Annotated in this window: 48 protein-coding genes, 5 tRNA genes and 2 pseudogenes (1 of these 55 running past the window's edge); 15 read left to right on the forward strand and 40 right to left on the reverse strand. The window is 52.2% G+C overall.

Annotated elements, in window-relative coordinates; translation table 11 throughout:
* Positions 1-5,799 (reverse strand): annotated as a pseudogene (locus tag VCU37_RS00005) (hypothetical protein); the annotation flags it as partial.
* A gap of 392 nt (positions 5,800-6,191) precedes the next feature.
* On the opposite strand from VCU37_RS00005, the gene glsA reads away from it, so the two are divergent.
* Entirely contained in the window at positions 6,192-7,475 is a 1,284-nt protein-coding gene (gene glsA / locus VCU37_RS00010; protein ID WP_336248586.1) for a glutaminase A, read from the forward strand.
* Positions 7,476-7,478: 3 nt separating this feature from the next.
* Here glsA and VCU37_RS00015 read toward each other — a convergent pair whose 3' ends face one another.
* Positions 7,479-8,270: an NADPH-dependent oxidoreductase gene (locus tag VCU37_RS00015; RefSeq protein WP_336248587.1), complete on the reverse strand. Its 792-nt coding sequence runs from the start codon at positions 8,268-8,270 to the stop codon at positions 7,479-7,481.
* A gap of 72 nt (positions 8,271-8,342) precedes the next feature.
* Complete coding sequence (locus tag VCU37_RS00020) at positions 8,343-8,963, reverse strand: TetR/AcrR family transcriptional regulator (RefSeq protein ID WP_336248588.1); 621 nt, start codon at positions 8,961-8,963, stop codon at positions 8,343-8,345.
* Between the two features lie 109 nt (positions 8,964-9,072).
* Between VCU37_RS00020 and VCU37_RS00025 the strand changes: the two genes are divergently transcribed.
* On the forward strand, positions 9,073-10,281 hold the full coding sequence (locus VCU37_RS00025) for an MFS transporter (RefSeq protein WP_336248589.1): 1,209 nt from the start codon (positions 9,073-9,075) through the stop codon (positions 10,279-10,281).
* A 119-nt stretch (positions 10,282-10,400) separates the two neighbouring features.
* Positions 10,401-11,048: a hydrolase gene (locus tag VCU37_RS00030; protein WP_336248590.1), complete on the forward strand. Its 648-nt coding sequence runs from the start codon at positions 10,401-10,403 to the stop codon at positions 11,046-11,048.
* A gap of 123 nt (positions 11,049-11,171) precedes the next feature.
* Here the strand turns inward: VCU37_RS00030 and VCU37_RS00035 are convergent, their stop codons facing one another.
* Positions 11,172-12,143: a DUF5996 family protein gene (locus tag VCU37_RS00035; RefSeq protein ID WP_336248591.1), complete on the reverse strand. Its 972-nt coding sequence runs from the start codon at positions 12,141-12,143 to the stop codon at positions 11,172-11,174.
* A gap of 260 nt (positions 12,144-12,403) precedes the next feature.
* On the opposite strand from VCU37_RS00035, the gene VCU37_RS00040 reads away from it, so the two are divergent.
* Positions 12,404-12,829 carry a rhodanese-like domain-containing protein gene (locus VCU37_RS00040; protein ID WP_336248592.1) on the forward strand — a complete coding sequence of 142 codons (426 nt, stop codon included), beginning with the start codon at positions 12,404-12,406 and terminating at the stop codon, positions 12,827-12,829.
* Positions 12,830-13,379: 550 nt separating this feature from the next.
* On the opposite strand, the gene VCU37_RS00045 is transcribed toward VCU37_RS00040, so the two are convergent.
* The 9 genes and pseudogenes from VCU37_RS00045 to VCU37_RS00085 form a co-directional block, all read right to left on the reverse strand.
* A tRNA-Ala gene (locus tag VCU37_RS00045) sits at positions 13,380-13,452 on the reverse strand.
* 93 nt (positions 13,453-13,545) lie between these two features.
* Positions 13,546-13,923, reverse strand: coding sequence for a ribosome silencing factor (gene rsfS / locus VCU37_RS00050; RefSeq protein WP_336248593.1), 378 nt, complete (start codon positions 13,921-13,923; stop codon positions 13,546-13,548).
* Positions 13,924-14,062: 139 nt separating this feature from the next.
* Positions 14,063-15,361: a type II restriction enzyme gene (locus VCU37_RS00055; RefSeq protein WP_336248594.1), complete on the reverse strand. Its 1,299-nt coding sequence runs from the start codon at positions 15,359-15,361 to the stop codon at positions 14,063-14,065.
* A complete protein-coding gene (locus VCU37_RS00060) occupies positions 15,354-16,190 on the reverse strand; it encodes a DNA adenine methylase (protein WP_336248595.1) in 837 nt (278 codons plus the stop codon). The genes VCU37_RS00055 and VCU37_RS00060 overlap by 8 nt, the downstream gene beginning before the upstream one ends.
* Before the next feature lie 256 nt (positions 16,191-16,446).
* Positions 16,447-17,952 carry an LCP family protein gene (locus VCU37_RS00065; RefSeq protein ID WP_336248596.1) on the reverse strand — a complete coding sequence of 502 codons (1,506 nt, stop codon included), beginning with the start codon at positions 17,950-17,952 and terminating at the stop codon, positions 16,447-16,449.
* A gap of 137 nt (positions 17,953-18,089) precedes the next feature.
* Positions 18,090-18,671: pseudogene (gene nadD, locus VCU37_RS00070) on the reverse strand (nicotinate-nucleotide adenylyltransferase); the annotation flags it as partial.
* Between the two features lie 68 nt (positions 18,672-18,739).
* A complete protein-coding gene (gene rpmA, locus VCU37_RS00075; protein WP_336248597.1) occupies positions 18,740-18,994 on the reverse strand; it encodes a 50S ribosomal protein L27 in 255 nt (84 codons plus the stop codon).
* A 27-nt stretch (positions 18,995-19,021) separates the two neighbouring features.
* Positions 19,022-19,327, reverse strand: a complete 306-nt coding sequence (gene rplU, locus VCU37_RS00080) for a 50S ribosomal protein L21 (RefSeq protein WP_336248598.1) — start codon at positions 19,325-19,327, stop codon at positions 19,022-19,024.
* Between the two features lie 140 nt (positions 19,328-19,467).
* Positions 19,468-21,669 (reverse strand): Rne/Rng family ribonuclease, encoded by a 2,202-nt coding sequence (locus VCU37_RS00085; RefSeq protein ID WP_336248599.1) that lies wholly within the window; start codon positions 21,667-21,669, stop codon positions 19,468-19,470.
* 245 nt (positions 21,670-21,914) lie between these two features.
* Here VCU37_RS00085 and VCU37_RS00090 point away from each other — a divergent pair, with 245 nt between their 5' ends.
* The 3 genes from VCU37_RS00090 to VCU37_RS00100 all read left to right on the forward strand — a co-directional run bounded on the left by VCU37_RS00090 (position 21,915) and on the right by VCU37_RS00100 (position 24,943).
* Complete coding sequence (locus tag VCU37_RS00090) at positions 21,915-22,670, forward strand: HAD family hydrolase (RefSeq protein WP_336248600.1); 756 nt, start codon at positions 21,915-21,917, stop codon at positions 22,668-22,670.
* Positions 22,663-23,433 carry an HAD family hydrolase gene (locus VCU37_RS00095; protein ID WP_336248601.1) on the forward strand — a complete coding sequence of 257 codons (771 nt, stop codon included), beginning with the start codon at positions 22,663-22,665 and terminating at the stop codon, positions 23,431-23,433. The genes VCU37_RS00090 and VCU37_RS00095 overlap by 8 nt, the downstream gene beginning before the upstream one ends.
* 199 nt (positions 23,434-23,632) lie before the next feature.
* Entirely contained in the window at positions 23,633-24,943 is a 1,311-nt protein-coding gene (locus VCU37_RS00100; RefSeq protein ID WP_336248602.1) for an alpha/beta fold hydrolase, read from the forward strand.
* Positions 24,944-25,004: 61 nt separating this feature from the next.
* Here the strand turns inward: VCU37_RS00100 and VCU37_RS00105 are convergent, their stop codons facing one another.
* The 13 genes from VCU37_RS00105 to VCU37_RS00165 all read right to left on the reverse strand — a co-directional run bounded on the left by VCU37_RS00105 (position 25,005) and on the right by VCU37_RS00165 (position 37,696).
* Positions 25,005-25,931, reverse strand: a complete 927-nt coding sequence (locus VCU37_RS00105) for an endo alpha-1,4 polygalactosaminidase (protein WP_336248603.1) — start codon at positions 25,929-25,931, stop codon at positions 25,005-25,007.
* Between the two features lie 212 nt (positions 25,932-26,143).
* On the reverse strand, positions 26,144-26,506 hold the full coding sequence (locus VCU37_RS00110; protein ID WP_336248604.1) for a PTS glucitol/sorbitol transporter subunit IIA: 363 nt from the start codon (positions 26,504-26,506) through the stop codon (positions 26,144-26,146).
* A 9-nt stretch (positions 26,507-26,515) separates the two neighbouring features.
* Positions 26,516-27,541: a PTS glucitol/sorbitol transporter subunit IIB gene (srlE, locus tag VCU37_RS00115; protein ID WP_336248605.1), complete on the reverse strand. Its 1,026-nt coding sequence runs from the start codon at positions 27,539-27,541 to the stop codon at positions 26,516-26,518.
* Positions 27,542-28,102 carry a PTS glucitol/sorbitol transporter subunit IIC gene (srlA, locus tag VCU37_RS00120; protein ID WP_336248606.1) on the reverse strand — a complete coding sequence of 187 codons (561 nt, stop codon included), beginning with the start codon at positions 28,100-28,102 and terminating at the stop codon, positions 27,542-27,544.
* A complete protein-coding gene (locus VCU37_RS00125; protein ID WP_336248607.1) occupies positions 28,102-28,767 on the reverse strand; it encodes a transaldolase family protein in 666 nt (221 codons plus the stop codon). Before VCU37_RS00125 ends, srlA begins: the two co-directional genes overlap by 1 nt.
* Positions 28,768-28,815: 48 nt before the next feature.
* Positions 28,816-29,307 (reverse strand): transcriptional regulator GutM, encoded by a 492-nt coding sequence (locus tag VCU37_RS00130; protein WP_336248608.1) that lies wholly within the window; start codon positions 29,305-29,307, stop codon positions 28,816-28,818.
* The gene (locus VCU37_RS00135) at positions 29,304-31,202 is read right to left on the reverse strand and encodes a BglG family transcription antiterminator (protein WP_336248609.1); all 1,899 of its coding nucleotides are present in this window, start codon (positions 31,200-31,202) and stop codon (positions 29,304-29,306) included. The genes VCU37_RS00130 and VCU37_RS00135 overlap by 4 nt, the downstream gene beginning before the upstream one ends.
* 2 nt (positions 31,203-31,204) lie before the next feature.
* The gene (locus VCU37_RS00140; RefSeq protein WP_336248610.1) at positions 31,205-32,002 is read right to left on the reverse strand and encodes an SDR family oxidoreductase; all 798 of its coding nucleotides are present in this window, start codon (positions 32,000-32,002) and stop codon (positions 31,205-31,207) included.
* Between the two features lie 166 nt (positions 32,003-32,168).
* A complete protein-coding gene (locus VCU37_RS00145) occupies positions 32,169-33,248 on the reverse strand; it encodes a low temperature requirement protein A (RefSeq protein ID WP_418896462.1) in 1,080 nt (359 codons plus the stop codon).
* Between the two features lie 235 nt (positions 33,249-33,483).
* Entirely contained in the window at positions 33,484-34,791 is a 1,308-nt protein-coding gene (locus VCU37_RS00150; protein ID WP_336248612.1) for a biotin/lipoyl-containing protein, read from the reverse strand.
* A gap of 2 nt (positions 34,792-34,793) precedes the next feature.
* A complete protein-coding gene (locus VCU37_RS00155; protein ID WP_336249527.1) occupies positions 34,794-35,789 on the reverse strand; it encodes an alpha-ketoacid dehydrogenase subunit beta in 996 nt (331 codons plus the stop codon).
* 46 nt (positions 35,790-35,835) lie between these two features.
* Positions 35,836-36,831: a thiamine pyrophosphate-dependent dehydrogenase E1 component subunit alpha gene (locus tag VCU37_RS00160; RefSeq protein WP_336248613.1), complete on the reverse strand. Its 996-nt coding sequence runs from the start codon at positions 36,829-36,831 to the stop codon at positions 35,836-35,838.
* 118 nt (positions 36,832-36,949) lie between these two features.
* Positions 36,950-37,696, reverse strand: a complete 747-nt coding sequence (locus tag VCU37_RS00165) for an IspD/TarI family cytidylyltransferase (RefSeq protein ID WP_336248614.1) — start codon at positions 37,694-37,696, stop codon at positions 36,950-36,952.
* Between the two features lie 72 nt (positions 37,697-37,768).
* Between VCU37_RS00165 and VCU37_RS00170 the strand changes: the two genes are divergently transcribed.
* Positions 37,769-38,212, forward strand: coding sequence for a hypothetical protein (locus tag VCU37_RS00170; RefSeq protein ID WP_336248615.1), 444 nt, complete (start codon positions 37,769-37,771; stop codon positions 38,210-38,212).
* 64 nt (positions 38,213-38,276) lie between these two features.
* On the opposite strand, the gene rodA is transcribed toward VCU37_RS00170, so the two are convergent.
* The 12 genes from rodA to VCU37_RS00230 all read right to left on the reverse strand — a co-directional run bounded on the left by rodA (position 38,277) and on the right by VCU37_RS00230 (position 53,228).
* On the reverse strand, positions 38,277-39,425 hold the full coding sequence (rodA, locus tag VCU37_RS00175; protein ID WP_336248616.1) for a rod shape-determining protein RodA: 1,149 nt from the start codon (positions 39,423-39,425) through the stop codon (positions 38,277-38,279).
* On the reverse strand, positions 39,422-41,512 hold the full coding sequence (mrdA, locus tag VCU37_RS00180; protein ID WP_336248617.1) for a penicillin-binding protein 2: 2,091 nt from the start codon (positions 41,510-41,512) through the stop codon (positions 39,422-39,424). The genes rodA and mrdA overlap by 4 nt, the downstream gene beginning before the upstream one ends.
* Positions 41,509-42,021, reverse strand: a complete 513-nt coding sequence (gene mreD, locus VCU37_RS00185) for a rod shape-determining protein MreD (RefSeq protein WP_336248618.1) — start codon at positions 42,019-42,021, stop codon at positions 41,509-41,511. The genes mrdA and mreD overlap by 4 nt, the downstream gene beginning before the upstream one ends.
* A complete protein-coding gene (gene mreC / locus VCU37_RS00190; RefSeq protein ID WP_336248619.1) occupies positions 42,021-43,028 on the reverse strand; it encodes a rod shape-determining protein MreC in 1,008 nt (335 codons plus the stop codon). Before mreC ends, mreD begins: the two co-directional genes overlap by 1 nt.
* Before the next feature lie 9 nt (positions 43,029-43,037).
* Entirely contained in the window at positions 43,038-44,114 is a 1,077-nt protein-coding gene (locus VCU37_RS00195; protein ID WP_418896446.1) for a rod shape-determining protein, read from the reverse strand.
* A gap of 109 nt (positions 44,115-44,223) precedes the next feature.
* Positions 44,224-45,561: a bifunctional folylpolyglutamate synthase/dihydrofolate synthase gene (locus tag VCU37_RS00200; protein ID WP_336248620.1), complete on the reverse strand. Its 1,338-nt coding sequence runs from the start codon at positions 45,559-45,561 to the stop codon at positions 44,224-44,226.
* A gap of 44 nt (positions 45,562-45,605) precedes the next feature.
* On the reverse strand, positions 45,606-46,676 hold the full coding sequence (locus tag VCU37_RS00205) for a hypothetical protein (protein WP_336248621.1): 1,071 nt from the start codon (positions 46,674-46,676) through the stop codon (positions 45,606-45,608).
* 4 nt (positions 46,677-46,680) lie between these two features.
* The gene (locus VCU37_RS00210) at positions 46,681-49,311 is read right to left on the reverse strand and encodes a valine--tRNA ligase (RefSeq protein ID WP_336248622.1); all 2,631 of its coding nucleotides are present in this window, start codon (positions 49,309-49,311) and stop codon (positions 46,681-46,683) included.
* An 83-nt stretch (positions 49,312-49,394) separates the two neighbouring features.
* Positions 49,395-50,660 carry an ATP-dependent Clp protease ATP-binding subunit ClpX gene (gene clpX, locus VCU37_RS00215; protein WP_336248623.1) on the reverse strand — a complete coding sequence of 422 codons (1,266 nt, stop codon included), beginning with the start codon at positions 50,658-50,660 and terminating at the stop codon, positions 49,395-49,397.
* Between the two features lie 134 nt (positions 50,661-50,794).
* Positions 50,795-51,475, reverse strand: a complete 681-nt coding sequence (locus tag VCU37_RS00220) for an ATP-dependent Clp protease proteolytic subunit (RefSeq protein ID WP_336248624.1) — start codon at positions 51,473-51,475, stop codon at positions 50,795-50,797.
* 30 nt (positions 51,476-51,505) lie between these two features.
* The gene (gene tig / locus VCU37_RS00225; RefSeq protein WP_336248625.1) at positions 51,506-52,927 is read right to left on the reverse strand and encodes a trigger factor; all 1,422 of its coding nucleotides are present in this window, start codon (positions 52,925-52,927) and stop codon (positions 51,506-51,508) included.
* Positions 52,928-53,027: 100 nt separating this feature from the next.
* Positions 53,028-53,228: a hypothetical protein gene (locus VCU37_RS00230; RefSeq protein WP_336248626.1), complete on the reverse strand. Its 201-nt coding sequence runs from the start codon at positions 53,226-53,228 to the stop codon at positions 53,028-53,030.
* 102 nt (positions 53,229-53,330) lie between these two features.
* On the opposite strand from VCU37_RS00230, the gene VCU37_RS00235 reads away from it, so the two are divergent.
* Positions 53,331-53,402: transfer RNA gene (locus VCU37_RS00235), tRNA-Gly, on the forward strand.
* A 115-nt stretch (positions 53,403-53,517) separates the two neighbouring features.
* On the opposite strand, the gene VCU37_RS00240 is transcribed toward VCU37_RS00235, so the two are convergent.
* Positions 53,518-54,900, reverse strand: a complete 1,383-nt coding sequence (locus tag VCU37_RS00240) for a cell wall-binding repeat-containing protein (RefSeq protein ID WP_336248627.1) — start codon at positions 54,898-54,900, stop codon at positions 53,518-53,520.
* Positions 54,901-55,121: 221 nt separating this feature from the next.
* Here VCU37_RS00240 and VCU37_RS00245 point away from each other — a divergent pair.
* A tRNA-Pro gene (locus VCU37_RS00245) sits at positions 55,122-55,195 on the forward strand.
* A gap of 33 nt (positions 55,196-55,228) precedes the next feature.
* Complete coding sequence (locus VCU37_RS00250; RefSeq protein ID WP_336248628.1) at positions 55,229-55,741, forward strand: methylated-DNA--[protein]-cysteine S-methyltransferase; 513 nt, start codon at positions 55,229-55,231, stop codon at positions 55,739-55,741.
* 140 nt (positions 55,742-55,881) lie between these two features.
* Here the strand turns inward: VCU37_RS00250 and VCU37_RS00255 are convergent.
* A tRNA-Arg gene (locus VCU37_RS00255) sits at positions 55,882-55,955 on the reverse strand.
* A 72-nt stretch (positions 55,956-56,027) separates the two neighbouring features.
* On the opposite strand from VCU37_RS00255, the gene VCU37_RS00260 reads away from it, so the two are divergent.
* From VCU37_RS00260 to VCU37_RS00275, 4 genes are all read left to right on the forward strand, one after another.
* Positions 56,028-56,101, forward strand: a tRNA-His gene (locus tag VCU37_RS00260).
* Positions 56,102-56,206: 105 nt separating this feature from the next.
* On the forward strand, positions 56,207-56,932 hold the full coding sequence (locus VCU37_RS00265) for an AzlC family ABC transporter permease (RefSeq protein ID WP_336248629.1): 726 nt from the start codon (positions 56,207-56,209) through the stop codon (positions 56,930-56,932).
* Positions 56,922-57,251, forward strand: a complete 330-nt coding sequence (locus tag VCU37_RS00270; protein WP_336248630.1) for a branched-chain amino acid transporter permease — start codon at positions 56,922-56,924, stop codon at positions 57,249-57,251. The genes VCU37_RS00265 and VCU37_RS00270 overlap by 11 nt, the downstream gene beginning before the upstream one ends.
* Positions 57,252-57,481: 230 nt before the next feature.
* On the forward strand, positions 57,482-57,671 hold the 5' end (the start) of the coding sequence (locus tag VCU37_RS00275) for a VOC family protein (protein WP_336248631.1). It continues 707 nt past the right edge of the window; only the first 190 of its 897 coding nucleotides appear in the window; it begins with the start codon at positions 57,482-57,484; its stop codon lies off the right edge, out of view.

Below are 57,671 nucleotides of genomic sequence, written 5' to 3' on the forward strand. Positions count from 1 at the left end.
AACCGGGTTCAACAACAACGGCGCATCCAACATGCCCTGCAACCCACCAGACGACAAGCTATCCGCAAACACATTGTCACGCCCAATCAACACAATCCGGCTCTTTTGTCCTGCGGGGAACACGGCATCTACCCACTTATCAGAACGTTCGCCACCGTCAGTGACGGTTCCAGTATGACCAGGCACAACCGGTGCTGGTGTTGCTGGTGGCGTTGGAGCTGGTGGAATCTCACTCGGTCGGTCACCGGCCGGCGTCACCGTTGGAGTTGGTGTTGGTGTTGGTGTTGGTGTCGGAGTCGGAGTTGGGGTGTCAGTTGGTACTGGCACACTTGGCCCAGGAACCACCGGTGGCGGAGGTACCACAGGTGCTGGCTTGACCAGAACCGGTTGGTTGGCTGATCCGGTGTAGTTACGGTTGCCAGGTTTGCCCTGACCACCTTCAACACGGCTATCAACCTTCACCGTGGCGGTGATTGATGCACCTTCGCCATTAGCCGCAGGGGTACCGGTGGCAGGCACAAGAAAGGACACCGGAGGAATGGTCTTACCATCTGGTGGCGTCGGCAAGTTCACTTGAATCTCACCAGGACCACACAAGGTAGACGGATTTGCAATGGAAACTCCGGGTGCTGGACGGTACAGGGTTAATGAACCAAGCACAGCACTGTTGCCACCGGTCAGATCACTTGCCTTTACACAAAGGACAGGATTAAAGACATCCGCATCACGAACATGCGGTGTAAAGGTCACCTTGTAGGACTCACCTGAGGTCAATTCGGGCGGGTTGCCCGGTACGGCCTTGTCATCAGGCGTGGTTAGCGTGACATCGAGACCGACTGAGGGATAGACCGGGGTAAAGGCCAAGTCGCTATTACCGGTCAATGGTTTGCCAGGCGTTTCAGGGGCTTGTGCACCCGGAACACCGTGGATTGGACCACTTTCTCCAGCAATATCTACGCGGCTACGCTGCTCACCAGTCACCTTATTGGGACCAGAGAACCGATCAGTGTCCCAGGTCACGGGAACGTAGATCGTTACCGCGCCACTTGGGCCACTTGGCAACTGGTTGACCGTCAAGGTTGTGCCGTCAAAGCCAGGGATCGTTGCTGAAGGGTCAACATGTAAGCCAAGCCGCTCAATCGCTTCCTTCACGTTAACGGTCACATTACGGGCTTCGCTGCCATCAGTGGGATTGGTAACCACAATCTTGGTGAATAGGTTTGGTGTGCCCGGTTCAATTGGCCCCGTCACTGGTGTACCACTATTGGCACCCGTATAGTCGGTGACTAATGAGGCGTCAATGGTGACTGTGGGAACTTGAATCGGTACCGAACCGCTTGAACCAGATGATGCTTTATCAGCATCCTTAAATCCAGCGAGGTCGCTAGGGACAGCGGGACCGCGGTAGGCATCACCGTTCGCGGTGATAGGACCGTCACCATCAGTGACGAGCACATTCGTTGTCTTAATCGTAATGGTAACTGGCGCCCCTGTTGTATTTTCAAATGGGCCGTCTGCAACAACGACACCAAGAGCATCTGGGGTACTGCCTGGCACCAAGGCAGGCGTTGCATTGCAGGTCATCTGCCCAGGGCATGTAACCTCAACAACCGCATTGGTGAGGTCAATCGTGGCCCCATCAAGTTTGGTTAACAAACTCAAATTCGGGACACTGATGTTGTTGGGAATCGTCAGTGTGGTGACGGTTGTTACCAATTCACCATGTTGGACCTTCCCGTTTGCATGACGGTTGTGCTGCGGTTTAATCGTGGTGACTGCACGCACATCATGGCCACGAACCGACGCTTCGCCAGTACTGGTATAGGTTTCAACACCAGGACCATCTTGTGCCATGCTCTTGAACGGTACGTTGATCTGGTTCGAATACGCCTCATCAGCCGTAACCGTTCGTGAAGCAGTGGCCACATATTTCAATGTGATGCTGCCGCCTTCAGGAAGATCAACCCGGCTATTCGCTGGCCATACGCCGACACGGTCCTTGTCCTGGAGCGTCCATGCCAATTGATTCTTCAATGAATCCAAGGTGGCTGGGGTTACTTCGATAGCTGTCAAGGATGGTTTGTGGGTGAAGTGTTCAGGCAACGTATCAGTAACGTTTACCCCGTAGGCTGTTACTTCACTCGTGTTCTGGAGGACAACCTCATAGCTAATATCATCTCCGCCAGCAATACGGTAATTACTGGGCGTCTTGACCACCTTGGTGACCTGAACAGCAGGTACCTTACGCAGGTACTGAATAGGGGTAGGCATAACCGTTGTCGGCGTTGTGCCCTTAACCGGTTCTGCATTCAGACGGGTCGCACCCTTGGTCTGGTCAAGGTGAACGAGGTAGACCGGTTTGAATGAATAGGACGCCTGAACACGTGGAGCTTGTGTCGTTGTCGTGAACAACTCGGGCAGCTTGATACGTGTCGTTTCCGTTAAGTGGCGTTCAAGTGGAATCGTGATCACATAGGTTGCCGCATTTCCCGGCGAACCCACAACCGTAATCTTTGCAGGGTCAACGCGGTTACCCAGGGCTGTCGCGATAGCGGTACGAATCGCATCGGTCTTCGCAAACGGACGAGCCTGTTCATCAGCGGCCTGATCACTGTCGACACCAGTCACCGTGAGCACAATCTCGGTATGCCCAGGTACCGCAGATCCAATTAGTTCAGCTGGTGGTGGAAGATTAGGATCAGCAGGGGCCGGTGGGACAAGAACCACCTCAATGGAGCCTTGTTCACCAGGTACTACCGTCAGTTTTGGATCACCGGACTGGTTCAAGTCGGTACTTGTACCGTATAACCCGATTTGTACCGGACGACCGACAATCCGCGTCTTTTGGAAGGTGCTCAGTCCACCCGTCGCGCTCTTTGGCGCAATAACAAAGGCGTTACCAACCTCATCGGGGGTGATGGTTTTGTTAAAGAGCTCGCGCGCAATATCGACCGTGCAGTTTTTGTCATAGCCTTCGGCAACCGATGCCGAGGGATTGCCCTGTCCTAAACAGAACGCATTTGCCTGTGGCACATAGGTCGTGTCACTTGGCTCGCGCGTATTGTCATTCTGGTAGGACAAAATACCGGCTTGAACCTCCCATATCGTGCGAGGTGCCGCATTATTTGGCGTCTTGAACTGAAGCGTAAATGCCTTCTTATCTGTATCGTCTTGAGGATTGGCTGCGCCAATTGGCCCCTTGATGGAAAGAATTGCATAGTCACGGGTGAGCATTCGTCCACGATCACCAGGCACAGTGCCATCCACACACTGCTCAATCGCTGCATCACCTTGGACAGATAAATCGGCACAGGTCAACCCTTCAGGGATCTGAATGGCAACCTTGGATCCGTCGCGGACAGTACCGCCACCGATATTCGTGACGTCATAGGTGAAGGTTGCGACGCCGCCGCGCTCGACACCTTCAGTTGGTTTGTCAACACTGAGCATCAACGTTGGTGAGACAAAGCCGTAGCTCGCATTGTCACGGGCATTATAAAAATCACCCTTGATGTCTTTGTAGCTGATCTTCCCCAGGTTGTCCCACAACACTGGCGGTCCTGTTGGATCGACAATGCCGGCGTTCTTGACCGTTGTCTTATAGACAAGGGTGACCGTTGAACCACCTGGAACCGTATTACCAAAGGAGTAACTAAGTGGTTTACGTAACGGCGGTGCGGTCACCCGTGTCGTCGCCTCAGGAACATTCGATGATGGGTCTAATTGGGCAACACCGGCTAACGAACCTGAGAGTGCAATGTCGTTTGTGGTGGTCTTGAGGTCGGTTTCTGACGGTAAGTACACCTGTAATTGTGGATCACGTGTGGTAATGCCGTCGGGGAACTTCACATTGATCTGGAAACACAATTCTTCACCGGCACGGACGCGACGGTACTTCCCCCATTGATCGGGTGCGCCGTTCAACTGGTCAAATGTCCGGTTGCGAATCGTATCGTCTTCCTTGATTTCCTTGGGATTGGGGATTGTGGCCAACGGCGTTGGACACGCACCACCAGCTCCGGTTGGGAATGCAACCGTGGTGAAGATATCAACCTTGGCGGCATCAATCTCATCTTCAGCACTGACCTTAACTGGTGACTGTCCCGGCTGTGTCCAGGTGTAATCCACGGTGGTGTTCAGCGGTTTTCCATTGACAACAGGTTGGCCATTAATCGTGTCACGAACCTTTGACGAAATCGTGAATGTTTCAGTCGTAGATGTTGTGTTGCTAATGGCGTTCGCGGGAATAGTTAAGACCGATTGGCCTTGCGCATTCGTCGAGATAGTGCCCGTAACCCTACTTGGGGTTGGGGTGCCATTCGGACCTTGGGTTGTCTTGGTAAACGTTACTGACCCGTTCTCGATGCAGGCTGTTGTGCCGGGGTTGACATAGCATTCCTCAGCCGGAAGGGTCATCGTGATGGTCCGATTATCCGGCATTCGGGTGTACTCGTTGGTCTTGACAACCAGCGTTTTGGTTACGGGGCCATTTTGTTTGTAATACCCCTTGTCATCCATCGTTGAGGTCAACGTCACACCGGCATCTTCGATGCGTGCTGATAATTCAGGGAGTTCTACTGGGATACTTGGCTGATTCGGATATTTCGTGTTATCCGTACCATTCCAAGGATGGGTGTATCCCGTTTCCCCCGTACCCGTGAAGGTAGTCGTGACATCTTGTGTTGACCGGCCGGTGTTATTGGCATAGGCAGGGCCACTGGCTCCACGGCGAGCAATATCGTCAGGATTGTCAGCATCATCGCCGTCACCGCCGTACCCTGCTGGGTTGACTTTGACACCCGTTAAACCGGGATCAACATTCGCCTTATCTAAGGCTGCGATTTCAAAGGTCGCTTGCGCTTCACTTCCACCTTTAAAATCAAAGGTGCTTGCAGGAATATCAAGTTCCCAATGGGGTTTGGGAGTATTCACCCAACGCAACTGATCTTCCGTTGGTACAAAGCAATTCGCATTCTTCACACACGTGCCCATGATCTCCCATTCGGGATCCAAGGAGACGGTGATGGGACCGGTCAAGTTCACTTCACCATCAGTTGTACGGGTGAGGTCAACAATTACTGATTGGCGTTGACCGCTCTTATTACCCCTGAGTGCGACACCCTCAATAAGATCAGAGAGTTTCAGTTCGGTAATAAGTCCTTTCACGGCAACTGACTGCTCATCACTCGCCCAGATGCGTTGTGCCTGCGGTGCTCCGGCTTCACCGTTGAGATCAGCACCTGCAAACCCAAAATCTTGGAATGCAGGCAACACCGTAGCTACCGGTGAGGCGCCAGCCCACGCACGGGCCTCAAAGTGTTGTCCAGGTGCAAATACGGTGCCGCTCTTTGGAGGATTACTGCCCGGTTTCGGTCCATCATTCTTGACCTTAATGTCAAACCATGCTTCGACACCGGGGCTAAGGTCTGCCACATTATTCCAGTGCACGAGGGTAACGGTGTGACTGGGATATAAGATCGTCGTGACTTTTGGGGTACCGAAATCGCCTGGGCCGCTTTCGGCTGAGACAAATGAGGTACCTTCGGGTAATTGAACGGTCCAACCTGCATTAAATAAGGGGTTAGTCCCGTTATTTCTGACTTTACCTTTAAGAACTGATTCGCCGCCCAACAGTGCTTTTGGATCAGAATCGTCCAAGGTAATCAACAAATTGTCTCTATTAACAATGTTGTTGTGCTGAGGTGACGGCGGAGCTTGAGCAGACGCCACTGTTGGCAGTCCAAACACCGCAAGGGTGATGACTGACAAGCAGGACGTCAACACGTTTGAAAAACGCATGAAAATCCTCCATTTAGAGATAGCTGACGCGCACCCTTACTCAGAAGAAGACTCCAGAAATGAAACGATAAGGGATAATTTCTGAAGGTTTAAATCGTATTGAGCAGGGCAAACGCTCCTGACGTTACCTACTTTACGTTATTTTTTGATTTCATTGCGTATTTTTCTTGTGCTCATTTGTGCATTCACTCACGGTAAGTATTTATTGAACTCCTCTGCGTATTAATTTTCATTGATACCGCAACAGAATGAAGCATTTACATCTAAAACCATGAATAATGATTCATAACGCTCTGTGTACCTCAAAACCAAGTCATCAGACCTTTAATTCCTTTCACCGAGTTAGATAGATCTGGTCAGAATGGAACACACGATCACTAAGGGAGTTAAGCATGTCGCCAATGAAGAATGAAGCCGTCGCGGACCTTGTCTCTAATACGCTCGAAGAACTCCTTGACCAGGTACGCGGCGACCGTTCAGGCGAATTAGCCGATTACATCCCCCAACTTGCCCAAGTCGATCCCGAAGGTCTCGCCCTCTCCGTCGTGAGTTCAACTGGTCGAATCTACGCTGTTGGAGATCACGACCAGCACTTTACGTTGCAGTCAGCATCAAAACCATTTGTCTATGCCCTCGCTCTCTCCCAACGTGGCCCGGATGTGGTACATGAGCGTGTGGGATACGAACCAAGTGGTGAACCATTTAACGCCATCAGTTTGGATGCCGAAGGCAGACCAGCAAACCCAATGATTAATGCTGGGGCCATCGTCACATCATCCTTAATTGAAGGGGCCACACCCGATGCACGATTTGAAGCTATTCGACACTGCGTGTCTGCCTTTGCGGGCCGTGAACTTGAACTCGATGAAGCAGTCTATGCCTCTGAAACTGCAACCGGACACCGTAATCGTGCACTTGCAAATCTCGCATTAGCAGCGGGCACCCTCGACCGCACCGTCATTGATGCCACCGATGTGTACTTTCGCCAGTGCTCACTCAAGGTAACCGCCACGGACTTAGCCGTGATGGGCGCAACCCTGTCGAACAACGGTGTCAACCCTCTCACTGGCGTCCAAGTGATGACCCCGGAAGTCGTCCGTCGAACACTGGCGATTATGTTAAGTTGCGGGATGTATAACTACTCGGGGTACTGGATGAACGATGTAGGCCTTCCGGCTAAGTCCGGCGTTGGCGGGGGGATCGTGGCCGTCTCTCCTGGCAAATTTGGGGTTGGTACCTACAGTCCGCGCCTAGACCCAAGTGGGAGTAGCGTACGCGGTGTTGCCGCCTTACGACTGATGTCTAACCAGCTTGGCCTCCATTTACTGAACCATCCCTCTGAAGCCGCCGCCTCCTTTAACGCCGACGATTCATCCTTTGATAACTTGATTCTGCGGATGCGTGGCGAACTGGACTTTGCATGTGTGGAACGCATCGTGCACGAACTCAGTGAACATGGTGACACCATTAAGAGTGTGCATATGGATCTGGGTGAATCTACCGCGGTCGTTCCAACCGCCCGCGGTATGTTGAAAGATTTGCAAGAGGTCCTTGCCCACGAGGACATTCCCATCACGATTGATGATCCTCGTGACTTTATTGAAACTGAACCGCACCTGAAGGCGCCAGAACCACATGTGGCTGACGCTCATGCTCCCCTACCGGAGAACCAATAACGGTTAGCGCAAGACCAGCCCTTGCTCATGCAAAATCTCTAGCATCGGCGAACGTTCAGACACCCCCATACCGAGTGCATGTTGAATGTGATGGGTAAAGGAATCCACACGCTTATTGGTATCACGTAAGTCGTAATATTGGCGGACTGTCTCGTCATACTCGCGCAACGCATCTTGATATGACGCCACTTCCGGATAAGTGTTGGTTGCGGTGGTAATTGAGATCGGCAGCCGCGGTTTGTATTGGGGTTCCTCATTGGGATGGCCAACGATCAGACCCACCAGGGGATAGGTGAATTTGGGAAGGTTGAGGGCACGGATGACGAGACGAGGGTCTTGGTTAATTGAGCCGAGATATACCGTGCCTAACCCCATTGATTCAGCCGCAATCACCATATTTTGTGCCGCTAAGAGGGTGTCATTCATCGCCTCAATAAATAGGTTTGTTCGACTCAGCGGCTCAAGGTCAACCCCGCCTTCTTCTCGAATACGGCTATTGCGATACAGGTCAACAATGAAGACAAATAGGTCACCGTTGGGACCGTCAACATACGGCTGTCCGGACGCTTGATATACCTGGTGGCGTATGGCCGGGTCAGTCACATGAATGATGGTGAACTGCTGTAAGAATGCCGTTGTTGCGGTGTGTCGTGCCACTTCAAATAGCGTCGTCAACTCCGCATCAGTTAACCGTTCATCGGTAAAGGAACGAAAGGTGCGGTGGGCCATTTGTACCGCAATGGTGGCATTTGAAATCGGCGTGGATTCTGGGGTGGATAGCGGTTTTGAGCTCATGGTCGAACCGTAGCACGCCCTGGTTAGCGTCTTCCTATCAGCTACGAAAATGATGCAGTGATGGATATGCCGCTAGCGATCATATGATGCCGACCGAGCGTGGAGATCCGGACTCACAAGACGAGTCACGGCCTCAATCACGGCTGTACGACGAATATCATGCGCATCACCAGCGTCTTCTGATTCAATCATGCGCACCACTTGGGGGAGGCACGACCAGTAGCCTGCAATGGCAAGCACCAGAAACGTGATTGATTCAGCGTCAATGGTTGAGGTGATGGCTCCAGACTCCTGGCCAAGGATGACCGCGTGTACTTTGCGGGCGTAGTGGGCACGACGAACCGCCTCATTTGGTACCTCGCCGGCATAACTCAGCGCTTCCCATTGCAAGAGTCGGCCAAGTTCAGGGTGAGCCAGATGGTAGTCATAGACGTTACCGGCGTACGCCGCAATGTCTTCAGTAGCAAATGAGTCAATAGGAATCGCTTGGGCAACTTTGGCGAGTTCTTGGTGCAAGACCGTATCAAAGAGCGTTCGTTTTGGCCCAAAATAGGCATAAATCCGTTCCTTGTTGATGCCAGCCTGTTTAGCGATGCGTTCGATGGTGGTGCCATCGGGGCCATGGGTTGCGAACTCATCTACGGCAGCAGCAATGATGCGTTCTTTGGTTGCATTCGTGTCCCAGGCCATCATGGCTCCTTTTCTAATCGGGGTGCCCACCCTATTGTCCAACGTTTTAGTTGGAAATCATAGGAACCACAGGTAGAGTAACTCCAACGCCAACGTTGGAATTGAGGTTCGTATGCCAGACCATCCCGAACAGCACACCAGCTACAGCCATTCGAGTGCAATTGCCATGCCGTACCCAGCAGGAGTTGGGTCGGTGGCGCTATTAGTGGGCACGTCCTTGGCCGTGTTATGCCAGCTCTATGCGGCAATAGCCCTCATGCTGCCAGTTGGTGCTGACTTTCACGGTGATGCGGCGTTGGCTCTTTCCACCATGTTCACATTCAGTTATGCCACCGGGTTTCTTATCTGGGGGCCGATAGCTGGCCGGTATGGACGAAAGCGAGTCATGTTGATCGGGCTGAGTGTTTTGGTTGTTGCTACCGCCGTGTGTGCTATTGCTCCCTCGCTTCCGGTGTTAGGGGTGATGCGTGCGCTACAAGGGTTTGCAGCCTCCAGCTTCCCACCTGTGGCCTTAACCTATGTCAGTGAAGCGGTCCATCCTGAGCGGCGACAAGGCGCTATTGGAGCGATGTCGACAGGCTTCTTGGTGGCCGGCATTTTGGGGCAAGTCATCGCGCAGGTTGTTTCTCAAACCGTGGGATGGCCGTGGATGTTTCTCGGGAGTGCGATTGTATTGGTTGCCTGTGCCATCGTGATCGGGGTGGTCATTCAAGAAACGCACCAACAAGGTCATTCAGGGAGTCTGGTCGATCAATTTGCTGCCATTGGGCGGTTGTGTATGACGCGGAAAATGGTGTTTCTCTGTGGGGCCAATATCACAACACTCTTTGTCTTTGTTGCCATGTACACCGCATTGGGAAGCCACCTCACAACGTTGGGTTATAGCAATGACACCGTGTTGCTGATTCGTGCCATTGGGCTGCCAGGTATGTTCTTTGCCCTTGCGCACGGTGTGGCAGTGCGTTGGCTTGGTGGGCTGATCGCCGTCGCCCGCGCTGGGTTGTTGCTGGCCGCAACGGGGATCGTACTCATGGCGATATGGTCGGATTCACTCCTTGGCATTGCCGTTGCGAGCACGATTGTGGTCATCGGTGTAGCGATCAATATCCCTTCCATGATTGGTCTGTTTATCGAAGCGTCAGCCTCTCAACGGTCTGCAGGTATGGCGATCAATGGTGTGGTGATCTTTACCGGTGCAAGCTTAGGCCCAATACTGGCAACGACTGGAATGAGCTTTGGTGTTTTGATGATTGTGTTAGCTGTCATACTGGGAGTTGGTGCATTAAGTGTTTCGGTTACGGCGCGCCACATGACCACATGACACTGGACCAAAAACGCCTATCTAGGTCGGCCTCGCTGTATCCGTTGCGACCCACATTTTTTGCACGTTCGTTAGGCACCAATCAGGTTGCCTACATGATGAGTTAGTAGGAGAAAATTATGTCTCACCATTCTTCAGGTCCTAAAACTGAGCCAGAACCCATTCGTGATCCTCAAAACGATCACCTGCTTACACCACAAAACTGCGCCATTTTGTTAATTGACTATCAAGAAACCCAATTTCAAGCGCTTGGCTCAACAACTCCGGAGGAAGTCAACCTCGGTGCTATCACGCTCGCCAAGTTGGCAACGGCGTATAAGGTGCCAACCATCTTGTCCACTGTGGGTGTTGACCTTGGTGTGAATAAGGCAACGGTGCCAGAGATTAAGAACGAATTACCTGGTATTGAGGAGATTGACCGCACCGGTGTCAACTCGTGGGAGGATGCTGATTTTCGGGCTGCGGTTGAGGCAACCGGTCGTAAGAAAATCGTTATTGCTGGCTTGTGGACTGAAGTCTGCGTAGCCTTCCCAACCCTAGATATGCTGAAAGAAGGGTATGAGGTGTACCCAGTCGTTGATGCTATCGGTGGGGTGTCTCAAGCGGCGCACGATTCGGCCATCACCCGTATGGTGCAAGCTGGTGCACAGCCCACCACCTCGATTGCTTTTGGGTCTGAACTTATGAGGAACTGGGCGCGGGAGGATTCCGATCTATTCCGTACGATCCTCATGGATTACTTCGAGCGCAAGCGCAAGATCAGCTAGTCGCGAACGAGATCGTTCAATCCGGGTAAATAACAATGCCGCGGTAGCGTGATCTGCATCAGCTATCGCGGCACGAATAACCCACTATCGGCCCACCTGGAACCAGGTGGGCTGTTTTTTGCGTTACCCTAGGATGCATTCCGCAGGTGCAGCACCTTCTTGGTACCGTTCCAAGCGGTCCGGGGTTGATTCAAGCGCTTTGCGGTCCCAGTTGCCCAGGTCAGCGGCGACGGCGTAGGTGCTATTGAAGAATTGACGCACCTTTTCTTCGGGGTTGTCGGACTGGCGTACCGCTTCATAAGGCAGCAAGAACTGCTGGAACTCTTCGCTGTAGAAGGCTTCGGCTGGTTCAATCTTCTGTTCTGAGAACCCGTCGGGAACAGGATAGGTGTAGGAGTAGAACGCCCCTTCTTCCCCACCGCCTGGCCAGAACCCACAGCTACTGAGCTTGTGGGAGTAGCCTTCGACCATGACCCAGTCGCCACAGTTGGGAACCCCACCGGGGTGACGTGGGGCGATGGTGCCCTCAAAGCGAGTGACGGCCATATCAAAGGAGCCCCAGAAGAAGTGCACTGGGCTGACCTTGCCAATGAAATGGGAGCGGAACTCTTCCATGGCAATGTGGGCTTTGGATAGTTGACGCCAGAAGGCGGTTACCGCTTCTTTATCGTAGGTCTTGTGGGTGGTGTCCTCGTCAAAGGGAATGGCGGGATCAACCTCATTGGGGGTGAGGATGATGTCCATGGGGACCTCAATCGCGTCCATTGCCGCTTTCACCTTGGCATAGAACTCCGCGGTGGTCATTTCTTCGAGCGCAAAGGAGGTGTGTTTCCCGTTGCTGCGACGGAACAACAGCTCGTGCTCAATAAAGTTGAACTCAATGTCGAACGTGTCACCGGCGTACGGGATGGATGAGGTCGTCATCCCGACTGGGGTGATGTAAAACGTGACTTGCCACCAGTGGTTTAGTAATGGGGCGTACTGCATACGAATCTTGCCTACGATTTGAACCCACATATGTAAGGTGTTGCGGGTGTCGGTCCAATCATCGACACGAAGTGACGGCCATGCACTGGGATTTGCGGTAGTACTCATAAATGCCTTTTCTTTAACAGCAATTGGTCGCTGGTCACCGATTATGTCCAACGACCAATGAATGATGATGGCACCGAGTATATGACAGCCATCTACCCCTCAAGAGGTGGACTAATGGCTGGGGTTAGCCGCGCGAACGGGAGCGAAACCACTAGGGTGTAGGCCACGGTTTATCTAAGCGGGCGATACTGCATCTGTGCGGTATCCCAGACCGTTCCGAGGAGTGGCCTCCGGCGTAGCTCCATGCGTTAAAGGAAACTATGGCCCTATTCAAACCTGTCACCAATCTGTTGTTTGTCGGTATGGTTGCCGGCCTCATGTTGGCTGGATGTGCCAGTGATCCAACCCCAAGTACAACGGAGGCGCCGAGTACGTCGATGCCAACCGCATCCGTGTCCTCCACGGACCAAACTGACATTGGCACCCTCATTGATGTGCGAACACCCGAAGAGTTCAGCGAAGGCCACCTTGATGGTGCCATCAACCTTGACGTCAGTGCGTTTAGCTTTGCCGATGAAATCGCAAAACTGAACAAAGATGACACCTACACGGTCTACTGCCGTTCAGGCAACCGCTCCGCCCAAGCCGTGAAACAAATGAACCAAGCTGGGTTTACCCACGTCGTTGACGCCGGTGGCTACGACGAAGCCAAAATGCACCTGGGGTTAGAGACGGTCACCGACTAGGGGTTGGGCGTTTTGGCGGTGTTTGGGTGTGGGAGCGCAGAAACCTAATCCCCATCATGTGTCAGATTCGTCAGGTTTCTACTTAGTACTCAGATAAATAAAAGAATAGGCTCAACCGGGTAATACCCGGCATATCCACCATAAAGTACCCGACTGTGACAGTTTTTTAATGGTTTCTATGTTGGGACTTGTAGTTAACTAGTGCCCGATATTCAGCAACAAGGACAATACACCAAAGAACCATGGACAAGTATGGCCTTCATGGTCGTATACAAAGTCTCTATGACTATGTTGGAAATAAGATACTTGTGATTCTAACTAACTAGACTCGGCCGTTAATCCCAATAAATATTGAGTAATGGCTTGTCATCATGTGAAGCATTATCACTCAAACGCGCAGCACCTTAGCTAACCACCTGTTCGACAATGGCCCACGCGCGCGGCCTGGAGCACCGGACGAGCGCAGTTCGTAGTAGTAGCCACTAAGTACATTACAGGCAGCAAAATACCCCACCATCAGGCGGGGTACTACGGCATATGAATGTAAAAGTGGAGCTGAGGGGAATCGAACCCCTGACCTCATCGCTGCCAGCGATGCGCTCTACCAATTGAGCTACAGCCCCATAGGGAGTGAAAAGAATAGCCAGCAAACAACAGTCCGCAACCTTTTGGGCGAGATTTTTATCGAACTCCCTGGTCAAGCCCTCTCTCAGGCGCTAACCGATGGTCACTCCGTCGGCATCGGTAACTGGTTCACCATCATCCCACTTGTGGCTGGGTGCGTCGGACCAGAGCCGGTCGAGGGCGTAGAGGTCACGGGTATCGGTTAAGAACCCGTGCACCACATAATCCCCGTAGTCAGTCACCATCCACCCGGTCGCAGCACTCCCCTCACGGGCAAGGGGCTTGCGTCCGTGCTGCTCACGTAACTGGTACTCAATTTCTTCACTCGCCGCATCAAGCTGGCGGTCGTTCTTGGTGGTGAACACCAAGAAGTGATCGGTAATCCCGATGATGTCGCCCACATCAAGGCGAACCACATCAGTCGCTTTCCGATCAAGTGCTGCCTGAGCAGCGGTTTCTATCTGGTTCAAAATATCAGAGGCGGTAGTAATGACCCTGTCCTTTCATACCGCAGCGCGGTTATCAATATTTGTCAGTCTAAGAATAATAATAATCTCCTCTAGAGGTATTATTCCAATAATCAAATATATCATCCATACAATACACTAATTAGTTTGTCAAATCTAATATCCAATTGATCCATGATACTACTGTTGAGGCCCTACGGCTATACGTGGAATCAGCCTCAACACCATAAATTTGTACTTCCTTCATAATCTCCACTATTTTACTTGTAGATGGAAGCTCTGAATATAATAGGTACATTCTAAATACCTTATTAAACACTCGCTTTTCCAATATAGATTCAACAAATCTTAGATTTCTATACTTAATACTTAACCCCAAAATCGACTTACCCCTACTTGTTAAATGATATCTTACACCTGCATTTCGATCATATTCCTTGTCAATTAATCCTAAATAAACACATGCACTAGTATAGTAATTAGTTTGCCTCACATCAAAATCATATTTATATGTAATATGCTCTCGAGATAATGAAATATCTTTATTTAATAATTCACAGATATTAATTATTCTTCTAAAACTATCAGCTTGTGGAAATGGAATGTCTTTAGGTTCGTTTGCTACTAGAACCCTATCAGCTATCGAAATGATATCTTCTAATTTAATTCTTTCCTGCTCGAGTGAATAGTTTCTTTGTTTAACCAATACTAGAGAGTTATAATTTTTTACTTCTTTAAATACATACTCATAGAGACTGAATACACCATTTGAATAAGTTAAAAATATTGGTTTAACAGATTTCTGCAATTTACTTTGCCACAACCTATAAGGATAATACAACTGCCTTACCAAGAAGTTATCAGAAAGAGAATTCTTTGCTTCAATTAGAGTAAGAGAATTATACCCTTCATATCCCCCATCAATTTCTATCTGAGAATTCTCAACAGAAATATTTCGTATATTACTAGTCTTCTTTCCACATATAATATAATCAAATTTTCCAGAACTCATCCTACCATTAACAGTAGGCCACAACATTTCTTCCTCAATAAAATCTGCCAAAATACCTGACAAGTAGGCAACATTTATTGCAGTTGCCTCGCTAGTTATACTATTAAAGTCTATACTATGGATAAAACTAGGTATAGATACTGTATTAGTTTTATTTTCAGGCGGCTCAAAGTCATGATAAGCCTCAAAATCAGCAATAATATAGCTACCACGTGTAATAGGTAATATAGATAAATGATTTCTTTTGAATAAAGTAGGCAAATTGCTTCTATGATCAAATTTAGTCATTAGCCTTGCCTCCCTAAACTCTCCTATCTCTTTTGCTGAAATTTCATAAATACCCCTTTCCCGAATAGACCCAATAATACTATACTTATCAAATATCTTTTCCCAAGCTTTATCATTTAAGGTTTTCAATTTATTAGTCATAGTTCCTCACCAGTACTTCATCTACTTCACCTCGTTCGTCACCATTTGAATTTATTGCTCTTTTTGCTTTTATAAACTCAATATTATAATCCCTATATAAATCTAAAATAAACTCAGTTGAGGCATTTGACAAAAGGAGCTTGACTCCTTTTTCGGTTAATTGATCGCATAGTATTTTCAATCGAATTTGCTCATCTCTATTAAACCCACCTTTAGCATAACCAGTAAAATTAGCGCTATCAGAGATAGGATCATAGGGTGGATCAAAATAAACAAAATCACCTTTTCTAATCCCGACTATTGCCTCTTCAAAATCTACACATTTAAATTCAATATTTGATTCATTAAAATACTCGCTAACCGCCCTCAAGATATTAGGGTTCGTAAAATTGGGATTTTTATATTTTCCAAATGGCGCATTAAATTGCCCTAATTGATTAACTCTGAAAAGCCCATTGTAGCAAGTCTTATTTAAATAATATATTCTGGAAGCTCGTTCAATATTTGAAAGCTTTTTATAAGTATTTTTATCTCGATCTAATGAACGAATCTCGTAGAAATAGCTCGAGTCATTTTTATGTTTAGATAAATCCTCTATTAGTGATTCTACATCATCTTTTACTACTTTGTATAGGTTGATGAGTTCAGAGTTGATATCACTAACAACGGCATTACAGGGTTGGATATCAAACAGGACAGCACCCCCACCAAGAAATGGCTCATAAAATGTCGCAATTTCTAGGGGTATGTAGTTTTTTATCTTAGGTAGCAATTGCCTTTTTCCACCAACCCATTTAACAATGGGAGATACTGATTTATTCTTTTTCAATCTTTCCCTCCATGAGAACAATTTGTAGTTGTACTATTCAATTCAATAGATTGATAGCTATTGGAGATAAAATCTTTACATCCTTTTTCATGATACTATTAAATATTTATACAAAAGTTACCATTATAAATACTGGCAATCATATTCATGTTTATTCCTCAACCCTCTTATCTATCAGCAGTGTTAGCCAGCAACCGTTTTGTGGCTCAACACCCACTCTATTCACCCTAGCCGTATCGCCCACCCCACGTAGCCCCTACGGCGTACCTGGGGCCGCTGGAGAAGCCGCATCAGGCCCACCAGGTGTGGGCGCTGGGCCTGGCTGAGCCGGTGCCTGGGCGGGGGCATCTCCGGGCGCTTCTGGGGCACCTGGAGTACCCGGTGCACTCCCAGGCTCACCGGCAGGAGGAGTTGGCGCACCCGGCTGCACATCCGCAGGTGCCACTGGCGGTGTTTGAGCCGCCTGGGCCGCCGCAGCCGCTTCGGCAGCCTGGCGTTCTTGTTCAGCCTTCGCGGCCGCCTCAGCTTCCGCAGCACGCTGTGCCTCAGCGGCCAGGAAATCTGCCCCCACTACGATGGACACATCAACCACACTTTGTGGCTGCGTTGACTTCACCAGCCGGCCAACCCCAAGCTTGGCGACAATCTCCTCCCCCAGCTTCCGGGTTTGGGCATCATCGGCATACACCACAACTTCCGTGGTCTGACGCGAGAACGTATCCGCATTCTCACTCACCACTACACGCAGGTTCAACCCCGCAAGCCGGGCATCAACTTTTTGCCCAACCCCAGGCTCCCCCACCCCATTCAAAATCTGAATCGGCCGTGCCGCCCCCGTTGACCCTTCAGGTAACGACCCAGCCCAACGACGCTCCGTCATCGTGCGAATGGCCGTCCAATCCGGGCTGTAGTGCGTTTCCTCCCCCGAACGGTTCCCAACCGGCTTGACCGGCAGCACCGAATACGTTGTGCTTTCCTCAACGAGGGATGAAAGAATCGGGCGAACCAACGCCGCATCACGATCAATCGTTAAATGGGGTGGCTGGTCACCCAACACTGTGTTCGCCACGTCTTCTTTAGCCAGCACCTTCGCAAGCGCTTTCCACACCACTTCACGCCGCGTAAAAGTATCAATCTCTGTCTCACCCTGTTGGATCAACGAGAGATAGCCCATCACTTCCGGCCCCGTCATAAATTGGTCACCCGAATCAATGATCTTTCGGGTGCCATCGCTACCAGAACGGCTCGTCAACGTAGTGGGCACATCAACTTGAACCCCGCCACCAGCCTGAATCCAAGCGGCAATATCTTCACTCGACGCTGAAACTACCGTGTCTAGGTGAATCCCCATCAAGTTCTCTACCGCGGCAGCCATCAGCTCTGCCCCACCATATTGGGATGCATTGCCTAATTGGTCCGTCCCAATACCAGGAATAAGGGAATACACACCCGTCGGGATAAACAGCACCTGTGTGCCCAGATCACTACTTTTGCCAAAGAGGGTCAGCCCTTCGGCTTTCCCTGTACTCAAGTTTGTGCGAACCCACAACAGAGTGTCTTGTTCACCTGCTTGCGTTTGGTCAGGTGAACCATCCTTTGTGTCATCACCTTGGACGAGTGGGCTATTCCACAATGCCAGCCCAATCAACACCGCCACAGCAATGACACCGATGGTGACCATGCCAGCCCCGGCACGCTGAATAAGCGCCCGCCATGGTGACACAGGTGTGGCGAAATCAGCAGGACGTACTTGTCGGTTCACGGTTTCAACGCCGGATCAATCATTACGCCCTCACCAACCGTCGCAACGGTCGAACGCGGAGAAGCCGCAGCCGCTTGACGGCGCTCATCGTCAGTTAGTTCACCTACCGGATCAGTCAACCCGGATCCATCGGTTCCATAGAGCCCGTGTTTGCGCGCAAACTGTTCAACTTCGTTTGGAATCAAATACCGGGTTGCCCGCCCTTGCTCAAAGCGAGTGCGAATATCAGTGGAACTAATCGCCAAGGCCGGGACATCAAGCAAGGTGACCCGTTCAGTCAGGTTATGTTCGTGGAGTGCCTCAAGGCTGTAGCCCGGCCGCGTCGCTGCAACAAAGTGAGCGAGCGCCATTGCCTGTTCGGCATCTTTCCACGTCAAAATGTTGAGGATGGCGTCTGCCCCAGTAATAAAGACAATTTCGTCTTCTGGCTCAAAGAGCTCACGGAAATAGCGCAACGTATCAATCGTGTAGGTGGGTCCATCACGGTCAATTTCGATACGGCTCACACTGAACATCGGATTACTCGCCGTGGCTAACACCGCCATTAAATACCGCTGTTCAGCAGGGGTGGCCATGTTGTATTTTTGCCATGGCCGTCCAGCCGGCACAAAAATGACCTCATCAAGGCAACAGTCAACACGTGCCTGTTCTGCTGTTACCAAGTGACCAAGATGGATGGGGTCAAACGTGCCACCCATGATGCCAATACGTCTCGTCATAAAAACAGTGTATGCAACCACACGCAAAAGACCCCGGCCAAGGCCAGGGTCCTTAAAACTTGTGCCAACTAGGCGACCGGCAGCACCTCAGCGTACGTGCGCTTACCGGAATGACGGAAACTTACCGTACCGTCAACTAATGCGAACAACGTGTCATCCTTACCGATGCCAACGTTTTCACCGGGGTGAATCTTGGTGCCACGCTGACGAACCAGGATGGAACCAGTGGTAACAACCTCGCCGCCAAAACGCTTGGTGCCAAGGTACTTAGGGTTGGAATCACGGCCGTTCGAGGACGAACCGCCAGCCTTTTTATGTGCCATGAGTTTGCTCCTAGGGGGTGGTTCGGATTAGGCGTTAATAGCCTCGACACGAATACGGGTCAAGTTCTGACGGTGACCCTTCTTACGACGGTACCCGGTCTTGTTGCGGTAGTGGAAAATGCGCAGCTTGGGACCTTTGAACTGGTCAACAACAACCGCTTTAACGGTGGCCTTGGTATCGGGACCAACCGTTACCTTGTCATCGTCATCTACGACCATGAGGGCGGGAAGATCAACGGCGGCATCGACATCAACATCAAGTTTCTCAACGTTGATTTCGTCACCAACGGCGACCTTATACTGCTTGCCACCGGTAGCAATGACGGCGAACATGGGCTTCTCCTGCACATTAACGACAAATACGACATGCGCCAGTCGGCGCGGACGGACTAGCGTACCGTTTGGCCAAACGGAACGCAGCACCTATTTTCATCACCAAGAAGGTGACGAAATAACTCTAACGTACCTGGAAATTATTCGTCTAAGAGTTTCTTAATCAGACGACGACCAGGGATCACATCATCTGTTGGTTCCGTAAAGACTTCCATCAGTCCCTTGGAAACATTCTTGCGGGTCATCTGGACAAGACCAAGCTTGGAAATATCCATCACTCGGGTCTTTGTTTTATCGCGGGCGAGCTCGGCCTTAAACCGCTTCAGCACTTCATCACGATGGGCAGGCACAATCATGTCAACAAAGTCGATCACGATAATGCCCCCCATGTCGCGCAAACGGAGCTGGCGTGCAATCTCAATGGCCGCCTCGATATTGTTCTTCAAGATTGTTTCTTCGAGGTTGTCCTTACCCACGAACCGGCCTGTGTTGACATCAATGACCCACATGGCTTCGGTCTTTTCGATAATCAGGTAGCCACCACTCTTGAGCCACACCTTTATCTCTAAAGCACGACGAATCTGGGCGGTGATTTGCCAATCCCCGAAGAGGCTGCGCGGCTCACCGTCTCCGCCGTCAGGGCTATACACCTGAACTTTTGAAACATCTTCGGGGCTGGTTTCACTCAGATAGTCACGAATGCGTTCGGCTAGTTCCTCATCGTCAACAATCAGATCGGTGTGCTCACTGCCAAAGACGTCACGAATCACCCGCAACACTAAATCGGGTTCGGCGTAGACCATGTCTAGGGCCTTGGCTTGTTCAATCTTTTCTTCAACACGCTTCCACCGCGCGACCAGCCGTTCGACATCAGCAACGAGCTGTTCAGGAGTACATCCTTCCGCAGCGGTACGCACGATCAAGCCGTAGCCCTCCGGGCGTACCCCCTTCAAGATTTTGCGTAACCGGTCCCGCTCTGCTTCAGGCAATTTGCGACTAATACCCAACATGGAATCAAAGGGGCTGAGGACACAGAACCGGCCAGCCAAACTGAGTTGTTGGGTCAGCCGCGCCCCTTTCGTGCCCATCGGGTCTTTAGTGACTTGCACGATTACGGTCTGCCCTGGCTTTAGCTGTGATTCAATGCGAGCCGGTTCACCGTCAAGGTCAGCCTCGTCATAGAGGACTTCACCGGCGTACAGCACCCCATTGCGGCCTTTACCGATATCCACAAATGCCGCTTCCATACCGGGTAGCACATTTTGTACACGGCCTTTATAGATATTGCCAACAAAGCTCTGTTCATTGCTTTGGGTCACATAGTGCTCAACCAGGGTGCGGTCCTCTAATACCGCAATCTGGGTGGTTTTATCGCGTCGTGTCACCAACATTTTGCGTGGGGGTGCCACGTCGATGGCCGCGCGAACCTCATTGGAAAGCTGGGCGCTGCTCCCACGTCGACCGCCTTGTTTATTCAGCCGCGTGGATTGGGGCTTGCCCTCCCCACCCGTTTTCCGCTTGCGGCGACGTGGACGACGTTTCCGCTTACCTTCACTGCTGCCTTCATCGTGGCTGTTGGATGAGGCGTCATCCGCTCGCTTCCCCCCACCTTTGCCCGCCATTGTGGTTTTGCTTGATGCGGTGTCTTGTGGCGATGTATCTGATGATGCATCAGCACTCGTACGCACCCGTTTGCGAGTTCGACGTCCTTTACGGTCGTCACCACCATCAGTGGCATTCGTCTGACGTGATGATGATGATTGCGTTTGGGTTCCTGATCCCGGATTATCAAGTTCGATTGCGCGTTTGGGTTCAGGGAGTGCTGGTGCTGCCTTGGCCGCGGGTAAGGCAGCAACCGGTTTGGAATCGCTTGTTGTTGACCGTGACCGTTTCCGGCCACCCGATGATGACCCGTCCTGTGTGTCGGCCTGTTTGGAGCGGTCAGTGGCGTCTGTATCCTGTTTGCGCCCACGACGGTTCTGGGCAGTATCACTGTCCTTCTTATGTTTTTGCTTCGTTGAGCCTGTTGGCCGCGAACGCCGCGACTTCTGGGCTTGAGTATCGTCACCCTTTGTACGAGACCGCCGTGATGATGACTCATGTGATTCGGCCTTGGTCTCATCCGCGTCATCACGAGCACGTTTTCGGGAACGGGATGGTTTCACCGTTTCTTGTGTGGTTGTCCGTCGGCGTGGTCGGCTCAGTGGTTCAACACTGAACGGGTCGACGCGGAGGCTTTTACGGCGGGTCGTTGCCGGGGTTGGTGTACGTTGTGCATCTTGAGGCATTGCCGGTCGAACCCGGGAACGCCGAGGTGTGGGATTGGCGTCGGAGTCGCTCATGTATCTCCCTATGCAATTGGGGGCGCGCTATGGCGCAACATTCTGTAAATCAAGTCGTGTAAAAATCTGGGGGCGCTGGCCACATACGGGCGCGCACGTCATGCGATGGTACTCGTGCTCACCCATCCCGGAGTTCAATTCAACCCGGTTTTCAGAAAATACGGCCTCATTTCTCTTGAGCGATCAGCAGGATACAAACATCAAATAAATCTCCCTGACCTGGCACAACCCTTTACACTCACCTCATGGCTACGCCCGATCTGATTGTATTTGACGTTGATGGCACCCTCCTTGATGAGGGTGTTGAGGTGCCAGAGCGTACCGAAGCACTCCTTCGGTTATCCCAGCGAGTGCCCTGCCTTCTGTCGAGTGGACGCGCCCCGTTCAGCCTGGCGAGATGGGCGAGGGCCTGGAACCTTAACGGCCCACACGGTGCCTGTAACGGGGCGTTATTGACGACAGCTAATGAAGATATTGATGTGTTAGCCACCCTGGACGATGACCTACGAGATGGTCTCATTGATGCACTCTTAGCTCGCGACCTTCCCATTTTAGTATTCCTGGCTGATGGCAGCCTACGCACCCCTGTTCATGATGAGCGCGTACAGGTTGTGACGGCCTTTGACGAGCCGATGCCTGTTGTTGGAGGGCTTGATACGGCACCCACGGTGAAGGTCATTACGGTGGCCACCCGTGACGATGAGGGCGACGAACTACGGTCCTTATTTGCCGACCGTACCCTCTATCAACGTACCCATGAGCTGTTTGTTGAGTGGAACTCACCGCGCTCAAGTAAGGGGCTTGCGCTCGAACACCAAATCGCAGCTCTAGGCATTACACCCAACCTGGTCTATGCGGTTGGAGATAGCGAGAACGATGCGTCGATGTTGCGCCTTGCTGATCACGGTATTGCCGTTCAAGGTGCAGCCATTGAAGCGCGTGAAGCCGCCGATGAACACCTCAGCGTGCCGATTGAACAGTGGATGGACAGCATTGGATAATCACGCGCGCCCTGATGTCTACATCTTTGATGTTGACGGCACAATCACCACAACGAATGGGCCACTGACCGCTCCCATGGCTGAGGCGCTCATGGCGCTCAATGCTCAAAGCCCGGTGGTATTGAGTACAGGTCGTTCACTCGGTGGCCTTGCCCCTGTTCTGGCGCAAGCGCCCCTCCCTGGCCCGCATGCGGTTAGTAATGGGGCAGCCATCGTGACCAATCAGCGCACGAGCCATGTCTTTAATGCCCTCACCCCCACAGATTGTAACGAGATACGGGAATACTTGGATTCTCGTGGATTTATTTGTGTTTATTGTTTAGCCGATGGCAACCTGCAAATCGACCATAGCGATGATCGGATGGTAGATATCCTTGAAACAGGTGCCTGGCCAGCGATAATCAAACCCTTCGCCAACGACCAGCCCGTACTAAAAATCCTCACCCTTTGTTTAGAAGACGAAGAAGAGGATATTCGAACCATCTGTGCCAACACCACTGAGATTCACCGGACGCAGTACAACATGATTGAGTGGACAGCGCCGGGCAGTAATAAGGGCGTGGCGTTTGGCCATCAGATCGCGATATTGGGGTTAGAGCACCCGGTTGTCTTCGCCATTGGTGACAGTGAAAACGACCTGCCATTACTGGCTAAAGCTACCTTCGCCATCGCCATGCCAGATGCGGCACCAGTGGTCAAAGCAGCCGCAGACCACGTGTTAGATGAACCACTACTGGCTTGGGTGCAACGCCAAGTCAGCTAGCGTACGGACTTACAACCTGTACCTGGAAGTCCGGCATGGGAACCGGATATGGCCGGTCGTCAAACCAGGCCTATCTCGTGACAGCATATTATGCGACAACGACATTGATGTGCTTCACCCATACGCGGTGGTCGCCCCTCGGTTTGGTTCACCATGGGTAGGGTTTTGTTCATAGAGGAATGTGCCTACTGTGGGCTGCATGGTTTGGTTGAATGTATGCGTCCTGCTCTTGGTGACCGCCGCTGTACTGGTGCTGTTGGCTGGGCCCTCTCAACATCAACAGGTAGTGGTCTGTTTCTCCCCGTTTATTTTTATTCCACTTACAGTGATCGTCGGACTCTTTGGTAACCGAGATTGGGTGTTTTGGCTTATTGCGTTTGGCACCGGCGCACTCATATTGATTCGCCTACTTGCACCGCCTTTTTCGCTGCCAAAACCAGTTGGCCCCTATGCCATTGGCACAACCACACGCCAATTCATAAACCGCGAACTGCGTGATGCCCTTGCGCCAAGTGGTTCAGATCGTTGGTCAGAGGCGACGGTTCAATTCTGGTACCCAATTTCCCAAGAAACCAGGGGTGTGTGCACCCCCTATTTGGCCCACGGTATGCGCGTAGCAGAGGGGGCTGCCCGCCTATTGCGCAATGAACGTGGGCAGCAGTTTCCAATTCAATTCCTTTCGTATTCAGGCATTTGGTTTTGCCGTGCCCATGCCATCGTTGATGCTGAAGCATTGACGGGCACCGACCCGTGGCCAGTGGTGGTGGTATTAACTGGGTTTGGGGGTCATCGAAATATGCACACCGTTCAAATTGAGGCACTAGCGGCACAGGGCTATGTAGTCATTGGCATAGATTTGCCCTTTATCTGTGCACATGTCCAATCAGCTCAAGATGGTTCAGACTGCTTTGTTCGCCCCCGGGCTGAGGTTATGGATCCGATCGGTACAAACGCAATGATCAGCTTGGTTGCCAACCAAAGCAACTGGGTCATTGCACGTGCGCTTGCTTTACCAACGAGTGATGATGCTGGGGTATTAGCGTCACTTAATCTGGGCAAGGTTGGCATCTATGGGGTATCCCTTGGCGCAATCACCGCAGGACTCATTGCGCAAACCAATCCACAAATCAGCGCAGTTGCTATGGCGGATGCAGAGATGCACGAAGCGGTGGCCGATGCTGGGATCGGCAAACCGGCGTTGTGGTTCACCCGTACCCCCGATGAAATGCGCACTGAACGAAACCAATCCGGAGGATGGAGTGACGAGGATATTCACGCTACTACCTCCACGGTTGAACAGGCCATGGCTCATCAACCGGAAGGGCTAAGCACCGAGGTTCATATTCCTGGGATATTCCATGCACAATTTACTGATGTCCCCCTGTGGTTCGGCGCGCTATTGCGGTCTCATCTGGAAGGTCCCACCCCCACTCGCCAAGCCCACCAGTCAATCAACGCTCATTTGTTGGCCTTCTTTTCTCAGTGGCTCTCAACCCGTGAATCTAGTTAAAGTGTTGGGCTAGACGCGTTTGAACGCTTCTGACCCAACACCTTGACCTAATTAGACCTAATTAACAGCGAGCGTAGGTGAACTCTCGGTGGCCACGGGGTACGAGGTTGCGGTCACGAAGAATCGTGAGCGGGGCACGGTGTGGGTCGTTGCACACCCGTGTAAATGCGATGTTGGCGTCACGCAAGGTGTCGGGGTATTCGATTTGGAGCACGTGTGGCCCATAGACCGAGGTATAGGCCGCACATTCATCCCAGGCGGCACAGCTTTCGGCTATCGCAAAGTCAAACCCGATGTGGGTTTTCCCCAAGGCGGCAATCTCGGCGGTGTTCTTTTGTGCAATCGCCAAGCCGGATGCATGGGCGATGCGCACATAATCACGGGCAAGTTCAAGAGCGCGGTCTCTGTTGATTTGGGTAAACCGCGTAAAAGTATCGAGGTTATCGATTTCGACCGCATCAAACCCTCTCGTCTTACAGCCTTTTATGATTGGCCCGATAATGCGAACAATACCCTCTCGTTTGGCCTTGGTGGATGGGTCAAGCACATATTCATCTGGCCAGTTAGGGTCAACGACCAAGCCGCCTGACTTGTCGTGCAAGAGCAGTTCTTGATGCGTATGCCAGAAAGCCTGGGCATCAGGTTGGGTTTGGAAACCATTGATATAACAAATGTTGTAGGCACCAGGTAATGGCCTGTCGGTATCATCACGAACAACCACGTTGATGTGCCGATGCCGAGGTACCCGATTAAACGAACCACCCAACTGGTAATCAAAAACCCCTGAAGTAGGCGGCAATGTGGGGTGGTGCCCGACTGTTCTGCCTGCACGAACCGAAATAGGATCTGCACCCACAGGCACGGCCAGGAGCACACTGATCGCGATGAGCAAGGGAACCAACAGGTTGGCTTTCCACACCGCCAGATGACGTGCTGGAATAATCCCAGCCAGCTGAGATGGAGTGACGGATAAGGGAAACACAGCCATAGGGAACCTTTTACGAGTTGAGCATAACCGTACTAATAATCGGAAAATGCGTCCAAGTGTTGACCTAGACGCGCATGATCCCCTTCCACCTCAACACCTCACGTGTTGTACGCATCGTACGGTGCAGGAAGGCAAATAATGACCGCAAGTGGTGCTTGGTGGGGAATAGATGAAAGAAATAGTTGGGCCAGGACGATCCTGGCCCAACCGTACTATGCCGCAATGAGTGACAATTCAGTACCAACCTCAATAGCTGGTACCGCACCTTCAACATGAATCGTGCCCGGCATAGACGGCTCTGTGGCACCATCAAAATTAAAGGTGGCGTGACCAAGGTTCCCAAGATTCTCTTGTGCTACATCACCAACTGCGGTGACCGGAAATGCCTGGTCACCGATTTGGAGATAGTTGCCAGGAGCGATTGCTCCGCTTACGGGCTGAACTGTGATTGAAACACAAAACTCCGCAATCTCATCTGGGGCATTCGTCCCAAAGGTCACCACCATCCCCATTTGGGCGAGCTCTTCCGTTTTTGGTCCAATGCCTACACATGCCGTTGACCAAATCGTTTGCATACTGCGTCCTTAACCGGCGTTTGAGTAGAGGCCGAAACTCGCAAGCCAGGCAACAAAAACCCGAGGGACACCGTTGGCAAAACGAGAATAGAGCACACTCGGTACCCCAACTTCAACCGTTTCTGGTTCAGCTTCAGCAAGGCCCAGCCCCACCGGAATGAAGTCACAGGCGCACTGGGTGTTAATGGCAAAGAGTGCTGGCAGAGCCAAGGACGGGTGCACATTACCCTTACCAATTTCAACACCAATCAACGTACCAATCACCTGCCCGATCACCGCGCCAGGTCCAAGCAAGGGTGACAAGAACGGCAGCGAACAGATAAAGCCCAAGATCATTAGGCCCAATGCTGAACCAGCTAAGGGTGTTAAGAGGCGTGAGAACCAGTCACCGAACCCAGACCCGTGGATAATCCCGATAAGGAGCGCGACGAACGCCATGAATGGGATAATCGTGTTCAGCATCGTTTGCACTGCATCACGTGCCGCCTGATAGAAAATGGCGACAACGGTGCCTGCCCCAAGACCAATTTTTTGGATGATGCTCTGATTCTTTTGTTCACGCATCTGCTCGGTCAGTTTCTTGGGGCGCGCCGCCTCACCTGCTCCCCCTGCGCTACTCGCAGCACCTGCAGCCACCCCGGCGAGGACCTTTGCGTCAGCGTCTGCTGGAACAACTTGGTCAACACCAATCGCAGAAACATAAATATCTTCGTTGATGTACTGGGCGAGTGGACCAGATTTACCAGTGGTGTGCACATTCATTGTAGGGATGCCCTTTTGTGGGTAAATCCCACACCGCAAGGTTCCACCACAGTCAATGAGTGCGGCAAAGATACGGTCATCAGCCACCGAGGTTTCAAACCCGTTGACCGCCTCACAGCCGGTCAGCTCAACGATCTTGTCCACCACGTCAGGGCGCTGCCCACCACCCACGAGGTACAACAACACATTTTTGTCTCCTTCGGGTTTGATCGTCAGTGGACCACCCCAACCGCCGGGACCCTTGGTTACCGTAATTGCGTTGTATTCAGTCATTTATGCCACCGCCTTCAACGTCTTAGAAAGTTCAACACCTTGCTGGCGCTGTACCCAGGCCGTGGTTAAGTCCGTGAACCACCCGCTCACAAAGTTCATCACAAGCCCTACCAGCAAATACCGCACTGCGAGTTCCCCGGTATCCAAACCCAAGTCGGTTACGCCTTGAGCAATCCCCAAGAAGATAAAGAGCTCCCCGGGGTTGATGTGTGGGAGCACACCATTACTGGTGTGGCAGAAGTATGAGGCGCTGGCGTAGTAGGACGGCTTGTAATACTCGGGCAAAAACCGGCCCAGTGACAAGGTCATCGGGTTCGCAAAAAAGATACTCCCAATAAAGGGCAAGATGAGGTAGCGAGAAATGGGGTTCCCGCCCGCTTTTTCAGCCCACTTCAGGATTTTTTCTTCACCAATCAGCCGGATAAGGGTGTTCATGAAGATGATGAGGAGGAGGACAAGGGGCACGATCCCTGTCATCCAAGAAACAAATGTTTCTGCCCCGTCTTTAAAGAGGTTAATGAATCCCTCTGCAAGACCGACGAGCAACTGTAATGGGTTCATTACGCGTCCTTTCTGGTTGGTGCAGTAGACGAATCCATCTCGGCAGCGTCCTGTTCAAAGGCGTGCCAAGCGTCCATTGCATTCGTTTGATGAATGAGTTGTTGGGCAAGTTCTATAGAAATCGTGAAATCGGTGATACCGACGGCCATCAGTTCAAACAGCACATCAACGCTGCGGATACTTGCGGCAAGAATGCCTATATCAGACGACTCAAGGGCATAGGCCATCAACGCGGCAGACTCAACGCCGTTATTGGCAATGTCGTCCATTCGCCCGATATACGGTGCGATCCAGTCCACACCTAACCCTTCAGCCAGAAGCGCTTGGGTGGGGTGATAAACCGCAGTCAATAACAGCGGTTCTCCACGAAGTTTGGCGGCTGCTTCAAGGCCGGCGCCCACGGCGGGAATCTTCACCCAGACACCGTTGCCTAACGCCAGGATGCGCTCAGCAGTGGCAAGGATCTCTGGAACTGTTCGTCCCACAGTCTGATAGAAGCGTTGGGTGAGACCTAACTCAAGAAATTGGGAATCGAGCTGTTCGATGTCATTAAAACCCAATCCTGACTGTTTCAAAATGGTTGGGTTTGTAGTCACTCCAGCAAATACACCGGTATTTGCGAGTTGTCGTATGCCTTCAATATTTGCAGAATCTAAATACAACATATGCAACCCTCCTTTGGTACGTGGTCTGCAGAATTGATTGCACTTGTATTACGTGTTGGTTGGTTGGGGTTGGCGCATGATGGATGCTTTGAGGGCCGCAACTGACGATTGGACCTTCGTAATAAAGGCAACAAACGCTTCTGGTGGCTCTACTGGTGGAAGCCCCTTGTGGACAGCGACCCATGTTTCAACGGCGTTTTCTATGGCTTTGCGGATGGCCGGCGGTTGGTCAGCCAACTGGGCAGGATCCAAACGGGTAATGCGCTGACCGTTGAAGGTGTTGCACGGGCGAAAGCGCGCAAAAATGGTGATGCCGCGAATGGCCCGTCCCGCGATAATTTGGCCGCTATTCGTGACGGCAAACATCACGATGGCCCCTTGACTAAAGAGGGCTTTGTGTTTACCCGTAGCCACTTTCTGACCTTGCCGTCGTAAGGCTACGAACTCTTGACTAAATGCCTTACTTTGCAGTAATCCGAGGCCCATTTGGAGTAAAAACAATAGGCCACAAACAATGACAAGAAACCAATAATTCATCATTCAACTCTTTCACTAAATACGTGATTTGAGGCCGCATATTGCAAGAACGCTGCGGCACTAGTTAGTTGACTTAACGCTTTCACGTCTTCTGGACTACTTGAGAGGCGAATAACCTCTTCATACACGTCGATGAGCACCCCTTCATCGGGAACGTCGCCGGAAGGAATCCCAAGTACAACCATGATGCGAGCACCCGCGCCAGGTTCGGGGTGTGCACACACGCCAACGGCTAGGACAAGCTGGTCAGTGGTGACCATGGTGTGCGGGAAGGAAACTTCTGAAGCAGTTTGGAATGTGGAGGCATACTCCCCATCAAGGAGCCGCTGTTTGAATCCGTCATCAACAACACCTGAGGCTTCAAGCTTGTCGGCAATGAAGGCAATCTGATCTTCATGGGTGCTGTCCGGAGGCAACAAAAAGAATTGGTTTGGGCCCATCAGGGCACACACCAGGCTGGCCGCGCCTGCAGCATAGAGTGACTGGCCGGTGCGGTCGAGTCGGTGCCGACGTATCCGCAGGGCTAATTCATTGGGGTCAAAGCCCATACCAATGGTGATTGTGGCAACCCCTCGCGGCACAGTAATTGGGTCGGTGTGTAACAACACGTCTACGGCATCAGCGGTGATTTGATTGGGATCATGGCAGTCATAGATGGAGAACACCGCATCTGTTCCGAGCTCTTTCATCAACCGCGCCCGAATCAAGCGGGCCGCAATGGCACCGCGTGGCGTACAAATGCCGACTCGCACGGGCTGTTCATACAGCAGTCGTTGCTCTTCAATGAAGACCCCAAACCAGGTGGCCAATAACCCTACTTCGGCATCAATGACCTCAATGCCGTGCTGGTCATGAATAACCCGACGCGCAATCTGTGCCATTTCAAAGGCGAGGGGATGGTCGTAGGCCATCTCTGGAATATCCCACTCATCGACATACACGCGATAGCGCATCCGATTCACCATCGCGTCCATATGTCGTGCAAAGGAATCAAGCAGTGTGGGATGGCTTAATGTGATATTCAATTCAGCACTGATGACGGCCAGAATCTCATCGGCCAATGAGCTGTGATGGGTGTCTTGGGGTTGGGCTACATCCATCGTGGTGCGTAACCCTGCCAGTGGAATCGCAATGAAATAGGACTCAGCCTCAGGAATCACCATGGCGTGACGGCGGCCAGCTGCGTTGACTAGTGCTTCAGCCATTTCAAAGCGGGCCGAGTGGCGCAAATTGTTATAGGTCCGGTCAATCGCATTGAGCGGATAGCCATCACGGACGCGAACCAACATGAGGTTCAACCACGGATCTAATAAGTTACGTACCCCTTGGCCAAGATTGTGGCGTTCAATCTCTTGATTCAACAACGCGATAATGCCCATATTCAGCATGTCTGTAGGGATTTCGCTTTTCGCATGCTCAAGATAAAAGAACCGGATATGCAGTTCATCACCAACGAGTTCGATACCCCGATTTGGCTTACCAATCAGCTCAATGGAGAAAGGCTCGAGTTGTGCACGGAGGACAGACAAGTCTTGAAGTGCCGTGGAACGTGATACTTGAGTGACGGCGGCGAGGTCGTCAATGGTGACCGGGCCGTGCGCATTGCTCAGGTAGGCAAACTGTACGGCCTGGCGTTTCTCTGGTTCATTGAGTGAACGGTCATCTTGTTCAAACCGTTCGTGGAGGGTACGAAAACGAGCAGGATCATGAATGTCAAGACGGATACGGCCACGTTCATGGGATATGCGCCCTGCCCCTTCAAGCTGGCTATTCACCGTTTTAATCAGATCACGCAGTGAACGCTCACTAATATCAAGGCGCTGCATGAGGGCTTGCGATGGTGCACTAAACCGGGTTTCCAGGTAGTGAACCAACTGTGACGCGCGCCCTCGTGCCATACCTAGCCTCGTGATTTCCCACCTGTGACATTCACGGTGGTGCCCGCAAGGTAGCCGCCCCGAGGACTGAGTAGAAAGGCGATGGTGGTGGCCACTTCCTCCAATGTGCCAACCCGACCTAGTGGAATTGAAGATGAGTAATCCTGGTTGAGCCCATCCACCGTCGTACCACGGGTGTAGGCCAGCGCCGCTTCATAGATTGGGCTGCGCAGGCCGGTAGGTTCAAGAATGCCTGGTGCGATGCCGACCACGCGCACACCCCAACGTCCAAGTTCTTTCGCCCAGGACCGAGTAAAGCCGTTCACGGCACCTTTGGTGGCCGAGTACATGCTTTGCCCGTCAGAGCCTTCCATACCAGCTTCAGATGACACGTTGACAATAACGCCAGCCTGATTTGCCACCATATGTCGGGCAACAGCTTGGGCGGCGAGGTACACCCCCTTGATATTGACGGCCATCATGGCCGTAAAGGCATCGTCATCAAGTTCATATTGCGGATGGTCGGGGTTGTAGCCATCAACAAGTAGCCGCGGCAGGTTAATTCCGGCGTTATTCACCAGCCCATCAATACGCCCGTACCTTTCGATGACCTGATCAACCATCGCTTGAACGGACTCTCGAGAGGTGATGTCTGTGGCAATGGTCGTGATATTGCTCGTATCTTCTGCCGGTACGTGCAGATCAGCGACCACCACATTCACGCCGACGGCGTGGAGATGGGTTGCCACCGCCTGACCGATGCCGCTTGAACCGCCAGTGACGATGACGGTTTTCCCTTCGAGTGCTAACCAGTTATCCATAGGGTTCTCCTCTTACGGTGTGCTATGTACCGTAAAAGAAATTCAGATTGAATAACAGGTAATTAGGGTGATGTTTCGGATCTCAGCGCCAAAGGCTTGTCCTATTCATGCCATCTTGTGCCATCACGCTTCATGCGGGCGCGACTAGCCAGCGATGACGACATGTTTAGGCAGTGTGGTACTCATTTCCATCATGCTGCATACCATCATCGGTGTAGGCACTGATGTCATAGGAGAGGGTCCACTGGGTCATAAGGATATAAAGGAAGACGGCACCGAGAAGGCCAAGCATCTGGTATTCAACGCTAGGAAGCAGCGTGGCGAGAAAGGTTGCAACGAAACACGCACCAGTAGTCACCACGATTGGGAACGTTAGGACAGGGAACGCGAACATATAGGGGATCTGTTTACCAATATAAAAAAGTGTTAATCCGATGATGGCAAGTGTTCCAAATACACTTCGGTCAAGATCATTCAGGATGGCATGTTCAATCAGTGCTGCCAAAATTAAAAGCCCCTGACATAAGAACAAGTGCATGAAGATTAAAATATCGCCTGTAAAGATTCGGGTCGAACGCTCAAACCGATCGTAGTACGAAAAATACACCCACCAAATTAAACAGATAATAGCGAATCCAGAGACCGCACTCAGGATGTCGGCCGGATTAAATTGTTCAATGGTCAACCCACCAACAATACTGATCATTGATTCACCAAGAATAATGATGGCAAGAAGTCCAAGGCGCTCAATCATATGGGATTTATCGATAGGGCGACTCCGTAGTTTTCCTCGGATACTGTATTGCCAGATCATTTCGAGAATGATGCCGCCATAAAATACGACCATAGCGACGTAGCCGCTAAACAACGCTGAACTGAGCGTAATCAGTGCTGTTACCCCGATTTGGATTGCAACATCTTTGGCGAATCCAATCTCATCTTTGTGTGTCACATAGACACGAATGTACATGAACGATTGAAATAAACGAATCGCCGAATAGAGCGATGTGAAGATGCTAAAACCATCGTAGGGCACATCACTAGAAAATAAAATAAGTACTACAATTGCACTCATTAATCCTAATGTTTGAACTCTATGATGGCTTAAGTCGTCATCGAACCGATTGGAATATAATGTGTGGGTTATCCAAATCCACCACATAGGAATAAAAACAAAAATCAACTTTGCAAGTTGATCAAATCGGATATGCCCATCTTGAGTGTCTGCCAACCCCGTTGTTATCATGCCAATGGCTGCAACAAACACGAGATCAAAGAAGAGTTCTAACCATGAGGCTTGGCGAAACGTTTGGTTATACAAACGGTCGATGTCCAAATCAATAAACCTTTCAAATTACGGTGCGTAATCCAAAAATCACATTGATTGATATGGACCTACACACAACGTAATTCAAGTATAGAGAGCAGCACACCATGAGCTGGTACGCCATCAGGGTACGTACTAGCTCATGGTGCTCCGGTTAGGCTTCGTCAAATCCGCGTATCTGTTCACCAATAGTGGCTAACAACGTTGCAGCTTGAACGGGGTCCAATACCCGTGTGTCAACCGTGAGGGCGAGGGTCAGTAGTTGACGAATGGTGACCGTTCGACCGACCAAGCTCGGAACCGTTTGAACAGCCCCCATCCCTAGGGCAGTGGCCTGTGGAGGTTGAAGGGTGGGTGTAAAGCGTTCGATACCCCAAAGCCCAAGATCAACAAGCGAAGCTGACCGTTGTACGGCGATACCATCAGGGCTGTTCCCTGCACGAATGCGGTCGTACCCTTGGGTTACGGCAGTCATCACATCGGTACGGGTGGCATCAATAGGAACGGCGATTGGAGCTGTCTCCATCGTGGCCTCAGCCGTTTCCATGCCAACATCAATCACCACCGTGTCAACCCGCTCAGCCAATTGGGAGTGGCTATCCCAGATAGCGTTGGCATCAGGTTGCAACCATAACGCCTGCCCATACGCCCAGGCCACCCGCGCCAAGAGGGCAAGTCCATCCGTGTCCTCATCCATCACGTCAGTCACATCAATGTGGGTAAAAAGGGTGCAGGGTGGTTCAACTGGTATCGGCATCGGTAGGGATTGAACGATGGGCTCTGGCGGTTGGACGGGGACCGTAATCGGTGATGGTTCACTCTGTTCACGACGATGACGCCGCCGCCCACCACTTCGCTGACCAGATGGGTGTCGCCGCTCACTTGGGCGCTGGGTTACGGCCGATGGTGGTTGGGAGGCTTGGGTATCAGGGGCACCCAATGTGGTCGGGTGATGGGTGGCTTCGTCGGTTGGTTGGTCTGCTACCGCATCAAGATCGGCCATTGTGATTTGACCTCGGCTACCCGTTGGGGTGATGGTAGCCAAATCAATTCCACGCCGTTCAGCTTCAAGACGAACAGCCCGTGGGGCGGCGACTGGGTTCTGATCCTCGGTTGAGGTGGACGTTGATACGGCTGGTGATACCTCGTCTGGCTGTTCATCTGAATGAAGCGGTGTGCTCGTACTGGGCACCGGGTCAAGATCACCAAGCAAATCAGGCGCATTCCCTTCAACAATGGCAATCCCATCACCGACTTGGGCCGCACCGCCTTCAGGAATGAGCAGTTGCATGACCGTACCCGTGTAGGGACTTTCAAGCTCGGTATCAACTTTGTCGGTCGTGAACTCACAAATGGGGTCACCTTCAGTGACCTCATCACCCACACTGACAATCCACCGCAATAGTCTGCCGGTGTCCATTTCAGTTGTAATGGCCGGAAGGCGAATAACGAGAGCAGCCATGGTTAGTCCTTTAGCGCTTGGCGAATACCAGCCACAATGTCATCGACTTGTGGGATGGTTGCGTGTTCGAGTGCTTTTGCGTAGGGCATGGGATTGTCGCGCCCACCAACACGAATAATGGGAGCAAGGAGATGGTCGAGGGCACGTGAGGATGCCACAACTGCCGCCACCTCCGAACCTACGCTAACCGGGAGTGGGGCTTCTTGAACTGTCACGAGGCGACCGGTACTACTCACAGACTCAATGATGGTCTGGGTATCCAACGGTCGTAATGTGCGCAGATCAACAACTTGTACGCTAATCCCCGACTCGGCAACCCGTTCAGCCGCTTCAAGGGCACGAGGCACCATAATCGAATAGGCAATTACGGTGACATCGGTACCGTCACGCCGAATAGCCGCCTCACCGAGTTTGGCCGGACTATCGCCAATCGCAGAACGCACCTGAACCTGATGTTCGGTTTTGTATAACAATTTGTGTTCAAAAAACACGACCGGATCTGGGTCAGCTAGAGCCGTGAGAAAGAGGTCATGCACGTCTTGGCCGGTAGCTGGCATGACGACTTTAAGGCCAGGAATGTGGGCAACCAGTGCCTCAAGGCTTTGGCTGTGCTGGGCTGCTGCGCCGGTGCCTCCCCCAGCCGGACCGCGCACAATGAGTGGAACGGTCACGTTGCCCCCGTACATGAAGTGCAATTTAGCGGCTTGGTTGATGAGGGGGTCCATCGCATTCAAGATGAAATCGCTGAACTGAATTTCAATGACTGGCCGCTGGCCCATGATCGCGGCTCCTACCCCAAGCCCAACGCCGAGATCTTCAGAGATCGGTGTGTCGATGATGCGTTCAGGACCGAACTCAGCGAGCAGACCATCGCTCATGCCAAATGCCCCGCCATAGACCCCGATATCTTCTCCTGCCATAAATACCCGTGGGTCCTCTTGCATGGCCACACGGATAGCAGCGGCTAAGGCTTTGGCGTATGTCATCGTAACTGGCATTGCGGCTCCCGATAGCTGAGTGGGTAACGGTGAATCAGTCTGACGGTCAGCCATGACGAATGTCCTTGGCGTACGTTGCCCCGTCTAAACCTGAAACTGGTGTATCCGGCGCGTTGTGGGCGATACGGATCGCGTCACGAATGGTTACCTCGGCCCGCTTTTGAATCTCCTCACACTCATGTTCATTCAACCAGCCAGCATTAATCGCCTGCACACTAAATCGTTCAATGGGGTCACGGTTGTCGCGCCAATCATTGATTTCATCACGGGTGCGATAGAGATTCCGGTCACTTTTGGAATGGCCCCGATACCGATAGGTTTGGGCTTCAATGAGGGTCGGGCCAAGCCCATCAATGGCGCGTTGACGCGCTGCCCGGACCGCCTCCCAGACAGCAAGCAAATCATTCCCATCAATGACCTGCCCGTCCATGCGGTATGCCTCGGCCCGACTCGCCACGCTACCACCGGCAGTGGAGCGGTCTATTGACGTTGACATCCCATAGAGGTTGTTTTCACACAGGTAGATAACGGGGAGTTTATGCAAACTTGCGAAGTTTAAACTCTCGTGAAAGGACCCTTCATTCGTTGCCCCATCCCCAAAGAAACACAACACCACGTTCTCACGATGTTGTTGGCGTAATGCAAATGCAGCCCCTGCCGCAATAGTCAACGAACCAGCAACGATACCATTCGCTCCCAAGTTTCCATTCGCCACATCAGCAATGTGCATCGAGCCGCCTCGACCAGCACAATATCCCGTTTCTTTACCAAGCAATTCCGCCATCATGCGTTCTGGGCTGGCTCCGTGGCCAAGACAGTGTCCGTGGCCACGATGGGTACTCGTTATTTGATCGCCCGGTTCAAGGGCACCACAGGCACCCGTTGCTGATGCTTCTTGACCAATTGAGAGGTGCATCGTGCCGTGAAGCATCCCGCGTTGGAACAGTTCTTCTAAACCCGATTCAAACGACCGTATCGTCCACATCGTTTCTAAGGCCTGCTCAGCACCCTTCGTGCTCGCGGGATTATCTATCCGACTCATTTGCTCTCCTGTCATTGACCAATGGGAAGGTCATAGGCGGTCAGGGGCCATGATACGAAGCTGGCAGACAGAAACGAAACCTTCAGACCCCTTTTACCCTAATCTGTGGTCAGGTTTGTTAGGGGTGGTCAACGAGCCACTGTCCGTTAGCGAACTCCAATAGCAGGTCTTGGGCTGTGTCAAGATCAGCTTTCCTCGTGATTTTGATATTGCGTGGGTCAGAAGGAATCATCATGACTCGCACATCAGAGAACTCCTCTATCGTTTGCGATGTGTCCACCGCATGAAATTGTGAGTCCAAGGCCCGGCTATAGGCATCAAGCAAGTCCCCCAAAATAAACGCTTGCGGGGTTTGTACAGTGACAAGGTTGCCAGTCGTTAACGACGGATCATCAGCCAGAACATCAGCCCGTAGGCTATGGGCAGGCACACCCCCCTGACCAGGCTGCGTGGCTTGAACCAGTCCACTAATAAGTTCATGGGTTAAAAATGGCCGAGCAGCATCGTGCATAAGGACAACCGTTTCAGCAGCAAAATGCGGGGCAATAGCTTGAAGACCAGCCCATTCACTATCGTGACGGGTGCCACCGCCAACCACATGACCGATTAACTTATGCCATGCCCGGCGCGCACTGACCTCTTCCCAAAGGCCAACATCTTGTTCACGCACAACGACTTGAATGGCCTGAACCGAAGGGTTTGCATCTAAAGTGTCTAAAGAATGTTCAATAACCGTTCGGTCCGCAAGCGGAACATATACCTTATTTACTTCGTCGGAAAATCGGGTCCCTGACCCACCGGCGAGCACAATAGCGACTATGCTACGACCGGAATTGTTAAAACTGGATTGGCCCATCTCGTGCATTACCCCAACCCTAAACCTCAATCGCTATTTAGCTCACGTACCAGCATTATTACTCAAATAACTGGGGCTCGGATGTACTATCCGGGGGCCTATAGCGTGCTTGTACTCACCCATGCGACCGATACACAAGACGTCACCCGTCTTGCCTTACCGACTCGCGATCTCCGCCGAATCTTAATGGCGTATGCCGGTGTTGATTTGGTCGGCTTTGTGCCTGCCTCAATTCGCCAGGGGGAAGAAATAGGGTTGGTTGAGCGGGCGGCGCTCCTAGCTGGAGAGTTCCCATTAATGGCTACCTTACGCCCGGTTACGGATGCGGTTAAGCATGTGGCTGACGGGGTGTTGACACGCACGATTGATCGGTCAACACTGCAGTGGGTTGTGGGTCCAGCATTTGTACAAGCACGGGCGTTACGTAATGCGATTCATGGGGCCAGTGACCGGATTTTCCACCCGATTCGTGCATTGCGGCAATTTGATCCCACCCTCCGGGTTGGGGATTTAAACTTCGGCTAACCCACCATCCGTTGTAAACCCCAAACAGTCTCATCGAGGGTTCACAAGGCAATGGTGATGGGGCTTAGACGACGCGATGGATTCGCACGCTCTCCACTATTCCGATGAGCATCCACGCCATCATCATGGCCGTACCGCCATAGGAAACAAAAAGTAAGGGGAGGCCGGTGACGGGCATGACGCCGATAGTCATACCGACGGCAATGAGCATATGGAAGAGGAAGACACAGATCACCCCGGTGCACAGCAATAGCCCCAGGGTGTCACGGCTATTGGCTGCGATGGTGAAGCAACGCCAAAACACGATGCCATAGAGAATCAGCATTACTAAGGCCCCAAAGAACCCGAGCTGTTCACCGACAACCGAGAAAATAAAGTCAGTGTGGTTTTCAGGTACAAACCCGCTTGATGTTTGAGTGGCATGGGTGAGGGTTTTCCCAAACATCCCGCCATTGCCAACCGCAATTTGGGCTTGTTTCACGTTATAGATGGCGTCCGCTGGGGCATGTTCGGGGTCAAGAAAGGCAGTTAAACGCGCTATCTGATATTTCTTGATGATATTGAGGCTGAATACCAACCAGATAGCTGAGACACCCATCGCGGTGAGGGCACCCATGTATTGCCAACGCACCCGCGCCACCAACAAAATACCGGCGACAATGGCGACAAAGACCAAGAATGTTCCCAGGTCCGGCTGGGCCAGAATAAGGAGCATCGGGATAATGGCGATGGCCAAAGCTTCAACCAGCGCTTGAAGGCCAAGCCCCTCCTCTCGGTATTCATGAAAATGGCTTGCCAGCATGGCAATCAGCGTGATTTTAGCAAATTCGGCTGGCTGGATTTGGATCGGTCCAAGCGAGATCCACGCCTTCGCACCGTTGATAGTGCTCCCAGCCAGAAGCACCGCCAATAACAGGACAAGTGTGGCAACAAAGGCCGGAGGCGCCCAGGCTCGATAGGTCCGGTAGTCAATGAGTGCAAGCACCGTCCCCAAGCTCAGCCCAAGGACGAGGGCGATACCTTGGCGTTTAATCAAACGGAGGGCATCCACGTCAACTTGGTCAGGTGTGGGTGCGGTAGCGGCACCAATCATGAAGAGGCCGAGCACACTCAGGGCAAGTGCTGCCCCTATGAGCCACCAGTCCACACGCGCAACCACTTGACCGAGACGGATATCTGCTTGAAGGCCACGACCCGTGAGGAGTCCACTCATGGCTGCTGTCCTTCCAGGGCTTTGAAAATATCTCGCACAATTGGGGCGGCAACAGCAGAACCACCGCCACCTTCCTCAATCATGGCCACGACAACATGCTGTTTCCCATTAATAAGTTGAGTGTTGTACCCCGCAAACCAGGCATACGGCTGTTTAGGCTTATTTTCTGCCGTACCTGTTTTACCTGCAATCTGGGTTCGCACCCCTTCAAAGGCTTTAACCGCAGTTCCTTTCGCACCTTCAGTCACGAGCACAAGCCCGCGTTCGATGTAGTCAAGGTGCTCCTGGCTCACGGGAAGTTGATATTTCTGGGTGGGCGTGATGGCTTTCGTGGTGCCATCAACAAGATCGACTTGAGCAACCACATGGGGAGTCATAATCGTTCCACGATTAGCGATACCCGCAAACATGTCAGCTACCGCCAGTGGGGTTACTTGCAAGTCACCTTGCCCAATACTCATATTGACCAAGTCACCACCACGCCAGCGATACCCGTGGTTACACAAATCAGAAAAGAGGGTTCGGCTATACGTTCCGGGTTCCGCTGCATCAGCTTGTTCACAATAGCTCTTCTTCGATTTAAGCCAGTACTCCATCCGCCATTTGCGGCCAGGTACATTGCCAGCTTTCTCACCGGGCAAGTCAATACCGCTCATGGATTCCAACCCAAATGCCCGAGACATGTCGGCGAGATATTCCTCCGGATAGGGCACCTGGTCGCCCGTTGTTCCCTCTGGCGGGGTTTTAAGAGTGAACTCATGGTAAGCCTGGCCTTGGGCGGTATTGGCCTCATTGTTATACATATTGCGAGCCATCTCATATAAGACCGTGTCACATGATTGCTCAAGGGTTTCCGCGAGATTAAGGCTTCCTGAATCTGTTTTCGCGTGATTGCGATACACGTTCTTATTCCATTCCCATGCTGCAGGGCAAGGAATGTAGGTGTCCTGCTTGGCGAACCCCTGCTCAAGGGCAGTCGCAACCGTAATGGGTTTATAGACCGACCCTGGTGGCACCGCGGTTTGGATTGCCCGGTTAAGCATGGGTTGGTTCATTTCCGGGTCTTGGAGTAATTCCCAGTCAGATTGACTAATCCCACCCACAAATGCAGCCGGATCGAAGGTCGGCCAACTCGTCATCGCTTCAACAGCACCCGTTGCCGGATCAAGGACGACAACTGCACCACTTGTTGCCGCAAAGGTACCGCCACGGCCTTCACCGCGTTCAGTATCCGGGGTTCGCCTCGCCCGAGCAATACCATCAGCTAATGCTTTTTCAGTGACCCGTTGAATCGTGCTGTCAATCGTGAGGCGAACATTCGCCCCACGCTGTGGCTGGCGGATAACACCAAGGTCTTCGAGAATATCTCCGCGAACATTCACCTTGACCTGGCGGATACCGTCGAGGCCGCGCAACGTTGACTCCCAGGTTCGTTCGACCCCGGCCAAGCCAATCAAGTTCCCTGACTTGTAGCCCGCATATTCTTCTTGTTTCAGCTGATCACCACTGATCTCACCCGTGTAGCCCACCACGTGCGCAGCCAACGTGCCTTGGGGATAGTCACGCTGTAATTGGCGTTCTGCGTGCACACCAGGAAAACGATGGGTCCGGTTTGCATGAATCCAAAAGACCACATCGTCTGGAACATCACTGGCGATTGGCCGATTCTCATTAGACGCAATCGTCTCATTATCCATGCGCTCGGCGACTTCTTGCGGCGTCATCTGCAATGCCTGTGCGAGACCGGTGATGACCTTCTCACGGTTTTCTTTGCCCATCTCATCGACGTTCACACTAACCGTTTGCGTGAAGCGAGAATCAACAATCGGTTGACCGTGCACATCGAGAATGGACCCACGGGCTGCCGTGGTGACCAGTTGGCGTGTTGATTGGTTTGTCGCTGCTTTTTCCAGATCCGGTGACTGCACAACCTGCAAAATCCACAATCGCCCAATCAGCAACGAAAATGTCGCAACAACAAGTCCACCGAGAATCCGAAGTCGGCGTACGGCAGCGTCCTTGACCGTCGTGGGGTCGGCAGAGGGAATAGGTTTTGACGGTTGACTCAGACGAGGTAACCGATTCATAGCTGACCTATCGTAGCTTTCGGGAATGGACTTAATGCGGTTTTCGCCGCCCACAGCACGAGCGGTGACAACACCACGCTATAGAGTCCTGTCCCAAGAGTAAGTAATAACAAGGCCCCTAACGAAATATTGTTTGCCCCGAGCAATCCCGCGATTAATACCTGACCACCCGTTAATCCCATTGCGCCGAGGAGGGCTACTGCGAGGGAGCCAAACTCCACGTTGGCTGCGATAAACGGGCGGGAGGCACCTGCAGCCCACCCAATAATCAGCCCAAAGAGGGCTCCGGTACCCACCACGGTGGCCGGTCCCCCGAGTAAATCTTGCACCAAGCCAGCGACAAATCCCAGCCGCATTCCAGTATCGGGACCTTCGCTAAGTGCGAATGCCACGATAACAAGGGCAACGAGATCAGGCCGGACACCCCCAATGGCCAGATGAGGAAAGATGGATGTTTTCAAAATCAAGGCGAGGGCGATAGTCACCCCCATCACGATGTAGCGGCCCACTACTCCCCCCGCTCATCGTCCGTTGTCACATCAACGTCATCAGGTTCATCCGGGCCTGACCGGCGAGCTTCTTGTAAGGTGGGGACAACCTGTTCTGGCCGTTTAACCGCTGGTGTTTCTGATGCTTTCGCCTCAAAGTCTGGAACGGGTACTGCATTTGGGTCAAGTACTTCTAGCCCAGCTAGGTCGGTGGTTGGGGTGTTGCCAGCAATAACAACCGCCACTTGGCTTATTTGACCCACATTCGAAAATGGTCGAACAAAGCGCACTTCTTCAACGTTGGAGGCAGTGGTTGATTCATTCGACTCTAATCGTCCCACGGGTAACCCATCGGGAATCGCTGATCCGGTGTACACCTGCGTTACCACTTCGGCGTTGGCTGGTACGGCGGCATTTGAGTCGATCACGGTCATGGCTAGTAAATCGGCACCTTGTCCTACCAGGGTGCCGCGTACACGGTTTTCAGCGATTCGAACCACCAGGTTGGTTTGGTCTGAACTGATGAGATCAACCGTTGCGTAGTCAGAACCTACCGTGTCAACCACACCGACAACACCGTCAGTATCCATCACGGCCATGCCGATACCGATGCCAGCATTAAATCCTCGGTCGATCATCACTTGACGATCAGTGTCACCGGGACGGTGGGCAATCACTCGAGCGCCGACAAGACTCAGGTTTTGACGTGCCGCCATATTTAACAGGCCGCGCAATTCATCGTTTTGGGCGCGGAGGTCAGACACATTTGCTGTCTGGTCGCGCAATTGGGCGTTATCGGCCTCTAAATCTTCGATCCGTTGCCGGAGTCGCCCGATATCGGTGATATTAGAAAAGAACCCACCGATAGGTGCCGTGACCGTGCTGGTGAGGCGTAACGCTGGTTCAAAAAACCCACTGAACTGGCGTTGGAAAGCCCCAAGGGGTCCTCCCTGGTCACGAAAATCGAGGCTGATAAAGACCAAACAAACGGCAATCAGCACCGCAGCAATGGTCCGGCGGCGGTTCATCGGGCGCCCTTATCGACGGTGTGAAGACACCAACACACGCTTAAGTGCCTCAAACTCTTCCAATGTTTTGCCTGAACCTATCGCAACGCAGTCGAGGGGGTTGTCAGCGACATGGATAGGCATCCCCGTTTCGTGCTTTAACCGTTCGTCGAGACCTTGGAGCAGGGCGCCTCCTCCGGTAAGCACGATGCCCTTATCCATGATGTCTGCGGCAAGTTCTGGAGGGGTTCGATCCAGGGTGTTCTTCACGGCAGCCACAATGGAGTTCACGGGTTCTTCAATGGCACGCCGGATTTCTTCAGCACTGATAATGATTGTTTTAGGGAGGCCGCTGACCAGGTCACGGCCACGGATCTCTGCGTGACTCTCAACAGGCATAGGGAAGGCTGAGCCGATAGCAATTTTGATTTCCTCGGCGGTACGTTCACCCAGCATCAGGCTGTATTCCTTCTTGACGTAGTTGATGATGCTCTCATCTAACTCGTCACCACCGATGCGGATGCTGGCACTTGTCACGATGCCACCCAAGCTGACGACTGCAACCTCAGTGGTACCACCACCGATGTCAACAACCATATTTCCTGCTGGTTCATGCACCGGCAGACCCGCACCAATGGCTGCCGCCATTGGTTCTTCAACGATGTAGGCGGCACGGGCACCAGCTTGGATACTCGCTTCTTCAACGGCACGTTGCTCCACACCGGTGATACCGCTGGGAACACAAACCACAACACGCGGTTTGTTGAGCCAGGTTAAATAGGTGCGCTTGTGTACTTTTCTGATGAAGTAGTTGAGCATTTTTTCGGTCACATCAAAGTCAGCGATGACCCCATCTTTTAGGGGGCGGATGGCGACGATGTGACTGGGGGTACGCCCAATCATGCGCTTGGCTTCTGCGCCGACGGCAAGAATCTCTCCGTTACGGCTGTTGATGGCGACGACGCTTGGTTCATTTAGAACAATGCCACGGCCGCGCACGTACACCAACGTATTTGCCGTACCCAAATCGACCGCGATATCACGGCCAAAGATCGGCATATTGCTCAGTTGTGCTGGGGAAGCTGCGGACACTGGTGCTCTCTGCATTCAATGGGAATAGGACAGCCCAAGATTCTACCCGGATACACCAACAATGGCGGAAACCTTCTTTCGTGTCCTAACGGCCGGGTGAACCATTGGTCGAGTCTTTACCCTCTTACGCTGGCGGTTCGGCGAGCAGGTCACGAATGGCGCCCACAAGGTACAAGCTGCCGGTGACCACAATCGCATCACTATGGTCAGATCGGGTCAGATTAGTCGCGGCGTCAAAGGCAGCTTCGACGTCATTCAAACAGTGGACGTCCTTACCTCGAGCCTTGAGCACATCACATAAGCGTGCCGGGTCTCCAGCACGACTTGAAGGTGGTGTCGTGACCACAATCACATCTGCTAAATCAGCGATTATCGCTGCTGACGTCTCAATATCTTTGTCAGCGACCATGCCGATTAACAAAACTGTTCGTTCAAAGGAAAAATCTTGCTTAAGGGTTTGCGCGAGGGTTTCCATGCCTGCGGGATTATGGGCGCCGTCAAGCAGTACAAGGGGTTCACCATCACGGTAAATTCGCTCTAAACGCCCAGGGCTCTTGGCATGCACGAAACCTTCACGGACAAGTTCAGCGTTGAGTTCAGCCTCAAAATCAAAGAGTGCTTCAACTGCGGCGTAGGCCAATGTGGCATTGATCGCTTGATGGTGGCCAAGGAGTGGCAAGAAAATCTCGGTGGTTTCTCCACCTACGCCCCTGATGTCGATCATTTGGCCGCCTACGGCAAGTTCGCGTCCGGCTAATTCAAAATCTTCACCGTATACCTTTAAGGTTGCGCTCACCGCATCACAGCGTTCACGAATAATCGCCATAACGTCGGGGTGTTGAGGAGCACAAATGACGGTTGATTCAGGATCAATGACCGCGGCCTTTTCCTTCGCTTTAGCAACCAAGGTGTCACCAAGTTCAGGATGGTCCATTGCGATGGGGGTGATGATCACCACATCGTTATGCCCGACGTTAGTGGCATCCCATTTGCCTCCCATGCCGGCTTCAAGGACCGCAACATTAACGGGTACGTCTGCAAAATAGGCAAACGCCAGACCGGTAAGTGCCTCAAAATAGCTCACCGTGCCATGGCCACTTCCATCGGCTACCGCGAGAAAAGGGGTAAGAAGTTGGGTGATGCGTAATAAATCGTTATCACTGATGGGTTCCCCATTAACCCGGATTCGTTCGTTAACAACCTGGAGATGGGGACTGGTATAGGAGCCCACCGTCAAGTTAAACGCCTGTAGCAATGTGGCGGCCATCAATGTGGTTGAAGTTTTCCCATTTGTACCGACCACGTGCACGATAGGGGCGTTGGTCTCCGGGTTCCCCATCGCATTAGTCAGGGCTTGGATACGTTCTAACCCCGGTTTAATCACCTCAGGAATACGGGCATAGAGCTGGGCGACCGCATCTTGGTAGGTCATCGGAATAGCTAAGTCATCAAATTGGGACACACCAGATCCAATCACAGGACAATCATTTCGGGTACGAGGAACAATTAAAACGGCGACCCAAACATGAAGTACCAGACCACGGCACATGCGAGTGCCACGGAGAGCAACACAAAGATAACCCCAAGCCACGCACCGGATTCTTTGCCATCATCGTCGAGTTCAACAGGCTCATCTACCAGCGCAGGGTATGGTGCAGGCGGTTCGGCAGGTTCAGCCACGGACGGAGGTAGACCTACTTCGGGAGCCTCTTCGGGTGTGGTGATGGGTTCCATGCGTCCCGTCGCAAACCGAGCGGCAGCTTCATCAACCTCATCGTGTTGTTCAAAGGAGGTTTGAATAGCGGTTTGTTCAGGGCGGGGTGCAACTGGAAAGCCATGCACTTGAGATTCAATGAACCCTGGTGGCTGTGCCTGCGCGTCTAGTGAGGAGACACCCACGGCAGGCGTCGCATGATCGACCGGTACTTGGCTAATGACAAGGTGTTCTAAATCTGGCTGCACATACTCATCGGGGGTGAGGAGTTGTGGCAGCACCTGATCAACGGCTGCGGTTGAAGTACGGCCCACCAACCCAACGATGGCACGGGCTTTGGTCTCGATTTCGTCGATGAGCTCGAGAATCTGCGCCTCATTACGGCGAACACAAATCACGGCGCTTCCTAAGTCGCCATTCACGACCTGTTCACGAGCTTTCCCACAGGTGTGCGCATAGAGACGCCAGAACTGTTTAATCGCCGTGCCCATTTCTAGGACCATCTGATCAACAACCGGGTCTATGGGGGCTGGTTTACCCGACACATGCATCGCCCGTTTTGCCCCAAGTGTGACGGCCTGGTGCGCGTCACGGGCTACATCAACGTCACTCATTTGCCCATATAAGATCAGCTCAAGGATGGGCACACCTGGCAAACTCGGCCGATTGATCCCCAGCGGTGCAATTGCTTTCCAGTACGTGCGTACAACCCGCGGGAGACCGCTTTTACCTGCCCTACCCCAAATCTCGAATTGACGAAGGACCGGCTGGGGGGCTTTGCCCATCAACTTTCCGGTGGCATAGGGTAGTCCCGTAAGCGTAAGCGCAGTGACATACGATCCGATTTGATCGGCAGGCTTCATAGGGTTAGTTCTCCAACTGAGCGGTCAAGGTTGCAATTGCAGCAGTCCATTGCTCTACCTTGGCACGTTCGGCATCTACGAGCTCCTTGGGGGCGTTGGCAACGAATCGTTCATTAGCCAATTTCCCTTCGGCGCGTTTCAACTCGGCCTTGGCCTCGGTCAGTTCCTTAGCGAGCCGTTCTTGTTCAGCTTTAGTATCAACCAGACCGTCCAAGCTGACCGTGTAGACAACCTGTCCAACGGGGACATCTGCACATACCCCATCAAGGTTGTGCACATCTGTGCTTATCGTCAGCGTTTCGATACCGGCCAGGCGGCAAATCCCGTCTGCGGCAGCCTCTAATTGTGTCTGCATCTCCGCAGGAACTTGGACGTGGGCCTTCACCTGAGTGCGTGGTGAAAGGTTGTAATTGGCCCGTAACCGACGCAGTTCGGTTACCCCACCTTGAATAGATTTAAAGGTTGCTTCGGCGTCAGCATCAGCCTTCCCAGCGTGCGTTGGCCATGCGGCTCGCATAATCGTGGTGGTATCTGCCTCCCCAAGTGCATCCAGCCCACGGAGACTGCGCCAAATCACTTCGGTAACGAATGGCATCATCGGGTGAAGGGCACGCATGGTGACATCAAGTACATGGACGAGGACCGCCTTTACCTGTTCGTCTGTGCGACCCTTGGCTAATTCAAGGTACCAGTCTGCAAACTCATCCCATATGAAGTGATAGAGCCGGCGAACGGCAGGGCTGATATCCCACCCATCTAAACTGGTGTTTACCGAGGCAATCGTGTCGTGCAGCCGACTGATAATCCAGCGGTCTTCAAGGGTGGTTAATCCAGCTTGTACGGTCGTTGCGGCCTGGTCAGGGTGTATCCCATTCGCCGTTTGGGTCACCATACGCGCCACATTCCACAACTTATTCGCAAACCGGCGGCCACCTTCTACCCACTCTTCGGCAATAGGAACATCTGAACCTGGTGTGGCCGAACGCAACAGCGCAAACCGCAATGCGTCAGCCCCATGCTTATCAATCAGCTCAATCGGGTCCATCACATTGCCCAAGCTCTTGCTCATCTTGGCCCCGAACTTATCGCGGACCAGACCGTGGTTAACTACGGTGGAAAAGGGTAGTTGGTTCGTCGTAGTCAGGGCCATCATGAGCATTCGGCTCACCCAGAAGGTATTGATGTCATAGCCGGTGACAAGAACCGATGTGGGGTACCACGTTGCTAATTCAGGGGTGTGTTCTGGCCAGCCCATAATGACAAATGGCCACAGTCCCGATGAAAACCACGTATCCAACACATCAGGATCACGGGTCAAGCCGAGACGTTCAATCTCGTCGGGGCTTGGGTCTTCTTCATGCACATGCACATTACCCTCACGGTCATACCATGCGGGAATCTGGTGCCCCCACCACAGCTGACGAGAAATGCACCAGTCGTGGGTATTACCAAGCCATTCGCGCATCTGTGCGTGACCACGTTCAGGCACAAACACCACATCATGGCGTTCACTCGCCTCAAGGGCACGTTTGGCCATTTCACTCGTATCAACAAACCACTGTTCACTCAGGCGCGGTTCGATGGGCACCTTTGTCCGGTCGGAGTGACCTACTTGGTGTTCATGAGGTTCAACTTTGACCAGCAGGCCGTCACGTTCAAGGTCTTTCACAATTTGTTTGCGCGCCTCAAACCGATCCATACCTGCATATACGCCACCTTGCTCATTGATCGTGGCGTCAGGGTTCATCACATTGAGTACCTCAAGGTGGTGGCGTTCACCGATTTGCCAGTCGTTCGGGTCGTGGGCAGGCGTGACTTTTACCGCTCCGGTTCCAAATTCACGGTCCACATGGTCATCGGCAACTACTGGAATCCGCCGGTTTGTAAAGGGTGTGAGCACTTCTTTACCAATCATGTGGCTATAGCGCTCATCCTTGGGGTTGACGGCGACACCTGTATCACCCAGTAACGTTTCTGGTCGAGTGGTCGCCACCACAATCGGAGTGCCGTCCTCGTCGGCTGGGCGGAAGGTGAAATAGGTCAGCGTGCCTTGAACAGTTTTGTGTTCAACTTCAATATCACTGATGGCACTTTGTGAAACCGGATCCCAGTTAATGAGCCGTAAGCCACGATAAATAAGGCCACGGTCGTAGTAGTCACAAAAGACCTTACGGACGGCACGGTTACGTTGCTCGTCAAGGGTGAATGCTTCTCGATCCCAGTCACATGAGGCGCCTAAACGACGAAGCTGGCGTAAAATCTCGCCGCCGCTCTGTTCGCGCCAAGCCCATACCCGCTCCAAAAACTGTTCGCGGCCAAGGTCGCGGCGAGACAGCCCTTCTTCGGCCAATTGTTGCTCCACTTTGACTTGAGTCGCAATACCGGCATGGTCGGTACCTGGGAACCACACTGCATTTTTGCCTTGCATCCGCGCACGACGGGTAAACACATCTTGGAAGGTCATGTCCAAGGCGTGCCCAACATGTAAGACCCCAGTCACATTGGGTGGTGGAATCACGATGGCGAATGGTTCGCCTTCGTCATCAGGTTCTGCATGGAAGAACTTACTGGTCTCCCACCAGGAATAGAGCGGGGTTTCTAACGTGTCGGGTTCATAGGGGCGTGCCAAGGTCATAAGGCAGTCGATTCTATTGCTCAGCGCACTGATCGACTTGGCTTATCCCTGCCTTTTCAACAGGGTGCAGACCCAGTTGTACCCTAGGCGATACGCCGACGACTGGCCGTTGAACTATCGCGGGGTACGAGGGTGGGATTGGTGCGTTTGTGCACAACTTCGGCATTCACCACAACCGTATCCACGTCATCACGACTTGGGACTTCATACATCGTGTTCAACAAGATTTCTTCCAAGATGGCGCGTAACCCACGGGCGCCCGTACCACGCAACATAGCCAATTCAGCAATGGCGTCTAACCCGTCAGCCGAGATGTCAAGGGTCACGCCATCCATACCAAAGCTCTTTTGGTACTGCTTGACCAAAGCATTCTTCGGTTCTGTCAAAATCTGGATAAGGGTGGCTTTATCCAACTCGTCGACCGTTGTCATGACCGGGAGACGCCCGATGAATTCGGGAATCATGCCATACTTCACCAAGTCCTCTGGCAAGACGGCACGGTGAATGTCATCAATTGAGAGGTCTTGTCGTTGGTCATGCTGGCTACCACTAAAGCCAACCACGTTCGTGCCCAATCGCGCACGTACAACTTCATCTAGTCCAGAGAACGCCCCGGCACAGATAAACAAGATATTGGTGGTGTCGATGTTCACGAAGTCCTGATGTGGGTGTTTACGTCCCCCTTGGGGCGGTACGGAGCACACCGTGCCTTCAAGGATTTTTAGGAGGGCCTGCTGCACACCTTCCCCGCTCACATCACGGGTAATGGAAGGGTTTTCACTCTTGCGGGCGACCTTGTCAATTTCGTCGATATAGATAATGCCGTGTTGGGCACGTTCAACATCATGGTCTGCGGCTTGGAGGAGCCGTAGCACGATATTTTCGACATCCTCGCCGACATATCCGGCTTCCGTGAGGGTTGTGGCATCAGCAATCGCAAAGGGCACATCCAACAACCGAGCAAGGGTTTGGGCCAACAGCGTTTTCCCGCTACCTGTGGGACCTAGGAGCAAGATATTCGACTTGCTCATTTCCACGTCAGTATCTGTGTTGTTACGCAGGCGCTTGTAATGGTTATAGACAGCCACACTGAGTGTTTTTTTGGCATCGTCCTGGCCAACAACCCAGCGATCAAGGAACTCTGTGATTTCCTTTGGCTTGGGAAGATCGCTTTCAGAAGCCACCGCAACTGGTTTCGGAGCTTCTTCTTTCATGATTTGGTTGCACAGGTCAATGCACTCATCACAGATATAGGCGCTGCCACCTGCGATCAGTTTGCGAACCTGTTTTTGAGAGTGCCCACAAAACGAGCACTTCAACAGGTCGGCACCCTCACCAAATTTCGGCATGTTGACCTTTCAACGTCGTAACTCAGGGAATAGAGATTATAGCTAAGGGTGACAACACAAAACTGGAGGCACCCCGGCTAGTGGACATGAAAAACGCCCGTAATGTTATCGGGCGTTCTCCATCACCAAACTGATTATCGTGCAGCGCCACCGGCAGGTAGGTCGCCGCCGCCAATGTCTCGAGGCCCGCTGTCAGGCATCGGCGTTGCCTGACCAGGGCCGCCTTGGGCTCGACGGTTTTGAATGATCTCATCCACCAACCCATAGGCCACCGCCTCTTGGGCGTTCAAAATGTAGTCACGCTCGGTGTCCGCATTAATTTCAGCCTTTGTTTTGCCGGTTGCGTTAGCGAGAATGGTGTCGAGGGCGTCACGGATACGTTCAACTTCACGAGCTGCGATTTCAATATCTGAGCTTTGCCCCTGTGCCCCACCGCTGGGTTGGTGAATAAGGACGCGAGCATGGGGCAAAATAAAGCGTTTACCTGGCTCACCAGCTGCAAGAAGCACCGCGGCTGCACTGGCTGCTTGACCCATGCAAATCGTGCTGACCTTAGGTTTAATGAAGTTCATCGTGTCAAAAATGCCAAGCGCACTTGTCACGCTACCGCCAGGACTGTTGATGTATAAGTTGATGTCCTTATCTGGGTCTTCCCCTTCTAAGTGCAACAACTGGGCCATCACGACATTGGCAATTTCATCATTGATGGGTGTGCCCAAAAAGATGATCCGGTCTTTCAGTAAGCGGCTAAAAATATCAAATGAACGCTCACCACGGTTCGTTTGTTCAATAACAGTAGGGACCAGATAGCTCATGGGCACTCCTTCAAAAAGACTGGTATCCAATTAGGCGTTATCGCCTTCGTTGTCTGGTGTGGGGTCTTCTTTGGCTGGTTCAGACTCGCCACCTTCCGGTGCGCCATCAACCGCTACGGGCGTCTCATCTGCTGGCTCTTCAGATTCGATTGCCGGTGGTTCGTTGGTGATGGTGACGGCGTCCATTAAGAAATCAATAGCCTTGCGCCGCAAAGCATCGGTAACGAGTGCACCCACATTTTCTTGGGCAAACATCACCTTGGCGATCTCTTCAGGGTCACGGTTCAGGCGACGGGCTTGGGCCACAACTTCAGCCGTTAAGTCCTCATTTTCAATGCTGAGGTCCTGCTCACGGGCAATCGCATCAACAAAGAGCTGGGCACGCACCGTAGCTGTGGCTTCTTCACGAACACGGTCCATCAATGATTCAACATCACCGCCAGCGGCCATGGCAACAAACTGGTTGAAGTCTAGGCCGGAACGTTCAGCCTGAGATGCCAAGATATTGAGCTGATGACGAACCTCATGGTCAATCAAGCTTTCCGGTACTTCATATTCGAGATCTTCGGTCAACGTGGCAACGACGTAGGCACGACGGTTGGCATGTGCCATCGCGATCTTATTCTTTGCCAAGTCGTCCTTTAAGTCCTCACGTAGTTCTGCGATGGTGTCAAATTCGCTTGCGGTGAGGGCAAAATCGTCATCGAGATCGGGTAGGTTGCGCTGCTTCACCTCGGTAACGTCACAATGGAACTGCAACTCCTTACCCGCAAGCCGTTCACCAAATTCTGGACCGAGGGTGTCAGTGAAGTCGAATGATTCACCCGCTTTGACACCGAGGATGGCCGTGTCCATGACACTGTCACTGGCTTCTTCGGGAACCTGGAAAACAAGGTCGTTTGCGCTTGCCTCAGGGACAACTTCACCTTCGTATTTACCTTCAATTGTTAAGGTAACCAAGTCATTAGCCTGCACGCCACGGTCAACAGTTTCAAGCTCAGCAAAGCGTTCACGTAGCTGTTCTAACGCCTGGTCAACTTCTTCGTCGTTCAGTTCCCACTCAGGCCCGTCGAGTTCGAGTCCTTCAAGGTTGGGTAGTTCAATGACAGGAAGGACATCAAAAACGACTTCCAACTCGGCGCCTTCAGCTGAATCGAAGGATTTAACATCGACGCTGGGCTGCGCCACAGGGTTTAAGTCGTGTTCTTCGAGCGCGGAACCAATCCAACCGTTAATGCCTTGACGTAAGGCCTCATCGTTAACGGCCTGTTCGCCAACACGACTGCGTACGAGCTTCGTAGGCACCTTCCCTGGGCGGAAACCAGGCACACGCACCTGCTGGCTAAGCACCACAAGGGCCGTTTCAATGGCTTCAGCTATAGCATCGGCAGGCACATTGACGGTGAGCTCACGGCGGGTTTGACTGACTTCTTTGACGGTAGAGGTGACCACTTGGTTTGACCTTTTCTGCAGGTTCTGGAACTAAAATAAAGGTGCACAAGCGTGCCCTGGACCAACGATGTTAGCGGCTAGGGGAAACCCTCACCGAAGACTACGCCTCAGTATCGTGCTCAGGAATTTGAAGGTCGAAACGATCAGCACAATCCGGACAACGATAGGCCACCCAATCACCAGGTTCGTCACCTTCTGGAGGTGCTGGTCGCAACCGGTAACACCGTCCTAAGCACTCGACGCACGTGATGTGGTCAGGTGCCAAGGCTGGCCCAGCTGGCGGCAGATCAATGGGTTCCATAATTAAGGAGCGTACCGTGGCTGTCATCGGTGCTAATGAATCAATGTCATATCTGAGTGTGGTAGCCACGCTATTTGCTGGCATACTGGCACAGCGTTATTCGCGGGCGTTGTCCAATGGCTAAGACCTCAGCCTTCCAAGCTGATGATGCCGGTTCGATTCCGGTCGCCCGCTCTCTCTGCCGCTCTACAGCGGTAAAACATAATCGGCGTGCTGGGTCTACCAGCACGCCGATTATGTTTTATTTGAGCGATACCCTCAATCCGCTTCGATGCGGCGGTACGTAAGATTATGGCTTCCAGTACTCACAGCCATCGGTCAAACATGAATCAACATTCTTGTTATCCATTGTCTGCGTCGTTGGCACCACTTCATACTTGATCACACGGTTGTTCTTGATTGTGAAGGCACCGAGCTTTTCACCGGCTTTCTCGTCAATCATTGCTTCAGCAACCTTCTTATCAAAGATTTCAAAGTACCGATTTGTCCACCGTTGGGCTGGTTGCCAACGACGGGTTACGTCGTCATAGCAGACGTAATGGAGTTCAACGGAGCCAAGCTGAGTATTTGGCTTCGTTGAGATTGGCCGTGACGGGCCTTCTCCCCCAACAATCCAGCCATACCAGGTACCGTCGGGAAGATACTGGCTACGTGGTGCATCACACCCGTTACCTGCAGCAACCTCCATTGAGGGTTTCCAATTGGGATCAGTGATCGCGTGTTCCACTTGGACTGGTATCGCTTTAGTGCCACCAAAGATATGGACCGCGCCCGGTTTGTGTGTTTGGAGCGCCGTGTCTATCCCACTGTGGAGTGGTTTCGTTGAGGCATCGTGATCAACGAACAGCACCGGACCATCCATTTTCGCCATATAGGCAGCTGCAGTTAAGGCATCGGGGAACTCGTCGTTGGTGACAATACCCACATGGGCGGGCTTGTTGAACTCTGTAAACGCCCGTTCAACAACGGCAGCCTCAAGCGTGGTCTTTGTCCACGCATCTGTTAAGGCCGGATTACGAGTTACGTTAACGAATCCAGCTACGCGCTTCGTATTCTTATGCTTCGCTAACCATGCCGTTGTCTCAGGTGCGTTGCGGTCGGCATCACTTAAGAGCACGACACCATCGCGGTGAGCGGCTATCGGTGATAAAAATAGCGGCTCATACCAGTTATTCATATTGCCGACAAACACTTCTTGAACAGGTTTAATAGTGTTTACTTTGTCAGCAATCATGGCTGCAGTATCGGCACGATTTTTTCCAGCAAGACGCTGAACTTTATATCCTAAGTTACGTATCTGCTTAGCAACTTTTTCACTAACTACTTTCGCGCCACCAACGATCGTAACCGTTCCTCCGGGCTTGAGTGCCCGCGTCATCTCAGCCTGAGTGGCCGGGTGCAGCATATCTTTCGGCGTAATGAGGACGGGTGCTGGACCACTAAGTTTTGCAAGCGGCCCGACCGTAATGGCATCAGCTGCATCATCTGACCTGGTCAGATACAACATATTGAGTTGATGCTGCTGTGGCACCATCTGTTTGGAAACTTCGACGGCTGTTTCAAAGCGAGTTTCTCCGGATAACCGCCCTGCATTGATTGGTGCAGCACTCACTGGGGTAACCGATAACGATAAACCAATAATTGCCAAGGTAGAACATACCAAGTGTCGCATAATGAGACTCCCTATAATTATGAATTAATGTATGAGATTGCAATAGAACAATCTGATATTTTTATTAAAACGCCAACGTCAATTCGATACAAGTAATTTCCTATTAACTTTGGTTATCATTATCATGCTAAATGAATGCGGGAAGCGGCCAGCAAAAAACTTCTCTGCAAGCGTGGGGAGCGGTGCTAAAGTGTTGAGACGCTTGGGCAACCGAGCCAATTCGGGACGTGGCGCAGTTTGGTAGCGCACCTGCTTTGGGAGCAGGGGGTCGCCGGTTCAAATCCGGCCGTCCCGACGTTTGCTGTTCGCATCGCTTCAAGGTGCTGTGGTGTCATCAACCCCTCTTCATTCTGCAGCTCGATTGCAACTCGTTACACCATGTGGTGAGCTTTCGATCATTCACACCACAGATGCGGTACTGGCAGCTGGATGGGACACCACTGTGGCCGCCCAGTTGCGGCTTATCCACCCCAGCATCCGTCCAGTACACCTCTATGAGCACACTGAGGACCCGCTTGGGTTAGAAGATGTCGTTGCAGCCTATTTCAATGGCGATCCGAGCGTGATTGATCAGGTCCGTGTCCATCAGGTCGGTGGGCCATTCACTGAACGCGTTTGGGCGGCGATCCGCGAGATTCCACCAGGAGAAACTGCCTCATACACTGAGGTGGCTGAAATGGCGGGCAGTCCGATGGCCTTCCGTGCCGCAGCTAGTGCTTGTGCAACGAACCCATCTGCGCTGTTTGTGCCATGTCATCGTGTGGTCAAGGCTGATGGTACGCCAGGTGGATTTAGGTATGGACTTGCAATTAAACAAGCGCTCCTGGCTATTGAAGCCTAGGCAGTAGACAATTGGCTCGGACTTCGCCCTGCCTCAGATTCGCTTTATACGCAATCTCATACCCACACCACGCCGCGGTTATGTTGCCTGTGAACAAATCGGCCTTGGGTGTGATGGGAGCACACCCAAGGCCGATTAGGCGCCTCGAGGAGGATTCGAACCCCCGACCTATCGGATAGAAGCCGACTGCTCTGTCCACCTGAGCTACCGAGGCGAGTTTTATAAATATGGTGCCACGAACGAATCGTGCCGCTATCCTGATGACTCCGTTCATCGAACGGATATGGTGACTGTAGCTCAGTTGGTTAGAGCGCCGCGTTGTGGTCGCGGAGGTCGCGGGTTCGACTCCCGTCAGTCACCCTTTCTTATGCCCAAAAAAGCCTGTTTTTACACGGTTTTATAGGTATTAAACCAGCTTCATAAAAGTAACTTTTGGTTACAGTTTTTGGCCGCTAATCTATGCCCATGGCAAGCCCATCGTCGTCAGATACTCCCACTGATTTCATCCGCCAAGAGGTATGTGCCGCTTGGAAGATCGCAATGCCTGCATGTATCGCCCTCATCCCACTCGGACTTGCGTTGGGGGTACTCGTGGTCCAGGCTGGTTTGCTGTGGTGGTGGGCACCGATATTCGCAGCCTTCGTGTACGCCGGCTCGTTGGAGTTTTTGCTTGTGGGTATGGTGACCGCAGCCGTCCCATTAAGCCAAATTGCGTTAACCGCGCTACTTGTTAATTTCCGTCATGTCTTCTATGCCCTCACATTCCCATTGAAACGGATTCACCGGAAACACCTAAAGATGTACAGCACATTTACGCTGACTGATGAAGCATACGCCTTGATGATGCCTGCCCATCGAGAAGGCTGGAGCCAGACACGTATTATTACGATTCAGGTCTTTCTGTACATCGTTTGGGTTGGTGCAGTTGCAGCCGGCGCCCTCGTGGGCGGGTTTATTCCAACATGGGTTGTGGGTTTGCAATTTGCAGTTTCAGCTTTGTTTATTGTCCTCGCTGTTGACGCCTACGCCCAACGCCCATCCGTACCAATTCCACTTGTGGCGATCGGTTGTGCACTCATCGGTGCCATATTTACTCCCGACAGCTATTTACTCACCGCAATTGGCTTATTTGTCGCAAGCCTAACCGGCGCATATGTCCTCGATAGATGGCGTGCTCAACATGGCCAGTAACAGCTATATCGCACTCGCCGTCATCATCTGTGGGCTGATCACTTGGGCCCTTCGCGCGATTCCTTTTGCGCTCTTGCGCCCGTTGGAGCAAAGTGCTTTTCTCGCTTATTTGGGCGACCGGATGCCTTTGGGAATCATGACAATTTTGGCGGTCTATACCTTCAAAGCGACGCCCCTCACGATATCTGGGCTGACGATTGCCGGGATTGCCGGAGCGGTCACGCTTGGCTTGCACATATGTCGGCGCAATTTCACCCTCAGTGTGTTCGGCGGAACGGCGGTATACACGCTGCTGCAGTCACTCTTGGCTCTAGGGTAATTCCACTACTCACCACAGATGACCCGACTGTCAGGTACTAATTGACGGATACCCCATGACTCCTCATACCGAGAAGTTCTCCTCTAAAATCCCTCAAAAACCTTGTTATAGCGCCACATATCCAAGGTGTTGGAATGCAGCTACCTTTCCGAGATGACTAAAGATAGCGTTACCTGACTTCACCCGTTCTGCACTCGTTCTCCACACCTGTCATAGCTTAAAATCTGAAGATGCAACGCATTCTTCCCTGTTTTTGGTTTGACTTTAACGCTGATGAGGCAGCAGCGTTTTATCAGCAGGTGATTCCACGTACATCATCCATCGCCACGCTGACCTACCCCACTGCTGGCCTGCCGGTGTTTCAAAAGGACTTTGCAGGGCAGACACTCGCGATCGAGCTTGATACTGATGGTTACGAGT

Origin of the sequence: Stomatohabitans albus (assembly GCF_036336025.1) — a bacterium.
Taxonomy (GTDB): domain Bacteria; phylum Actinomycetota; class Nitriliruptoria; order Euzebyales; family Euzebyaceae; genus Stomatohabitans; species Stomatohabitans albus.

What these genes read in the sequence shown, in the direction of transcription:
- glsA (WP_336248586.1), top strand. Translation starts at nt 6,192, where the DNA reads ATGTCGCCAATGAAGAATGAAGCCGTCGCGGACCTTGTCTCTAATACG.
- VCU37_RS00015 (WP_336248587.1), bottom strand. Translation starts at nt 8,270, where the DNA reads ATGAGCTCAAAACCGCTATCCACCCCAGAATCCACGCCGATTTCAAAT.
- VCU37_RS00020 (WP_336248588.1), bottom strand. Translation starts at nt 8,963, where the DNA reads ATGATGGCCTGGGACACGAATGCAACCAAAGAACGCATCATTGCTGCT.
- VCU37_RS00025 (WP_336248589.1), top strand. Translation starts at nt 9,073, where the DNA reads ATGCCAGACCATCCCGAACAGCACACCAGCTACAGCCATTCGAGTGCA.
- VCU37_RS00030 (WP_336248590.1), top strand. Translation starts at nt 10,401, where the DNA reads ATGTCTCACCATTCTTCAGGTCCTAAAACTGAGCCAGAACCCATTCGT.
- VCU37_RS00035 (WP_336248591.1), bottom strand. Translation starts at nt 12,143, where the DNA reads ATGAGTACTACCGCAAATCCCAGTGCATGGCCGTCACTTCGTGTCGAT.
- VCU37_RS00040 (WP_336248592.1), top strand. Translation starts at nt 12,404, where the DNA reads ATGGCCCTATTCAAACCTGTCACCAATCTGTTGTTTGTCGGTATGGTT.
- VCU37_RS00055 (WP_336248594.1), bottom strand. Translation starts at nt 15,361, where the DNA reads ATGACTAATAAATTGAAAACCTTAAATGATAAAGCTTGGGAAAAGATA.
- rpmA (WP_336248597.1), bottom strand. Translation starts at nt 18,994, where the DNA reads ATGGCACATAAAAAGGCTGGCGGTTCGTCCTCGAACGGCCGTGATTCC.
- rplU (WP_336248598.1), bottom strand. Translation starts at nt 19,327, where the DNA reads ATGTTCGCCGTCATTGCTACCGGTGGCAAGCAGTATAAGGTCGCCGTT.
- VCU37_RS00085 (WP_336248599.1), bottom strand. Translation starts at nt 21,669, where the DNA reads ATGAGCGACTCCGACGCCAATCCCACACCTCGGCGTTCCCGGGTTCGA.
- VCU37_RS00090 (WP_336248600.1), top strand. Translation starts at nt 21,915, where the DNA reads ATGGCTACGCCCGATCTGATTGTATTTGACGTTGATGGCACCCTCCTT.
- VCU37_RS00100 (WP_336248602.1), top strand. Translation starts at nt 23,633, where the DNA reads ATGGTTTGGTTGAATGTATGCGTCCTGCTCTTGGTGACCGCCGCTGTA.
- VCU37_RS00105 (WP_336248603.1), bottom strand. Translation starts at nt 25,931, where the DNA reads ATGGCTGTGTTTCCCTTATCCGTCACTCCATCTCAGCTGGCTGGGATT.
- VCU37_RS00110 (WP_336248604.1), bottom strand. Translation starts at nt 26,506, where the DNA reads ATGCAAACGATTTGGTCAACGGCATGTGTAGGCATTGGACCAAAAACG.
- srlE (WP_336248605.1), bottom strand. Translation starts at nt 27,541, where the DNA reads ATGACTGAATACAACGCAATTACGGTAACCAAGGGTCCCGGCGGTTGG.
- srlA (WP_336248606.1), bottom strand. Translation starts at nt 28,102, where the DNA reads ATGAACCCATTACAGTTGCTCGTCGGTCTTGCAGAGGGATTCATTAAC.
- VCU37_RS00125 (WP_336248607.1), bottom strand. Translation starts at nt 28,767, where the DNA reads ATGTTGTATTTAGATTCTGCAAATATTGAAGGCATACGACAACTCGCA.
- VCU37_RS00130 (WP_336248608.1), bottom strand. Translation starts at nt 29,307, where the DNA reads ATGATGAATTATTGGTTTCTTGTCATTGTTTGTGGCCTATTGTTTTTA.
- VCU37_RS00135 (WP_336248609.1), bottom strand. Translation starts at nt 31,202, where the DNA reads ATGGCACGAGGGCGCGCGTCACAGTTGGTTCACTACCTGGAAACCCGG.
- VCU37_RS00140 (WP_336248610.1), bottom strand. Translation starts at nt 32,002, where the DNA reads ATGGATAACTGGTTAGCACTCGAAGGGAAAACCGTCATCGTCACTGGC.
- VCU37_RS00145 (WP_418896462.1), bottom strand. Translation starts at nt 33,248, where the DNA reads ATGATAACAACGGGGTTGGCAGACACTCAAGATGGGCATATCCGATTT.
- VCU37_RS00150 (WP_336248612.1), bottom strand. Translation starts at nt 34,791, where the DNA reads ATGGCTGCTCTCGTTATTCGCCTTCCGGCCATTACAACTGAAATGGAC.
- VCU37_RS00155 (WP_336249527.1), bottom strand. Translation starts at nt 35,789, where the DNA reads ATGCCAGTTACGATGACATACGCCAAAGCCTTAGCCGCTGCTATCCGT.
- VCU37_RS00160 (WP_336248613.1), bottom strand. Translation starts at nt 36,831, where the DNA reads ATGAGTCGGATAGATAATCCCGCGAGCACGAAGGGTGCTGAGCAGGCC.
- VCU37_RS00165 (WP_336248614.1), bottom strand. Translation starts at nt 37,696, where the DNA reads ATGCACGAGATGGGCCAATCCAGTTTTAACAATTCCGGTCGTAGCATA.
- VCU37_RS00170 (WP_336248615.1), top strand. Translation starts at nt 37,769, where the DNA reads ATGTACTATCCGGGGGCCTATAGCGTGCTTGTACTCACCCATGCGACC.
- rodA (WP_336248616.1), bottom strand. Translation starts at nt 39,425, where the DNA reads ATGAGTGGACTCCTCACGGGTCGTGGCCTTCAAGCAGATATCCGTCTC.
- mrdA (WP_336248617.1), bottom strand. Translation starts at nt 41,512, where the DNA reads ATGAATCGGTTACCTCGTCTGAGTCAACCGTCAAAACCTATTCCCTCT.
- mreC (WP_336248619.1), bottom strand. Translation starts at nt 43,028, where the DNA reads ATGAACCGCCGCCGGACCATTGCTGCGGTGCTGATTGCCGTTTGTTTG.
- VCU37_RS00195 (WP_418896446.1), bottom strand. Translation starts at nt 44,114, where the DNA reads ATGCAGAGAGCACCAGTGTCCGCAGCTTCCCCAGCACAACTGAGCAAT.
- VCU37_RS00205 (WP_336248621.1), bottom strand. Translation starts at nt 46,676, where the DNA reads ATGAAGCCTGCCGATCAAATCGGATCGTATGTCACTGCGCTTACGCTT.
- VCU37_RS00210 (WP_336248622.1), bottom strand. Translation starts at nt 49,311, where the DNA reads ATGACCTTGGCACGCCCCTATGAACCCGACACGTTAGAAACCCCGCTC.
- clpX (WP_336248623.1), bottom strand. Translation starts at nt 50,660, where the DNA reads ATGCCGAAATTTGGTGAGGGTGCCGACCTGTTGAAGTGCTCGTTTTGT.
- VCU37_RS00220 (WP_336248624.1), bottom strand. Translation starts at nt 51,475, where the DNA reads ATGAGCTATCTGGTCCCTACTGTTATTGAACAAACGAACCGTGGTGAG.
- VCU37_RS00230 (WP_336248626.1), bottom strand. Translation starts at nt 53,228, where the DNA reads ATGGAACCCATTGATCTGCCGCCAGCTGGGCCAGCCTTGGCACCTGAC.
- VCU37_RS00240 (WP_336248627.1), bottom strand. Translation starts at nt 54,900, where the DNA reads ATGCGACACTTGGTATGTTCTACCTTGGCAATTATTGGTTTATCGTTA.
- VCU37_RS00265 (WP_336248629.1), top strand. Translation starts at nt 56,207, where the DNA reads ATGGCAAGCCCATCGTCGTCAGATACTCCCACTGATTTCATCCGCCAA.
- VCU37_RS00270 (WP_336248630.1), top strand. Translation starts at nt 56,922, where the DNA reads ATGGCCAGTAACAGCTATATCGCACTCGCCGTCATCATCTGTGGGCTG.